General features: G+C 60.6%; 47 protein-coding genes and 3 CRISPR repeat arrays (1 of these 50 cut by a window edge). Of the genes, 18 read left to right on the plus strand and 29 right to left on the minus strand.

Annotated elements, in window-relative coordinates; translation table 11 throughout:
- Positions 1–140: 140 nt before the first annotated feature.
- A CRISPR array of direct repeats spans positions 141–1,269; the repeat unit is 29 nt; unit sequence GTGTTCCCCACGCGAGTGGGGATAAACCG.
- A gap of 338 nt (positions 1,270–1,607) precedes the next feature.
- The 8 genes from cas3 to cas2e are packed head-to-tail and all read left to right on the plus strand — an operon-like array spanning position 1,608 to position 10,180.
- Entirely contained in the window at positions 1,608–4,298 is a 2,691-nt protein-coding gene (cas3, locus tag M6G53_RS07905; protein WP_253330329.1) for a CRISPR-associated helicase Cas3', read from the plus strand.
- A 13-nt stretch (positions 4,299–4,311) separates the two neighbouring features.
- Entirely contained in the window at positions 4,312–5,892 is a 1,581-nt protein-coding gene (gene casA, locus M6G53_RS07910) for a type I-E CRISPR-associated protein Cse1/CasA (RefSeq protein WP_253330331.1), read from the plus strand.
- Positions 5,885–6,472 (plus strand): type I-E CRISPR-associated protein Cse2/CasB, encoded by a 588-nt coding sequence (casB, locus tag M6G53_RS07915; RefSeq protein ID WP_253330334.1) that lies wholly within the window; start codon positions 5,885–5,887, stop codon positions 6,470–6,472. The genes casA and casB overlap by 8 nt, the downstream gene beginning before the upstream one ends.
- A 23-nt stretch (positions 6,473–6,495) precedes the next feature.
- A complete protein-coding gene (cas7e, locus tag M6G53_RS07920) occupies positions 6,496–7,557 on the plus strand; it encodes a type I-E CRISPR-associated protein Cas7/Cse4/CasC (protein ID WP_253330336.1) in 1,062 nt (353 codons plus the stop codon).
- Between the two features lie 12 nt (positions 7,558–7,569).
- A complete protein-coding gene (gene cas5e / locus M6G53_RS07925) occupies positions 7,570–8,298 on the plus strand; it encodes a type I-E CRISPR-associated protein Cas5/CasD (protein WP_253330338.1) in 729 nt (242 codons plus the stop codon).
- On the plus strand, positions 8,298–8,963 hold the full coding sequence (gene cas6e, locus M6G53_RS07930) for a type I-E CRISPR-associated protein Cas6/Cse3/CasE (protein ID WP_253330340.1): 666 nt from the start codon (positions 8,298–8,300) through the stop codon (positions 8,961–8,963). The genes cas5e and cas6e overlap by 1 nt, the downstream gene beginning before the upstream one ends.
- 3 nt (positions 8,964–8,966) lie before the next feature.
- On the plus strand, positions 8,967–9,887 hold the full coding sequence (gene cas1e, locus M6G53_RS07935; protein ID WP_253330342.1) for a type I-E CRISPR-associated endonuclease Cas1e: 921 nt from the start codon (positions 8,967–8,969) through the stop codon (positions 9,885–9,887).
- Positions 9,887–10,180 (plus strand): type I-E CRISPR-associated endoribonuclease Cas2e, encoded by a 294-nt coding sequence (cas2e, locus tag M6G53_RS07940; protein WP_055312427.1) that lies wholly within the window; start codon positions 9,887–9,889, stop codon positions 10,178–10,180. Before cas1e ends, cas2e begins: the two co-directional genes overlap by 1 nt.
- A gap of 84 nt (positions 10,181–10,264) precedes the next feature.
- Positions 10,265–12,987: a CRISPR direct-repeat array (repeat unit 29 nt; unit sequence GTGTTCCCCGCGCCAGCGGGGATAAACCG).
- Positions 12,988–13,160: 173 nt separating this feature from the next.
- On the opposite strand, the gene M6G53_RS07945 is transcribed toward cas2e, so the two are convergent.
- The 4 genes from M6G53_RS07945 to ubiU all read right to left on the minus strand — a co-directional run bounded on the left by M6G53_RS07945 (position 13,161) and on the right by ubiU (position 17,174).
- Entirely contained in the window at positions 13,161–13,796 is a 636-nt protein-coding gene (locus tag M6G53_RS07945) for a CerR family C-terminal domain-containing protein (RefSeq protein WP_253330344.1), read from the minus strand.
- A gap of 27 nt (positions 13,797–13,823) precedes the next feature.
- Entirely contained in the window at positions 13,824–15,080 is a 1,257-nt protein-coding gene (locus M6G53_RS07950) for a M24 family metallopeptidase (protein ID WP_253330346.1), read from the minus strand.
- 208 nt (positions 15,081–15,288) lie between these two features.
- Positions 15,289–16,167 (minus strand): U32 family peptidase, encoded by an 879-nt coding sequence (locus M6G53_RS07955; RefSeq protein WP_147191507.1) that lies wholly within the window; start codon positions 16,165–16,167, stop codon positions 15,289–15,291.
- Positions 16,168–16,178: 11 nt separating this feature from the next.
- The gene (ubiU, locus tag M6G53_RS07960; protein ID WP_253330348.1) at positions 16,179–17,174 is read right to left on the minus strand and encodes a ubiquinone anaerobic biosynthesis protein UbiU; all 996 of its coding nucleotides are present in this window, start codon (positions 17,172–17,174) and stop codon (positions 16,179–16,181) included.
- Positions 17,175–17,432: 258 nt separating this feature from the next.
- Between ubiU and ubiT the strand changes: the two genes are divergently transcribed.
- Complete coding sequence (gene ubiT, locus M6G53_RS07965; RefSeq protein ID WP_039567957.1) at positions 17,433–17,954, plus strand: ubiquinone anaerobic biosynthesis accessory factor UbiT; 522 nt, start codon at positions 17,433–17,435, stop codon at positions 17,952–17,954.
- On the plus strand, positions 17,948–18,451 hold the full coding sequence (locus M6G53_RS07970; RefSeq protein WP_049201571.1) for a GNAT family N-acetyltransferase: 504 nt from the start codon (positions 17,948–17,950) through the stop codon (positions 18,449–18,451). The genes ubiT and M6G53_RS07970 overlap by 7 nt, the downstream gene beginning before the upstream one ends.
- 169 nt (positions 18,452–18,620) lie before the next feature.
- Positions 18,621–23,295: direct repeats of the CRISPR family, unit length 29 nt; unit sequence GTGTTCCCCGCGCCAGCGGGGATAAACCG.
- Between the two features lie 126 nt (positions 23,296–23,421).
- On the opposite strand, the gene M6G53_RS07975 is transcribed toward M6G53_RS07970, so the two are convergent.
- The 4 genes from M6G53_RS07975 to speFL all read right to left on the minus strand — a co-directional run bounded on the left by M6G53_RS07975 (position 23,422) and on the right by speFL (position 27,722).
- Positions 23,422–23,715 (minus strand): GIY-YIG nuclease family protein, encoded by a 294-nt coding sequence (locus M6G53_RS07975; RefSeq protein ID WP_253330350.1) that lies wholly within the window; start codon positions 23,713–23,715, stop codon positions 23,422–23,424.
- Positions 23,716–23,801: 86 nt separating this feature from the next.
- On the minus strand, positions 23,802–25,118 hold the full coding sequence (potE, locus tag M6G53_RS07980) for a putrescine-ornithine antiporter (RefSeq protein WP_253330352.1): 1,317 nt from the start codon (positions 25,116–25,118) through the stop codon (positions 23,802–23,804).
- Positions 25,119–25,180: 62 nt separating this feature from the next.
- Entirely contained in the window at positions 25,181–27,343 is a 2,163-nt protein-coding gene (gene speF / locus M6G53_RS07985; protein ID WP_253330354.1) for an ornithine decarboxylase SpeF, read from the minus strand.
- A gap of 274 nt (positions 27,344–27,617) precedes the next feature.
- Positions 27,618–27,722 (minus strand): leader peptide SpeFL, encoded by a 105-nt coding sequence (speFL, locus tag M6G53_RS07990; RefSeq protein ID WP_004933443.1) that lies wholly within the window; start codon positions 27,720–27,722, stop codon positions 27,618–27,620.
- A 433-nt stretch (positions 27,723–28,155) separates the two neighbouring features.
- Here speFL and M6G53_RS07995 point away from each other — a divergent pair, with 433 nt between their 5' ends.
- Both M6G53_RS07995 and M6G53_RS08000 read left to right on the plus strand, forming a co-directional pair.
- Positions 28,156–28,596, plus strand: coding sequence for a YhbP family protein (locus M6G53_RS07995; RefSeq protein WP_033648653.1), 441 nt, complete (start codon positions 28,156–28,158; stop codon positions 28,594–28,596).
- A gap of 30 nt (positions 28,597–28,626) precedes the next feature.
- Positions 28,627–29,259, plus strand: coding sequence for an NAD(P)H-binding protein (locus M6G53_RS08000; protein ID WP_049198715.1), 633 nt, complete (start codon positions 28,627–28,629; stop codon positions 29,257–29,259).
- On the opposite strand, the gene phnP is transcribed toward M6G53_RS08000, so the two are convergent.
- The 11 genes from phnP to phnF are packed head-to-tail and all read right to left on the minus strand — an operon-like array spanning position 29,216 to position 37,519.
- A complete protein-coding gene (gene phnP, locus M6G53_RS08005) occupies positions 29,216–29,998 on the minus strand; it encodes a phosphonate metabolism protein PhnP (RefSeq protein ID WP_253330356.1) in 783 nt (260 codons plus the stop codon). The two genes, M6G53_RS08000 and phnP, sit on opposite strands and share 44 nt — an antisense overlap.
- Positions 29,999–30,010: 12 nt before the next feature.
- Positions 30,011–30,613, minus strand: coding sequence for a DapH/DapD/GlmU-related protein (locus M6G53_RS08010; protein WP_015376431.1), 603 nt, complete (start codon positions 30,611–30,613; stop codon positions 30,011–30,013).
- Positions 30,610–31,179, minus strand: a complete 570-nt coding sequence (gene phnN / locus M6G53_RS08015) for a ribose 1,5-bisphosphokinase (protein WP_253330358.1) — start codon at positions 31,177–31,179, stop codon at positions 30,610–30,612. The genes M6G53_RS08010 and phnN overlap by 4 nt, the downstream gene beginning before the upstream one ends.
- Positions 31,179–32,315, minus strand: a complete 1,137-nt coding sequence (gene phnM, locus M6G53_RS08020; protein ID WP_253330360.1) for an alpha-D-ribose 1-methylphosphonate 5-triphosphate diphosphatase — start codon at positions 32,313–32,315, stop codon at positions 31,179–31,181. Before phnM ends, phnN begins: the two co-directional genes overlap by 1 nt.
- A complete protein-coding gene (gene phnL, locus M6G53_RS08025; protein WP_047729228.1) occupies positions 32,315–33,019 on the minus strand; it encodes a phosphonate C-P lyase system protein PhnL in 705 nt (234 codons plus the stop codon). Before phnL ends, phnM begins: the two co-directional genes overlap by 1 nt.
- A 16-nt stretch (positions 33,020–33,035) precedes the next feature.
- The gene (phnK, locus tag M6G53_RS08030; RefSeq protein ID WP_038879071.1) at positions 33,036–33,824 is read right to left on the minus strand and encodes a phosphonate C-P lyase system protein PhnK; all 789 of its coding nucleotides are present in this window, start codon (positions 33,822–33,824) and stop codon (positions 33,036–33,038) included.
- A complete protein-coding gene (locus M6G53_RS08035; protein ID WP_253330362.1) occupies positions 33,824–34,684 on the minus strand; it encodes an alpha-D-ribose 1-methylphosphonate 5-phosphate C-P-lyase PhnJ in 861 nt (286 codons plus the stop codon). The genes phnK and M6G53_RS08035 overlap by 1 nt, the downstream gene beginning before the upstream one ends.
- Complete coding sequence (locus M6G53_RS08040) at positions 34,677–35,762, minus strand: carbon-phosphorus lyase complex subunit (protein WP_253330364.1); 1,086 nt, start codon at positions 35,760–35,762, stop codon at positions 34,677–34,679. The genes M6G53_RS08035 and M6G53_RS08040 overlap by 8 nt, the downstream gene beginning before the upstream one ends.
- Positions 35,762–36,343, minus strand: a complete 582-nt coding sequence (gene phnH / locus M6G53_RS08045; protein WP_213873177.1) for a phosphonate C-P lyase system protein PhnH — start codon at positions 36,341–36,343, stop codon at positions 35,762–35,764. Before phnH ends, M6G53_RS08040 begins: the two co-directional genes overlap by 1 nt.
- 3 nt (positions 36,344–36,346) lie before the next feature.
- Positions 36,347–36,790 (minus strand): phosphonate C-P lyase system protein PhnG, encoded by a 444-nt coding sequence (gene phnG, locus M6G53_RS08050; RefSeq protein ID WP_019453314.1) that lies wholly within the window; start codon positions 36,788–36,790, stop codon positions 36,347–36,349.
- Complete coding sequence (gene phnF / locus M6G53_RS08055) at positions 36,791–37,519, minus strand: phosphonate metabolism transcriptional regulator PhnF (RefSeq protein ID WP_164049959.1); 729 nt, start codon at positions 37,517–37,519, stop codon at positions 36,791–36,793.
- 227 nt (positions 37,520–37,746) lie between these two features.
- On the opposite strand from phnF, the gene M6G53_RS08060 reads away from it, so the two are divergent.
- The 3 genes from M6G53_RS08060 (at position 37,747) to M6G53_RS08070 (ending at position 39,479) form a co-directional block, all read left to right on the plus strand.
- Positions 37,747–38,802 (plus strand): permease, encoded by a 1,056-nt coding sequence (locus tag M6G53_RS08060; protein WP_253330366.1) that lies wholly within the window; start codon positions 37,747–37,749, stop codon positions 38,800–38,802.
- Between the two features lie 105 nt (positions 38,803–38,907).
- On the plus strand, positions 38,908–39,195 hold the full coding sequence (locus M6G53_RS08065; RefSeq protein WP_013811307.1) for a type II toxin-antitoxin system RelB/DinJ family antitoxin: 288 nt from the start codon (positions 38,908–38,910) through the stop codon (positions 39,193–39,195).
- An 8-nt stretch (positions 39,196–39,203) separates the two neighbouring features.
- Positions 39,204–39,479, plus strand: a complete 276-nt coding sequence (locus tag M6G53_RS08070; protein WP_253330368.1) for a type II toxin-antitoxin system RelE/ParE family toxin — start codon at positions 39,204–39,206, stop codon at positions 39,477–39,479.
- Between the two features lie 5 nt (positions 39,480–39,484).
- Here M6G53_RS08070 and nrdG read toward each other — a convergent pair whose 3' ends face one another.
- From nrdG to M6G53_RS08085, 3 genes are all read right to left on the minus strand, one after another.
- Entirely contained in the window at positions 39,485–39,949 is a 465-nt protein-coding gene (gene nrdG / locus M6G53_RS08075; protein ID WP_015376444.1) for an anaerobic ribonucleoside-triphosphate reductase-activating protein, read from the minus strand.
- A 168-nt stretch (positions 39,950–40,117) separates the two neighbouring features.
- Positions 40,118–42,256 (minus strand): anaerobic ribonucleoside-triphosphate reductase, encoded by a 2,139-nt coding sequence (gene nrdD / locus M6G53_RS08080; protein ID WP_110157234.1) that lies wholly within the window; start codon positions 42,254–42,256, stop codon positions 40,118–40,120.
- Positions 42,257–42,500: 244 nt separating this feature from the next.
- Positions 42,501–43,415 carry a LysR family transcriptional regulator gene (locus M6G53_RS08085; RefSeq protein ID WP_253330370.1) on the minus strand — a complete coding sequence of 305 codons (915 nt, stop codon included), beginning with the start codon at positions 43,413–43,415 and terminating at the stop codon, positions 42,501–42,503.
- A gap of 106 nt (positions 43,416–43,521) precedes the next feature.
- Here M6G53_RS08085 and M6G53_RS08090 point away from each other — a divergent pair, with 106 nt between their 5' ends.
- Entirely contained in the window at positions 43,522–44,046 is a 525-nt protein-coding gene (locus M6G53_RS08090; protein WP_253330372.1) for an NAD(P)H-dependent oxidoreductase, read from the plus strand.
- A gap of 28 nt (positions 44,047–44,074) precedes the next feature.
- Here the strand turns inward: M6G53_RS08090 and treC are convergent, their stop codons facing one another.
- The 3 genes from treC to treR all read right to left on the minus strand — a co-directional run bounded on the left by treC (position 44,075) and on the right by treR (position 48,437).
- A complete protein-coding gene (gene treC / locus M6G53_RS08095) occupies positions 44,075–45,739 on the minus strand; it encodes an alpha,alpha-phosphotrehalase (protein WP_253330374.1) in 1,665 nt (554 codons plus the stop codon).
- A 197-nt stretch (positions 45,740–45,936) separates the two neighbouring features.
- On the minus strand, positions 45,937–47,352 hold the full coding sequence (gene treB / locus M6G53_RS08100) for a PTS trehalose transporter subunit IIBC (RefSeq protein ID WP_049198760.1): 1,416 nt from the start codon (positions 47,350–47,352) through the stop codon (positions 45,937–45,939).
- A gap of 137 nt (positions 47,353–47,489) precedes the next feature.
- A complete protein-coding gene (gene treR, locus M6G53_RS08105; protein ID WP_038879034.1) occupies positions 47,490–48,437 on the minus strand; it encodes a trehalose operon repressor TreR in 948 nt (315 codons plus the stop codon).
- Positions 48,438–48,859: 422 nt separating this feature from the next.
- Here treR and mgtA point away from each other — a divergent pair, with 422 nt between their 5' ends.
- Entirely contained in the window at positions 48,860–51,568 is a 2,709-nt protein-coding gene (gene mgtA, locus M6G53_RS08110) for a magnesium-translocating P-type ATPase (RefSeq protein WP_253330376.1), read from the plus strand.
- Between the two features lie 211 nt (positions 51,569–51,779).
- Complete coding sequence (locus tag M6G53_RS08115) at positions 51,780–54,170, plus strand: beta-N-acetylhexosaminidase (protein WP_253330378.1); 2,391 nt, start codon at positions 51,780–51,782, stop codon at positions 54,168–54,170.
- A gap of 54 nt (positions 54,171–54,224) precedes the next feature.
- Here the strand turns inward: M6G53_RS08115 and ridA are convergent, their stop codons facing one another.
- The 4 genes from ridA to M6G53_RS08135 all read right to left on the minus strand — a co-directional run.
- On the minus strand, positions 54,225–54,611 hold the full coding sequence (gene ridA / locus M6G53_RS08120; RefSeq protein WP_004933379.1) for a 2-iminobutanoate/2-iminopropanoate deaminase: 387 nt from the start codon (positions 54,609–54,611) through the stop codon (positions 54,225–54,227).
- A gap of 157 nt (positions 54,612–54,768) precedes the next feature.
- Positions 54,769–55,233 (minus strand): aspartate carbamoyltransferase regulatory subunit, encoded by a 465-nt coding sequence (gene pyrI / locus M6G53_RS08125; RefSeq protein ID WP_038879023.1) that lies wholly within the window; start codon positions 55,231–55,233, stop codon positions 54,769–54,771.
- A 12-nt stretch (positions 55,234–55,245) separates the two neighbouring features.
- A complete protein-coding gene (gene pyrB, locus M6G53_RS08130; RefSeq protein ID WP_048232532.1) occupies positions 55,246–56,181 on the minus strand; it encodes an aspartate carbamoyltransferase in 936 nt (311 codons plus the stop codon).
- A gap of 289 nt (positions 56,182–56,470) precedes the next feature.
- Positions 56,471–57,298, minus strand: the 3' portion of a protein-coding gene (locus M6G53_RS08135; protein ID WP_253330380.1) for an ABC transporter substrate-binding protein. Its footprint extends 741 nt past the window's final position; the window shows 828 of its 1,569 coding nt (coding positions 742–1,569); its start codon lies beyond the right edge, outside the window; the stop codon is at positions 56,471–56,473.

A 57,298-nucleotide genomic window follows, 5' to 3' on the forward strand; every position in this document is an offset into this window, starting at 1 on the left:
TGCAGGACTTTAATTTCCATACGAATCTCAAAAGTGATCATAAGCTCCCCTGTATTCAGAGGAGCAGATTAACCCCTGGATCAATTTTCAACCGCTGGGGTGGATCAGTTTTGCACCGTTGGTAACAGTTGCAGGGTAAAGTGTTCCCCACGCGAGTGGGGATAAACCGGCAACTTCTTCCCTGAAGTGCATGAGGATGCAGTGTTCCCCACGCGAGTGGGGATAAACCGGGTGGAAAGCCCTGCATCGAGACCAAGAATCGCGTGTTCCCCACGCGAGTGGGGATAAACCGAGCCGCACCCTGCTTATCCCAGACGAACGGATGTGTTCCCCACGCGAGTGGGGATAAACCGAAATCGCCGTTGCACATCAGGCCTTCCTGGATGTGTTCCCCACGCGAGTGGGGATAAACCGCCCAGCGACTACCTGACAATCCCGCTGTGTCGGTGTTCCCCACGCGAGTGGGGATAAACCGATTGGCATTGATGAATCTCGGATTAGCCACTGGTGTTCCCCACGCGAGTGGGGATAAACCGCCCCCAATGGCAGGGGGCGCGATGCTTATCTAGTGTTCCCCACGCGAGTGGGGATAAACCGGCGGTGATGGTGACATTTTTAGGCATTGCCAGCGTGTTCCCCACGCGAGTGGGGATAAACCGGATCTGGAGGGGTGCCGACAATAGCTGGAACGCGTGTTCCCCACGCGAGTGGGGATAAACCGCTATCGGCTAAGGCCATCATAATTCTCAACGCGTGTTCCCCACGCGAGTGGGGATAAACCGAGGTGCTCCGTATTCAGATTTCCACCACTGTTGTGTTCCCCACGCGAGTGGGGATAAACCGGCGATGGAGCGCTACAAGGTGCAGGATATTTTCGTGTTCCCCACGCGAGTGGGGATAAACCGTTAATGCCTTTCTGCTGCCCATCCACTAACACGTGTTCCCCACGCGAGTGGGGATAAACCGTCCCGCGCGTTTTCACTTGGCTGCCTCCTGCAGTGTTCCCCACGCGAGTGGGGATAAACCGTGAATTACATTCCCGACAGCCCAGCCATGTCCGTGTTCCCCGCGAGAGCGGGGATAAACCGCGTTCTCGGCAACCGCACCGGCGTAGCCAGCTGTGTTCCCCGCGAGAGCGGGGATAAACCGAGCTGATCGCCGAGCGCAGCCTGGTGCTGTGTGTTCCCCGCGAGAACGGGGATAAACCGGCGTCAACGGGTAAAGAGGCGCGCAAAGGACCGTGTTCCCCACGAGAGCGAAGATAAACCGGCCATCAGCTATCTCTCCGGTGAGCCGGGGATAACCCAACTGATGGATAGCTGACCGGTCAAGATGTGGAGTTCTCCATATGAGTGGAGATAAACAAAAACATCAAAAGGCATAATATCAATAATGAAATATTATCATGTTAATTATATCAGTTGGTATAAGGTGGCGTTGGTTGCATTTAATAATTTATATGAAATAAAAATTAATTTTTTTCGTTTTGGCTTTACTGTTGTGAGCTTAATGGGCTTTTTGTGTTTTTGAATCATATATAAGTACCTTTAATCTGATGGAGGTGCTAAAAATACCAAAGTGCTATTTATATCTAAACGGGATTGTTTATGGGAAGTGATATCCCTGACTATATGCGTTACTGGGGAAAAGCAAAAAAAGTCGACTCACCCGAAGAGGGCAACGATTACCACCTATTAGCTTATCACTGCCTGGATGTCGCTGCCTGTGGATACCAGATGGTGATTGATAATCGTTTCCATGCCGCTGATATTCTCGCAGAGATAGGCTTCTCTCGTGCCGACGGTGCTTACTGGTTTGCGTATTTTCTGGCGCTACACGATATCGGTAAATTTGCGCGAGGTTTCCAGCAACTTTATCCGCATAGTAATTCCGCATTGGTACCTGATGCGGGGCGGATTTATCGCCCGCGACATGACTCTCTGGGATACTGGCTTTGGCAGAACCATATCTTGTCTCGCTGGTTGGATGACAATATCGCCTTGTTGCCTGATGATGAAAATAAGGAGCGATATGAAAGCAGCCTGAACATTTGGTTACAGCTGGTGACTGGGCATCATGGCGAACCACCGGAGAACGCTAACGGTGCGCTGGCTTTTACTCGTGAAGATATGTTAGCGACAGAATCATACTTGCTGGCTATTCAGGCTGTGTTCCCCGAAACGTCTTTTCCTCCGCAATTTGCCGATAAAACGTGGCGCCGCAATTTAAAAAAACAAAGTTGGCTGCTGGCCGGGTTGGCTGTATTAGCGGATTGGTTAGGTTCAAACCAGTATTACTTCCCCTTTGTAGCAGCGCCAATGGCGTTAGCAAACTATTGGAAACAAGCTCAGCGACGGGCGCAGAATGCCATTGCTTCGTTACCTGCGGCATCGGTGGTTAACGCGGAGTATCAATACCAGCATATTTTCCCATTTATCATAAAGTTATCTCCGCTGCAGCAAGATGCCGATGAGGCCGACATTTCCTCCCAAGGTAGCCAGTTATTCATTTTGGAAGATGTTACCGGTGCGGGGAAAACGGAAGCCGCTTTGATTCTCGCCAACCGTTTGATGTCACAAGGAAAAGCAGATGGCTTGTATGTCGGTTTGCCCACGATGGCGACAGCTAATGCGATGTACCAGCGTCTCTCCAGGGCCTATCACGCTTTATTTCAGCCTGCTTCGCGCCCTTCTTTAGTGTTGGCGCACGGAGGCAGCAAAATGTCCAGAGCGTTCAGCCAATCCGTATGGCAGGGGGAGAACAACGGGCAGTCGCGTTATGGCGGTGCTGAATCCAGCGCCAGCGGTGAATGCAATAGCTGGTTTGCGGACTCACGTAAAAAGGCGCTATTGGCAGAGGTCGGCGTTGGTACATTGGATCAGCTCCTGATGGCGGCAATGCCATACCGTCATCAATCACTGCGGTTGCTGGGCATTAACCGGAAAGTGTTGATTTTGGATGAAGTGCACGCTTATGACAGCTATATGGTGCGCCTGTTAGAGGGGTTGTTGCATTTCCACGCTGCTCAAGGGGGAAGTGCCATTATCTTAAGTGCAACATTGCCTTATTCACTACGAGGTAAGCTACTTAACGCTTTTGCGCGCGGTGCGGATTGGAGCGCGCCTGAGCCAATGCAGAATGCCGGCTACCCGTGGGTATCGCAATTGAATGATCGGGGTTTGGCTGAGCGACAAGTCGCGACGCGTGCCGAGGTAAAACGCCATGTCAATGTGAGTTGGATAACCCATCTGGAAGATGCGCTTGCGATGATTGAGCGAGCGGTAGCGGACGGGCGTTGCATCTGTTGGATACGTAATACCGTTGATGACGCGATGTTGGTTTATCGCCAATTACAACAGCGCGGCAAGATCCCTGCAGAAGATCTTTTGCTGTTCCACAGTCGTTTTGCCTTTGTCGATCGTTTGCGCGTGGAGCAAACAACATTGGATTGGTTTGGTAAAAATGGCGATCCGCAACAGCGGCAGGGCAAAGTGCTCATTGCCACTCAGGTCATTGAACAGAGTCTGGATATAGATCTGGATATGATGATCAGCGATCTGGCTCCGATCGATCTGCTAATCCAACGCGCCGGGCGCTTGCAGCGCCATATCCGTGACGAAAACGGCAACAGCGGCGATGTCACGCAAGATGCTCGCCCGGCGCCGGTATTGTCCGTCTTCTCGCCTGAATGGCAGCCAAATGCTCAAGAGGATTGGCTGGGAGAGGCACTACGGGGAACGGGGTACGTTTATCCGGATCATGCTTGTTTATGGCGTACGCAGGCGATTTTGCGCGAGTTACGGGGCATCACCATGCCGGACCAAGCAAGAACGCTGGTGGAAAGCGTGTATGAAGGCAGCATTGAAGCGCCATCGGCCCTGTTGGACGTGGAGGATAGGGTTCTCGGTGCTAAGTATGGTGAACGCATGGCGGCTGGGCAAAACATCTTGTCTCGCGATCAGGGATACGATCGCCGGGCCAGTAGCACGCTGTGGAGTTCAGCAGCAGAGTTAACTACCCGCCTTGGTGACGAAACTCTGGATATTTACCTGGCGTATCGTACCCCTGAAGGCATCAAGCCTTATGCCGATGTGGATGATTTCCCGTGGGAGCAAAGCCGGGTGCAGGTACGCGAAAAATGGTGGCGTAAGCATTGCGCCAGGTTACCCCAGCTGACGGAGACGGAGTTGGAAGCATTTCGAAAACAACAGCATCGGCCCCAGGGAATCGTGTTGCTGCTGGAAACGGACTGTAATTATTACCATCAATCGCTGGGGTTGTTGGGAAATGGACCGTAATCAAGGAGATAAAATGGAACCTTTTTCACTTCTCACCGAACCCTGGCTGCCGGCGATCACTCGTTCAGGCCAGAGAAAAAAGATTTCCCCAAAGCAGTTGTCGGATGACGACATTGTCGAACTGACCTATCCCAGGGCTGACTTTCAGGGCGGCGCCTATCAGTTCCTGATTGGTCTACTCCAAACGGCGTATGCGCCGGAAGATGAGGATAGTTGGAAAGACATTTGGCGCGAAGGGCTGGATAGCGAGGCCTGGCGGCAGGCGCTGGCGAGTATCGCTGATGCGATGCAGTTTGGCCCGCAAAAACCTGCGTTTTTACAGGATTTCTCCACGCTGGAAAGCGAGAACAGTTCTATTTCCGGTTTGTTGGTCGATTCTCCCGGCGGTAACACCCTTAAACTGAATAAAGATCATTTCATTAAGCGTGACAGCTACCAGCGTTTCTGCCCGCATTGCACCGCGATGGCGTTATTTACCGTACAAACCAACTCTCCGGCGGCGGGGGCGGGATTCCGCACCAGCATGCGCGGTGGTGGGCCAATGACAACGTTGGTAATGCCGCAAAATCACAATCTGCCGCTGTGGAAAAAGCTGTGGCTGAATGTGTTGCCTCAGGAACGGCGGCCAGCACCGGCCGAATTGCCGTTGATTTTTCCCTGGTTGTCACCCACGCGCAGCAGCGAGAAGGCGGGTAATAGCGTGACACCGGAAAATGCGCATCCTTTACAAGCCTATTGGGGTATGCCACGCCGTGTTGAAATCGACTTTACTCATACAGAGGCGGGGAATTGTGACCTTTGTGGCGAACATCATTCTGCCTTGCTGACACAGATCCGCAATAAAAACTATGGCGTGCAGTATGAAGGGTGGCTGCATCCGTTATCCCCCTATCGGCAGGCGGTTAAAGCGGGTTCACCGTTGCTGTCGCTCAAAGGGCAGCCTGGAGGGTTGGCCTACAAAGACTGGTTGGGGCTGGCGCTGGGGGCAGAGGATAAGTTCAACCGCACGGTACCGGCCGAAGTGGTGCGCGAGCAAAGCTATCGTCAGCTACGTCCGGCAGAACCCCTCTACCTTTGGTGTTTTGGTTTCGATATGGACAACGCCAAGGCGCGTTGTTGGTATGAGCATCGTTTACCCAGCCTGGCTATCGATAAAGCGGTGCACTCACAATTCAGTGCGACTATTGAATTGGTCGTTGCTTTAGCCACGGGCAGCCTGTCGTTATTGAAATCGGCGCTGAAAGAGGCCTGGTTCGAGACGCCGAAGGAAGCGAAAGGCGATTTTAGCGCGTTGGATATCGCATATTGGCAGGAAACCGAGGCTGATTTTCGCACGCTGCTCTCTTGCCTGGCGCAAGAACTGCCCGATGAGTCAGCGGAGGCTCGCACTGCATTGCGCAAGTGGGAGTCTGCGCTGCATCAATATCTATTTGTGACCTTCGATCGCCTGGCGTTGAACAATCCGGATGACAACCAGGTACTGCTGCGTGTTCTTACCGCGCGGCGCCTGATGGACAAAAACTACACCAGGCAGAAGGTACTGAAAGATGTAAAAACGCTGATGGCCGAACGAAAGGAGGTTCAGGGTGCTTAACAGTAATACCAGTAGGGAGTTGGTTTTTACCCAGGTGGATGCGCAAGAGGCGTTAAAGCGCTGGTTTAATGATTTGCAGCAGCGAGATCATCGCCAGTCTTTTAACGGCCGCGTATGGCGAGCCGAGCTGCGGCGGACCAAAGGACCTTACGAGGCGCTGACCTGCGAAGGATTTCGTGCGCTGTGCCAGCGGTTGGAAAAAATCATGCCGTTTCAGCCTGGCGATATGTTGGCATTGGCGTTATTTGCCAGCGTCGCGGTACATGCCGGCCGCGCAAATGGGCAAGACAGTTTCGCCGCGCAGTTAGGTAAGGAGTTAAAAGGGCGGCCTTGCCTGTCGTCGCTGCGTTTTGAACGTTTGCAGCAGGCCAGGCAGCCTGAGGCGTTGCATAGCCAACTGATGAAAGCGGTGAAATTACGCGGTGATGAAGGGGTGAATATCGTTTCGCTGGCGGACGGGATATTTCTCTGGATGCGCGAGTGGTTGGCGCGCGAGGAACATCGCCCGGTCGAAACCAATCCATTCCGCCGCAACAGCGTGCGTTGGGCCAGTGAATACCTGATGGCATCGGGGAAATAAGTTAATTTAATAAGGACTTAATTATGACTACATTTATTCAGCTTCATTTATTAACCGCTTACGCCCCATCAAATTTGAACCGTGATGATACCGGGCGGCCGAAAACAGCCATCATGGGGGGCGTTGAACGTTTACGCGTCTCCTCACAAAGCCTGAAGCGTGCTTGGCGTACTTCAGAAACCTTCACCGCTTCACTGAACGGCCACATCGGTGCCCGCACCCGGCGTCTCGGACGAGAGATTTATCAACAATTGTTGAATGGCGGCGTGGCGGAAGAAACGGCGTTGTCGATCGCAGGAAATATCGCCGGGAAACTCGGCGCGATTAAAAAGGATAAGAATGCGACGCCGGTCCAGAATCTGGATATCGAACAACTGGTGCATATCAGCCCGGAAGAGCGGGAGAAAATCAGCCAACTGGTGAATGAGCTTATCGCAGCTCAGCGCGAGCCTAAAGAAGATGAATTGAATATCAAGCAGCTACTGGGTGAGCAGGCGCAAGGGGTGGATATCGCGCTGTTTGGCCGCATGCTGGCGTCTAACCCGGAATTTAACGTTGAGGCCGCTTGTCAGGTTGCCCATGCCTTGGGCGTTAGCGCAGTGGCGGTGGAAGAGGACTTCTTCACGGCGGTAGACGATCTTAATCGTAAAGAAGAAGATGCCGGTTCGGCGCATATGGGGGAGCAAGGCTTCGCATCCGCATTGTTGTATAGCTATATCTGCATCAGCCGCGATCTGTTGCTGCAAAACTTGAAGGGCGATGAGGCTTTGCTTGAACGCACCTTGCGAGCATTTACGGAAACGGCGATTACGGTTTCCCCAACGGGAAAACAAAACAGCTTCGCTTCACGTGCCTACGCCTCTTATGTTTTGGCGGAAAAAGGGGAATGTCAGCCGCGTTCGCTTTCCGTTGCTTTCTTCAACCCGGTGCGTGGTGAGGATCAGCTTTTGCAGGCGATTGCCGGCCTGCAACAGCAATACCAGAAGTTTGCGCGCGCATACGATATGCATTCCGAGAGCTATCAGCTGAATGTGGAAGAAGGCGAGGGCACGTTGGCGGGTTTACTGGATTTTGTCGCCAAATAAACAGGAGGCATGATGTCCCGTTATCTGTTATTCCAGCTTTATGCGCCTATGGCGTCATGGGGGGCACCAGCCGTGGGGGAAGTGCGTCATACCGATGCGGTTCCAACACGTTCCGCCCTATTGGGGTTATTGGCAGCGGCACTCGGTATTCCCCGGGATAATGAAGACGAGCTGAATCAATTTAATCAACATTACCGCTTCGCTATTCTACCGTTGTCATCTCGTGAGCAATGGTTGCGTGACTATCACACCACTCAGGTGCCGAGAGAAAATAAAAAGCGGCGTTATTTCACCCGTCGTGAAGAATTAACTTTAGCACCGCAAGAGGTGGGCACCATGCTTTCCTCGCGTGAGTATCGTTGTGATGCCTATTATCTGGTGGCCGTTAGCGCAGAATCTGATGCTCCTGTAGGTTTGGAGACTTTGGCACAGGCGCTGAAAACACCGATATTTCCTCTGTATTTGGGGCGAAAGGCATGTCCTTTGGCATTGCCTCTGGCACCCAGAATACTGACCGGACAGCTGGCGGACGTATTCCGCGCGGGGGAAAAACAACTGGAACACGATCTTGCCCTCTTGTATTCCCCTGCCAAACCGATGGCGCTTTGCTATTGGGAAGGTGAGGCGGAAGGCGTGGATCCGCTGGAGTCCCGGCAACGCAACGATCGGCCGCTCAGCAAGAAGCGTTGGCAATTTGGGACGCGCGTGCAGCATAGCGGAAAATATCGGAGGGAGGCGTAATGTTTCTTTCTCGCGTCACTTTGGATCTGGCAAGGTTGCCGCCGGCCATGTTGGATAAATGGCTCAGTACACAACAGACTTATGCCAGCCACCAATGGCTATGGCAACTCTTCCCCGATGAGCCGGAAAGGTGCTTTTTGTTCCGTCAGGAATCGTCGACCGTTCAGGGCCAGTTTTATCTGCTGTCAGAAAGGCGGCCGCAGCAGCAACATAATTTATTCCAGATCGCGACTAAACCGTATGAGCCGCAATTGGTGAAAGGCATGACATTGTTTTTCAATCTGCGGGCCAACCCGGTCATTACCCGGCAAGGTAAGCGCAGCGATGTGATGATGGATGCGAAGTTTCACGCCAGACGGCAAGGCGTTCTCCCTTGCGAGTGGAAAATGCGGCAGGAACACGCGGCGCAACATTGGTTGCAAGAGCAAGGAGAGCGGCATGGTTTTAGATTAAGCCCGTTGATGGAGGATTTTACTCACGTAGTTGCCTTCCAGTCGCAGCGATTATCGCGCCGCAATGGGGAAAAACCGATAACTTTCAGCACGGTGGATTACGCCGGTTACCTGACGGTTACTGAACCGACTCTGTTTCTGCAGGCATTGCGTTCGGGGCTGGGTAAAAGCAAAGCATTGGGATGTGGGTTATTGATGATTAAAAGGGGATAAGCGATGGGTTTTATCCCCCTTAATCCGATTCCTTTGAAAGAGCGAACTTCGCTGGTCTTCTTGCAATATGGCCAGATTGACGTGATTGATGGCGCGTTCGTGCTGGTGGATAAGACGGGAATCCGCACGCATATTCCGCTGGGATCCGTGGCTTGCATTATGTTGGAGCCGGGAACTCGGGTGTCGCATGCCGCGGTGAGGCTAGCGGCAACGGCGGGAACGCTGCTGGTGTGGGTCGGCGAAGCAGGCGTTCGATTATACGCTAGCGGTCAGCCTGGGGGAGCGCGTTCGGATCGTTTGTTGTATCAGGCTAAGCTGGCTTTAGACGATGAACTGCGTCTGAAAGTCGTTCGAAAAATGTTTGAGCTGCGTTTTGGTGAGCCGGCACCCAGCCGGCGTTCCGTTGAGCAGTTGCGTGGTATTGAAGGCGCCAGGGTAAAACAGACCTACTCTTTATTGGCCCAACGTTATGGCGTGAAATGGCATGGACGCCGTTATGACCCCAAGGACTGGGATAAGGGAGATGTCGTTAACCAATGCATCAGTGCGGCCACCTCTTGCCTGTATGGCATTACCGAGGCGGCCGTATTGGCTGCAGGTTACGCCCCGGCGATTGGTTTTGTGCATACGGGTAAGCCCTTGTCCTTTGTTTATGATATTGCTGACATCGTGAAGTTTGAAGGCGTCGTCCCAAAGGCCTTCGAAATCGCCGCGAGTTCTCCTCTGTCCCCTGATAAAGCAGTGCGTTTAGCCTGCCGAGATATTTTTCGCGCGCAAAAAACGCTGGGCCGCCTTATTCCTTTGATTGAGGAGGTTCTGGCTGCGGGGGAAATCGAACTCCCTAAACCTTTTGAAGATGCGCAGCCCCCTGCGATTCCTGAACCTGTTTCGTTAGGTGATGCGGGTCACAGGAGCCGTAACTGATGGGCATGCTGGTTGTCGTGACGGAAAACATCCCTCCCCGGCTGCGAGGTCGGTTGGCCGTGTGGCTATTGGAAGTGCGGGCGGGGGTGTATGTCGGTAATACCTCGCGTAAAGTCCGTGAAATGATCTGGCATCAGGTTACTGCCTTGGCGGGAGAGGGTAATGCCGTTATGGCTTGGGCGATGAATAACGAGTCCGGTTTTGATTTTCAAACATGGGGAGAAAATCGACGTGAGCCGGTAGATCTCGATGGGTTAAGGCTGGTCTCTTTCTTCCCTATTGAAAATCAGTAAGTTATCGATCTTTAAAAATATGGAAAAGTTGGTGGAATTTTAGAAGCCTAGAAACTCAAGTTATAACAATTAGTTAATCTTAGAGTGTTCCCCGCGCCAGCGGGGATAAACCGGTACCCCTCCCAGCTTTCACGAGATCCGTTCGCGTGTTCCCCGCGCCAGCGGGGATAAACCGTCTGCGCCCTGCGGTATGGCGGGGATGACGTGCGTGTTCCCCGCGCCAGCGGGGATAAACCGGATATTGGTGGCGCATTGAGGGCGCCGGTACGCGTGTTCCCCGCGCCAGCGGGGATAAACCGGGCACCAGCCGGATTGAAAAGGCGTATGAGGAGTGTTCCCCGCGCCAGCGGGGATAAACCGGAGCCTTCCCCATGAATTCCTTGAAACAGATGCGTGTTCCCCGCGCCAGCGGGGATAAACCGGCAGAGAAAACCGACGCTATCGGCTTTAACGCGTGTTCCCCGCGCCAGCGGGGATAAACCGCCATTACCGGGAACGACAACATTTCATTTAACCGTGTTCCCCGCGCCAGCGGGGATAAACCGAACAGCACCAGGAGCATCGCGGCGGGCACACTGTGTTCCCCGCGCCAGCGGGGATAAACCGAATTGCCGATGAGTCGCTTTTGCTGGAGCTTTCGTGTTCCCCGCGCCAGCGGGGATAAACCGTAATGTTATGACATATCTATTCACCATCGTTGCGTGTTCCCCGCGCCAGCGGGGATAAACCTAACACAGACGAACCCGTAGATGTTAGTTCACTGTGTTCCCCGCGCCAGCGGGGATAAACCGATGACCATTGGCTTTTTATCCGGCGTTACAGAGTGTTCCCCGCGCCAGCGGGGATAAACCGATAACGTCAGCAATACCCGAGAACGAATAGCTGTGTTCCCCGCGCCAGCGGGGATAAACCGCAACGCTTCGCCTTTCTCAGTCAGATGGAAGAAGTGTTCCCCGCGCCAGCGGGGATAAACCGTCGGTAACGGTGCGCGCAACGTCATCAGGGATGTGTTCCCCGCGCCAGCGGGGATAAACCGGTAATCATCATGGCTGGAAATGCTTATTTAACGTGTTCCCCGCGCCAGCGGGGATAAACCGGCCGTAGCGTATGGCATCCCAGCAGTGGTTATGTGTTCCCCGCGCCAGCGGGGATAAACCAGTGGAGACGGATGCAGAGCTGCGCCAGCGCCAGTGTTCCCCGCGCCAGCGGGGATAAACCGGCGGTATCACGATTGTTGCATGCCGAACCGGTGTGTTCCCCGCGCCAGCGGGGATAAACCGTGGTAGCGGCTGCGTGGAAAAGTGAAGGGCTGGTGTTCCCCGCGCCAGCGGGGATAAACCGGTGACCTACAAAATCGAGGTGAGCACAGACGGCGTGTTCCCCGCGCCAGCGGGGATAAACCGCAATTACAGGCCATGTTATTTCCCCTCCCGCAGTGTTCCCCGCGCCAGCGGGGATAAACCGGATGAGACGGCGCTTGAGAACAGGTTAACGTCGTGTTCCCCGCGCCAGCGGGGATAAACCGCGGCGGCACAGGCCTGCCCTTCATCAGGTGCTGTGTTCCCCGCGCCAGCGGGGATAAACCGCTTCCACCAGCGCCATAATCTGCTCATCATGCGTGTTCCCCGCGCCAGCGGGGATAAACCGTGGTCATGGCCGCGATGATGGACCGGTTCGGGGTGTTCCCCGCGCCAGCGGGGATAAACCGTGAACTCGCTGAACTTGCCACCGAGCGCTCTTGTGTTCCCCGCGCCAGCGGGGATAAACCGGAGACGTCATAACCATGCTAGTTCCCAAGTGGGTGTTCCCCGCGCCAGCGGGGATAAACCGATTGCACACGTAATCCAGATTTGGCTTACCTTGTGTTCCCCGCGCCAGCGGGGATAAACCGGCGCAGCCACACCGGCGGAGACTTCGGCCAGTGTGTTCCCCGCGCCAGCGGGGATAAACCGCATCAAAATGGCATCGTCATAGCTTGAGGGCTGTGTTCCCCGCGCCAGCGGGGATAAACCGTCGCTGCGCAGCGTGCGGATCGTGTGACGTTGCGTGTTCCCCGCGCCAGCGGGGATAAACCGCAGGAGCGGCTCAACAAACTGCAGGATGCCTCGTGTTCCCCGCGCCAGCGGGGATAAACCGCCGACGCTCGACAAAATCGAGGCATTGGCGGGGTGTTCCCCGCGCCAGCGGGGATAAACCGTTCACCGAGCTGTTCGAGGACAACATGATCGAGTGTTCCCCGCGCCAGCGGGGATAAACCGGCCGTGGCCATGACGCCGGCGCAGCGCCAGATGTGTTCCCCGCGCCAGCGGGGATAAACCGTTGGGCAGTCTGCGACCTTACAGCGGTATGACGTGTTCCCCGCGCCAGCGGGGATAAACCGGCGACATGGCGCTATGAGAATGGGCGCCTGCAGTGTTCCCCGCGCCAGCGGGGATAAACCGTATGGGCCGAACTTCAATCGTTGGTCGAACAGGTGTTCCCCGCGCCAGCGGGGATAAACCGGAGAGTATATGAGCGCAATTGTATGGGATGGGGTGTTCCCCGCGCCAGCGGGGATAAACCGCTTTAAATGCTCGGCGACGCTGTGAGCGCAATGTGTTCCCCGCGCCAGCGGGGATAAACCGATACCGGCCAGATCGCTCAGCACCGTCCAGGCGTGTTCCCCGCGTCAGCGGGGATAAACCGGAGAATCCAAACACGCGCGGAACCTTAACCGTGTGTTCCCCGCGCCAGCGGGGATAAACCGGTCAATACCGTCTGCAGTGAGCCGGGCGGCGAGTGTTCCCCGCGCTAGCGGGGATAAACCGGCCCGTAACGTTTATGCTGATCATGTGGCGTCGTGTTCCCCGCGTTAGCGGGGAAACCTGTGGTAATGCGCTTATATCTGCAGCCAGTAGTCACCATGAGAATGGAGATAAATTGACTTCAGCAATCATTCAAACCTTTTTGTATCGTTTGGATATTACCAACGCCGCCGCGTTCAGCCTTGCGCGGCGGCGACTGACATCGTGCCAACCAGAGCGGCGATCTGCGCGATCTCCTGTGGCGACAGCGCGTTTTCTCCCAGCCTTCGCAACAGCGCCTCGCGTGCGACGGCGAAGGACAACGCCTGGCCGAGAACGGCGTGCGCGCGCAGGATATTCTCTTTCAGGTCAGGTTGGTCGCTGCGGATTGCCGTGATCAGCTCGCTCACGGCATGATGCAGCGGTGAGAATAAACGGGTATGCAGAGCATCGAAATCGGCACTGGGCTGGAGCTGTTCTCGCGCCAACAACAGGCTGCTTGCCGCAGATGTTTCCGAGCCCAGCAAGGCGGTGACGAAATCTTGCATCAATGTCCGTAACGCTTCCGCCGGCGTTTGCCCGGCGAGCAGGCGGCGCGGCAAGGCCAAATGGGCGACAATGCTACCGGCGACATGTTCCAGTACCGCCAGATAGACGCCCTCCTTGCCGCCAAAATGATAGGGAATAGCGGACTGATTCACCCCCGCCGCTTCGGCCAGTTGGCGGGTGCGCACGCCTTCGAGCCCCTGTTTGCTGAACAGGCTCAAGCCTGCCCGGATAAGACGTTCCTGGGTTTCGCGGGTACGCTCATTGAGCCTGTCCTGATTCTGCATTGAAACACTGTCTCCTGATTATCGATGTTAACCGCCTGCGAACATCAGCCGGGTTGAGTTCTCATTCAGTGCCACGCCGCCTGTTTCACCGACCAGTACCGTACCGCCGAGGTTGGCCATATGCCTGCCGAAAGCACAGTTGGGTTCAAAAGCGAAGCACATGCCCGCTTGCAGCGGCAGTTCACGCCCCACGGTAGGCAAACGCCTGAGCTGCGCATAGCGGGCGGCTTCGGGGAGAGACTCGATGCCGGGCGCGGTGCCGAAACCGACCGGGCCATAGGGATTAAGGCTATGGATCAGCGGATGCACGTGCCAGCCGCCGGCGGCCAGCAACGGTTGCTCCATGGCGTCGACCACATCGCCGAAGGTGTTACCCGTTCGTAGCGCGCCCAATCCCGCCTCATAACTCGCTCTGGCGATCGCCGCAGCGCGCAGAATATCGGGGTGTACCTCGCCGATGGCGACGGCGGCCTGATGCTGGGTTTCCATCATACCGTACAGCGCGAAGATCTCCGACAGCACCAAATCGCCTTCTTGCAGAACCCTTGGCGCCTGGGCGCGGTATTGCCAGGCAGGTGGCCCCCAGCCGATGTACTCGGGGCCGGATCCCAACAACAGCTCTGCAGTATAACCGCCCATTGAGAAGCAGGTTGCCGTCACTGCTGCCACCAGATCGGCTTCGGAAACGCCGGGTCTGGCGGTGGCACGCAATGTTTCGCTCATGGCTTCGCCGATGTGTGCGGCATAGCGTACCAGCCGCAATTCCTCCTCGCTTTTTACCGAGGCGCGCCGGAAGAATTCGCGGTAGACCGGTATCCAATTGGCCGTTGGGAGCGCCTCCGTCAACCCCTGCAGCGTGCGAGCGGGCATGGCGCCGTCGAAGTAGAAGGGAGGGTAGGGTTCCAGCCCGATGATGCCGATGCGGCTTCCCGCTAAACGGCGCTCGGCCAGCCAGGCGCCGACATCGCGGCCGGTTTTACCGACGAACAGCTGTTGCGCGCCGATCCACTGCAGATCGCCGCGCAACGAGGCCTGCAGGTGGTCGGCTACCATCATCGAAGCGAAGGTGTAGATGCGCGGCGATTCATCGCCGACGAAAACGACGATCGAACCGGGACGATCGTTGGTGAAGTAGCAATCTGGTGCGAAACCGGCGGGGGCGGCGGCTTCCCGGTCGCCGTATACGATCAGCGCCGCAAGGTCTTCCGTCTGCATAATGTCCCGCGCCAGCTGCCAGCGGCGGTCGCGCTCGGCCAGAGATAACGGTTCAGGGCGTGTCAGCATGTCGTTACTCCTCATCATATTATGGAATGTCGCCTAAAAAATTAATTCATTCAAATGAATTAATCAAGGGTTCACAGTGAACAAAACAGAAAACAGTGCGTAATGCGGGGGATTGAAGGCGGCCAGGTGAGCCATGCTGCAGAGAAAACAGGAGAAACGTGCGGCGTAAACCGATACCGGCGGCAGAGCACCGCCGGCGTTTACCTCGCTAAGACACCAACTCCAACCCCGCCACGCGGCGCCAGTAGCCGTTGCAGTCGGCGTGGTCGGTCAAGGCCAGCGGCTGCTCGCCGCGTTCGTTGGCGCGGAAGGCGTCGATTTGTGCCAGCGTCTCGGCGCCCTGCGGCGACAGACGCACGATGTCCACCAGCCCCTGCATGCTTGGCAGCTCGTTGCCGAGGTTATAGCAGTAGCCGCTCATGGTCTGGATGCCGTTGAGCACGAACACCTGCTGCTGTTCCTGCGAGCGCATCATGCGGCCCTGCGGATACTTGATGCAGCAGGTTTCGCACTCGTCCTTGCCGCGGTTCTCCGAACGCGCGGTGAAGCAGCGCGCCGAATAGGCCAGCGGCAGGTGGCCGTAGCTCAGCACCTCCACCTCGAAGTCGTGGCGGAAGCCCAGCTCGTCGCACTGCGCCAGCAGGTTGGCCAGCCAGTCGCGCGAAAGCTCGACCGGCATGCACCAGCGCATCATGCCCTGGCGGCGCAGCAGGCGCAGGGTATAGGCGTTGTAGCAGTTCAGCGCATGGCCGGCGACGAACGGCAGGCCGCGCTCCGCCGCCATGTTCACCGCGCCCAGATCGTTGGCTTCAAACAGGAATTCGCCGTTCTCCACATAGCGTTTCAGCTCATTCAGCTCGGACGGCGCCTGCAGCAGCGCCAGCGTGGAGATCACCACCTGCTTGCCGCTGCGGGCGATTTCGCGCGCCAGCGCCAGCCAATCGCCGACCTTCATCTCGCGCCGCTTGGTGCAGACGCTCTCACCGAGATAAATGATGTCGGCGCTGCTCTCCGCCGCCTGCTGATAGAACGCCGCGATGTCGTTTTTCGGCCAGTAGTAGAGTACCGGCCCCAGTGCGTATTTCATCTTACCTCCGGCTACTGCCATTTGCGGTGATAGGCGCCCAGCGTGGTCTGGGTGCCCTCGGACATCGCGCCCAGCGTCTCCATCCAGGCGGCGTCGGCGCGGTAGGCGGCCGGATCGGCCTGGCAGCGGTCGATCGCCTGGCGCCAGACGCGCGCTACCTGGCTGACGTAAGCCGGGCTGCGCTGGCGGCCTTCGATCTTCACCGAGGCAATGTTGGCGGCCAGCAGCTCCGGCAGCAGCTCCAGCGTATTGAGGCTGGTGGGCTCCTCCAGCGCGTGGTAGCGCACGTCGTCCACCAGATAGCGGCCCTTGCACAGCGTCGGGTAACCGGCGTTTTCATGATCCTGGTAGCGGTCGATCAGCACGTCGTTCAGGCGCGACTCCATGCCCTGCGGGGTTTGCTGCCAGCGCACGAACCGCGCCGGCGAACAGGCACCGACGGTGTTCGGCGACTCGCCGGTCAGGTAGGAAGAGAGATAGCAGCGCCCCTCGGCCATGATGCACAGGCTGCCGAAGGCGAACACTTCCAGCGGCACCGGGCTGGTGCGCGCCAGCTGTTTCACCTGATGCATCGACAGCACGCGCGGCAGCACCACCCGGCCCACCTCGAAGTTGCGCTGGTAGAAACGGATCGCCTCTTCGTTGGTGGCGGAGGCCTGCACCGAAACGTGGCGCTCCAGCTGCGGGTAGCGCTGGGTGGCGTATTCCAGCATCGCCAGATCCGCCAGAATCAGCGCGTCGGCGCCCAGTTGGGCCGCCATATCCACCGCGCGCTGCCAGCGGACATAGCCGTCGGGATGGGCGAAGGTGTTGATGGCGATATGCAGCTTGCGGCCGTGGCGATGCACGTAATCGACCGCTTCCTGCAGCTTTTTCTCGGTGAAGTTGAGGCCGGCGAAGTGGCGCGCGTTGGTATCGTCTTTCAGACCGATGTAAACGGCGTCGGCGCCGTTATCCACCGCGGCCTTCAGGGCCGGCAGGTTGCCGGCGGGGCAAAGCAGCTCCATAGATTTATCCTGGCTTAGCCGTGCGCCCGGCCGGGCGCACGCTGTCTTTAAAGGTTGCCGGCGGCGGTGCTTCGCCGGCAAACGCGAATCGGGGAGGCCATTTTAGGCAAAGGGGCGCACACAGGTTTTGATTTGGGGCAGCTTATGGCGTATTGATAAACATGGCGGTGAAATGCACTATTTGTTGATATAGACCGCTGAAGCCGCGCGCCAGTGTGGCAAAATAGCGGTAGTCCGTATTGAAAGGAGTGGATGACCGTGTTGGAACAACTACGAGCACGCCTTGTGCGCCAGGGGCCGTCGCTGCTGCGCATCCCGCTGAAATTCACGCCGTTCGCCCTGCAGCGCCAACTGCTGCAACAGGTGCTGAGCTGGCAGTTTCGCCAGGCGTTGGCGGATGGCGATCTGGAATTTCTCGAATCGCGCTGGTTGAAGATCGAAGTTCGCGATCTGGCGCTACAATGGTTTATGACGGTAGAAAACGACAAACTGGTGGTCAGCCAGCACGCCGAAGCGGATGTCAGCTTCAGCGGCGACGCCAACGATCTGATCCTGATCGCGGCGCGCAAGCAAGATCCGGATACGCTGTTCTTTCAGCGTCGGCTGCAGATTGAAGGGGATACCGAATTGGGCCTGTATGTGAAAAATTTGATGGACGCCATCGAGCTGGAAAGCATGCCCGCGCCGCTGCGCATGGGGCTGTTGCAGTTGGCTGATTTTGTCGAAGCAGGGTTGCAGGAGGGCACGGCGTCGGCTTCCCGTGTGGCGGTATCATGCTGATCCGCGTAGAGATCCCGGTAGATGCGGCGGGCATCGATGCTTTGCTGCGCCGCGCCTTTGGCCGCGACGACGAAGCCGATCTGGTGCAGCAGCTGCGCGAAGACGGCCTGCTGACGCTGGGCGTGGTCGCCACTGACGACGAAGGCGGGGTAGTGGGTTACGCCGCGTTCAGCCCGGTGGACGTGGCCGGCGAAGACCGCCAATGGGTGGCGCTGGCGCCGCTGGCGGTAGACGAAAGCCTGCGCCGCCAGGGGCTGGCTGAAAAGCTGGTGTACGAAGGCTTGGATTCGCTGAACGAATTCAGCTACGCCGCGGTGGTGGTGCTGGGCGAGCCGGCCTACTACGGCCGCTTCGGCTTTAAACCGGCCGCCGCCTATGGCCTGCACTGCCGCTGGCCGGACACGGAAAGCGCGTTCCAGGTCTACCCGCTGGCGGAAGACGCCCTGAATGGCGTCAGCGGCGAAGTGGCTTTTTCGGCGCCGTTTAATCGGTTTTGATTGTTAATTTGTTGATAATTAATATTAATTTGGTGACCTAGGGGGCCGCCAAAGTGTCTTTTGAAATTTTGTTATAAATCAAGTTGTTGCGTTTTATCGGAACGAGAAAGTATTTGGTGAAATTTGAGGTCTTTAAAAATACATTCTAATTCAATCATATACTCTAAGAGTGTTCCCCGCGCCAGCGGGGATAAACCGCGCGTACGGCATCAATAAGGCGGATGTCACCCGTGTTCCCCGCGCCAGCGGGGATAAACCGTTTTTCTGCGATGCGCAACGCACGTTGTTCTTGTGTTCCCCGCGCCAGCGGGGATAAACCGCCAGCGCACCGGGCGAGAAACTCGTCAGTGAGGTGTTCCCCGCGCCAGCGGGGATAAACCGCCAACAGGCAACACGCCAAGGGGTGAGCGATGCGTGTTCCCCGCGCCAGCGGGGATAAACCGAAGCCGAAAAAATTCGTCGGAGCAATGCGCCGCGTGTTCCCCGCGCCAGCGGGGATAAACCGATAGCCCATCTCTTTATCTTCGAGTTTTAATGGTGTTCCCCGCGCCAGCGGGGATAAACCGCCAAATCGGCATAGGAGGTGATTGGATACGGAGTGTTCCCCGCGCCAGCGGGGATAAACCGTGCCTCGATGTCGGTGCCGTTCAGCTCGAGGAGTGTTCCCCGCGCCAGCGGGGATAAACCGGCAGCACCGGCGGCTGAGCGGGCAGGGTATAGCGTGTTCCCCGCGCCAGCGGGGATAAACCGCTCCAGCTGTGCCGCCTCCGCTTTGCCGTTCAGTGTTCCCCGCGCCAGCGGGGATAAACCGCTTTCCTGCGTCTCAATATCTGCGCCGCCGGTGTGTTCCCCGCGCCAGCGGGGATAAACCGTTCTTTTATTTTATCTGGCGTATCATCACTTAGTGTTCCCCGCGCCAGCGGGGATAAACCGTCATTCGGATCCGCGCGGGCGATAGAAGCCAGGTGTTCCCCGCGCCAGCGGGGATAAACCGAAATTCAGCACCGAGGCGATGCGGCTGCTGATGTGTTCCCCGCGCCAGCGGGGATAAACCGCTGGTCGTCAGCGACCTGTCGAACATCGAGGGGTGTTCCCCGCGCCAGCGGGGATAAACCGAGCATATGGTTGCTCTCTTTGAATCAAAAGTTGTGTTCCCCGCGCCAGCGGGGATAAACCGCCTCCTGCGGACTTTAAAATGCTCTGCTGCTTGTGTTCCCCGCGCCAGCGGGGATAAACCGCGCCCGCGCATCTTGCGCGCCAGGTCGTCGTCGTGTTCCCCGCGCCAGCGGGGATAAACCGGGTGCCTGGCAACGTTCTGCATTCCGTTGGACGTGTTCCCCGCGCCAGCGGGGATAAACCGTTCTGGTAACTGTCCCGGAACCACGCGCGCACCGTGTTCCCCGCGCCAGCGGGGATAAACCGTCGGTAACGGTGCGCGCAACGTCATCAGGGATGTGTTCCCCGCGCCAGCGGGGATAAACCGCGATGGTGTTGATCTTCACATATTCCAGCACCGTGTTCCCCGCGCCAGCGGGGATAAACCGCAGCTGCACCCTGAATTATTCAATAAACCGGAGTGTTCCCCGCGCCAGCGGGGATAAACCGCCCCTGCCAGTGATAGACGGCCAGCACCCGGAGTGTTCCCCGCGCCAGCGGGGATAAACCGGCACGCTCGACGGCAACAGCGGCAGGCAGGACGTGTTCCCCGCGCCAGCGGGGATAAACCGCAGGCGCTTGGATATGAGCCACATATCGCGATGTGTTCCCCGCGCCAGCGGGGATAAACCGGCTTTCGCGGCGCTTAAATTGCCCGATTCGAAGTGTTCCCCGCGCCAGCGGGGATAAACCGCCAACACCACATACACCGTGAACGACAACGGCGTGTTCCCCGCGCCAGCGGGGATAAACCGTTGAACAACGGGCCTTGATATGCCTCTCTGACGTGTTCCCCGCGCCAGCGGGGATAAACCGTTCCGCTGTGGAGGGTGAGTCTGTTGAATATGGTGTTCCCCGCGCCAGCGGGGATAAACCGTCAACACGGTTCATCGGCAGGGCGAGAGTCAGGTGTTCCCCGCGCCAGCGGGGATAAACCGCCCACGGTGGTGTGGTTGTAGAACAACATGACGTGTTCCCCGCGCCAGCGGGGATAAACCGCCAACACCACATACACCGTGAACGACAACGGCGTGTTCCCCGCGCCAGCGGGGATAAACCGGGGCCAGATATGCTGGCAGCAGCGCCGGAGGGGTGTTCCCCGCGCCAGCGGGGATAAACCGGTTTTGAAAATAAAGTAGCAGCGACTTTTAATGTGTTCCCCGCGCCAGCGGGGATAAACCGGTTACACAGCACCTTCTGATCCTTTGGTATTCCGTGTTCCCCGCGCCAGCGGGGATAAACCGATTGGAATGATCTCCGCGATTATCGGGCGAAGGTGTTCCCCGCGCCAGCGGGGATAAACCGGCGGTTCTCTTTGGATAGCAACCCCATAGTTAGTGTTCCCCGCGCCAGCGGGGATAAACCGAAGACCTGTCGATCCTCGCGAAGCACATCGGCGTGTTCCCCGCGCCAGCGGGGATAAACCGCCGTCGCTACGGATGCGCAGCTCGAGCCAGTAGTGTTCCCCGCGCCAGCGGGGATAAACCGTTCGAGAAAACACCTTCAGATCGCCGCGCATCCGTGTTCCCCGCGCCAGCGGGGATAAACCGAACAAATGGATCAGTTCGACACCAGCTTGGCAGTGTTCCCCGCGCCAGCGGGGATAAACCGAATCGCGCCATGTTGTCCAGCGTGCCGTTGAAGTGTTCCCCGCGCCAGCGGGGATAAACCGAACTTCAACTCGATAGATGTCTGAGTCATCCCGTGTTCCCCGCGCCAGCGGGGATAAACCGCCATCCGCCAGCGCCTCAGTAAAACAGGTTGTGTGTTCCCCGCGCCAGCGGGGATAAACCGTAACAAACTCGCCCGCTCAACGAGACCACCAGGGTGTTCCCCGCGCCAGCGGGGATAAACCGCTTTGAAATCGGTGTTGGCTGAAATGGATAGACGTGTTCCCCGCGCCAGCGGGGATAAACCGCCTATCAGGATTCGGTGGGCGTCTGGACGATTGTGTTCCCCGCGCCAGCGGGGATAAACCGGCGACTATCACCGCGTATATTTCAACGGTGAAGTGTTCCCCGCGCCAGCGGGGATAAACCGTTTATCAATAACGATAAGCCCTCTGGATTTGTGTGTTCCCCGCGCCAGCGGGGATAAACCGATTCGGTTATGATCTGCGCGTACAACAGCACAGTGTTCCCCGCGCCAGCGGGGATAAACCGGTCTTGCATTTACTTATCCTTTCGATTTGCCAGTGTTCCCCGCGCCAGCGGGGATAAACCGGAAACGGGCGAGTGCTTTGATGATGTCAATATGTGTTCCCCGCGCCAGCGGGGATAAACCGGATCCAGAGCACCGCGCTTTTTTGTGGAAGAAGTGTTCCCCGCGCCAGCGGGGATAAACCGTGTTCATCGTCAGATCCCCAGCGCATCCGCTAGTGTTCCCCGCGCCAGCGGGGATAAACCGAATATGACTCACCAGATGGTTCGGACGCGCACGTGTTCCCCGCGCCAGCGGGGATAAACCGGTCGGCGATGCCCTTGGCGAGATTGAAGAGGCGTGTTCCCCGCGCCAGCGGGGATAAACCGCACCCTTTTAGCGCGCGGGCGAGGCGGGGGAGGTGTTCCCCGCGCCAGCGGGGATAAACCGGAACTTGCATATTTGAATGCATTAAATATGTTGTGTTCCCCGCGCCAGCGGGGATAAACCGGCCTGACTCGTACAAACAAATACGGTCAATTTGTGTTCCCCGCGCCAGCGGGGATAAACCGCTCACGTTGACGCTTGCGCTCAAGCCGCATTTGTGTTCCCCGCGCCAGCGGGGATAAACCGCCTGAATGGTAAACAGATTTCATTGGGTAGTTGTGTTCCCCGCGCCAGCGGGGATAAACCGCAATTACAGGTCATGCTATTTCCCCTCCCGCAGTGTTCCCCGCGCCAGCGGGGATAAACCGCATCTGAGCGTGAGGATGTTCCCTTCGGTAACGTGTTCCCCGCGCCAGCGGGGATAAACCTCTGGCTCATCGCGGCGCCAGGGAAGAATTTTCGTGTTCCCCGCGCCAGCGGGGATAAACCGTTTTATGTAAAGAACACAAATCACCCACAACAAGTGTTCCCCGCGCCAGCGGGGATAAACCGGCTCTGGTTAACGGCGCGGTGGCGCTGGTGATGTGTTCCCCGCGCCAGCGGGGATAAACCGGGAAGAAGGATAAAAAGCGCGGTCGCCGCAATGTGTTCCCCGCGCCAGCGGGGATAAACCGGGATCGTCTTGTTGGATTTGAACAGCGCCAGCGTGTTCCCCGCGCCAGCGGGGATAAACCGAACACAAATCACCCACACAATGCAGAATGCTAGTGTTCCCCGCGCCAGCGGGGATAAACCGCCAACCTATCCAACGGTGAGTTTGTGAGTACAGTGTTCCCCGCGCCAGCGGGGATAAACCGAAACAGCACTAGGGTATATTGTAGGCATCAGTGTGTTCCCCGCGCCAGCGGGGATAAACCGGAATACCGCCAGGCGCGTGCGGGCCTTTCTGTGTGTTCCCCGCGCCAGCGGGGATAAACCGCCCGCATCGAAGTGGGGTAAACGCGGCTACCGGTGTTCCCCGCGCCAGCGGGGATAAACCGCATGGTGAGGATATGGATGGGCTTCTGACTGGCGTGTTCCCCGCGCCAGCGGGGATAAACCGATCGGCCGGCTGTCTGCCAGCGTCAGAAAAGCGTGTTCCCCGCGCCAGCGGGGATAAACCGAAATTGTACAAAATATCCTGACCTGGCTTGGCGTGTTCCCCACGCTAGTGGAGTAGGTGATAACCTATTGAATTTTAATAGCTGTGCCGGCAACCAAAAAATCTGCAGAATTTCTACCGTACAGCCTCATACAGCTAATAAATACTCCAACGACAGCGGCGGGTGGTTCACCAGCCGCTCTTTTTGTATTTTGCTCAGCTGTTTGACGCGGTATTCCAGCTTCAGCGCCGTTGAGCGATCCCCCACCTGGCAGTGAAACGCCAGCGTCAATTCCCCTTTGCCACGCAGCGCCTTGGCGCCTTTGCCGGCCTGATGCTGCGCCAGGCGGCGCGCCACGTCGGTGGTGATGCCGGTATACAGCATGCCGCTCGGTAAACGCAGCATGTAAAGGTGCCAGGGAGTGGGGGAAGTGTCGGTCATCGTACGCCGTTTCGGTGGCCAGGGTCGGCGTATGATGGCATGTTCGCCATCACAATCCCATCCCCGGCCGCCGGTGTCTTACCGCGTTACCCCTTTTTTCCCGCCAGCTCGAAGCGCGGTGAGACGATGCCGTACAGCGTCCAGCCGAGGAAGGTGGCGATGGCGCCCCACATCATCGCTTCCTCACCGGAGCTGTAGAGCGCGTAGAAGCTGTACAGCGCGCCGATGCCGGCGATGATATTGGCGATGCGCGCCTTGTTGTCCGGCACCTTCGCCACTTTCTGAATAATGACCAGCGCCGCCATCGACAGGATGTAAGGGATGATGTTGGTCACCACCGCCAGGTTCACCAGCACGTTGAACTGCTTGTTCAGCGACGGGCTGATGGTCATCAGCGACAGGCCGCTCTGGATGATGACGATGGTCAGCATGCCTTTAACCGGCGCGTCGGCCTTGCTCAGCTTGGAGAAGATTTTCGGGAAGAAGCCGCTGTCGGCGGAGGATTTGAACACCTGAGCGATGGTGAACTGCCAGCCGAGCAGCGAGCCGACGCAGGACATGACCATCAACGCCATGATGATCTTGCCGACCGTTGGGTTGAACATGTGCGAGAACGCCAGCCCGAACGGGGCGGTGGAGTTGGCCAGATCCATGTTCGGCACGATGCCGGCGATCACGTTGGTCGAAACGATATAGATCACCGCCGCGCTGAGGGTGCCGCCCAGTACGGCGATCGGCACGTTGCGCTCCGGGTTTTCCACCACGTCGGTGTTGGCGCAGGCGGATTCCAGCCCCAGGAATGCCCACAGGGTCATCGAGATCGAGGCGCCGATGGCTTCGAAGGTCGGCACCTGATGCGGGTTCCAGGCGGCGACGTAGGCGCTGCCGCTGAACCAGTACCAGCCGATGACCGAGATGCCCACCACCGGAATGATCACGCCCCAGACGGTGATGCCGCTGATTTTGCCGGTGATGCGCGCACCGCCGAAGTTGGCGACGGTCGCCAGCCACAGCACGCCGATGGTGGCGATACAGATCCCGAGCGGGCTGAGCGTAGCGCCAAACAGCTCGGTGCCGTAGCCGACGGCGGAAATGGCGATGGCGATGTTGGCGATCAGCAGCGAAACGCCGTAGGTGTAGTTCGCCATAAAGTTGCCCGATTTGCCGAAGGCGTATTCGGCGTAGCCGCCCATGCCGCCGGATTTACGGCTGAACATGCCGCATTTGGCGAAGGCGTAAGCCAGCGCCATCGAGCCGACGGCGGTCACCAGCCAGGAAACGATCGAAATCGTGCCCACTTCGGCCAGCTTGGTCGGCAGCATAATTATGCCGGAACCCATCATATTCACGGCGGTCAGGATCGTTAATTGCACGACCCCCATTTTATTATTGGACTTACTCATGATCATTTTCTCTTTTAGGATGCGATCCGGGCGGCGAGAATCATCGCCGCCCCGTAAGGTGATTAATTTTTCATGACGTAGCCGTAAGCGCGGTTCCAGCCGTCCTCATCCTGTTGGATATAAACGCCCTGCAATTCCGGCGCGAATCCCGGCAATAAGTTGATGCCTTCTTCCAATGCCAGGAAATAACGCTGCGCGGCGCCGCCCCAAATTTCACCGGGCACCACGCACAGCACGCCCGGCGGGTAAGGCAGGGCGCCTTCGGCGGCGATGCGGCCCTCGGCTTTAGCCAGCGAGACCAATTCCACATTGCCGCGCACGAACTCGGTATTGGCGTCCTGCGGATTCATCACCACGCGCGGGAAATAACTTTTGCGGAACATCTCTTTTTGCAGCTCTTTAACGTCGTAGCTGACGTAAAGGTCGTGCATTTCCTGGCACAGCTGGCGGATGGTGTAGTTTTGGTAGCGCTGCTGGTGGTTTTTATAGACCGCAGGCAGCACCTCGCTGAGCAGAGAGTTCTGCTCGATGTGCTTCTCGAAGCGGGCGATCAGGGCCACCAGATGCTGCATCTTGGCGATGTCTTCCGCCGGCGTCAGCAGGAACAGGATCGAGTTGAGATCGCATTTTTCCGGCACGATGCCGTTTTCACGCAGGTAGTTGGCCAGAATGGTCGCCGGGATGCCGAATTCGCTGTAGCTGCCGGTGGCGGTATCGATGCCCGGCGTGGTGAGCAGCAGTTTGCACGGATCGACGAAGTACTGCGATTCGGCATAGCCCTCAAAGGCGTGCCATTTCTCGCCGGGCACGAAGTTGAAGAAGCGCAGATCGTTGGCCATCGCCGTGGTGTCATAGGCCTGCCACGGTTTGCCGTCGATCTGATCCGGCACGAACGGTTTGATCATCGTACAGGTGTCCAGCAGCATTTTGCGCGCTTCGATCCCCACGCGCACGCACTCCTGCCACAGGCGCTGGCCGCTTTTGCCTTCGTGCATCTTGGCGTTGACGTCCAGCGCGGCGAACAGCGGATAGAACGGGCTGGTGGAGGCGTGCAGCATAAAGGCGTTGTTGAAGCGCTTGTGGTTGCAGTAGCGGCTCTGGCCCTTGATGTGCTTATCTTTTTTGTGGATCTGCGAGGTCTGCGAGAAACCGGCCTGCTGTTTGTGCACCGACTGGGTGACGATGATGCCGGGATCGTTTTCGTTCAGCTCCAACAGCAGCGGCGAGCAGTCTTTCATCATCGGAATGAACTGCTCATAGCCCACCCAGGCGGAGTCGAACAGGATGTAATCGCACAGGTGGCCAATCTTGTCGACCACCTGGCGGGCGTTGTAGATGGTGCCGTCGTAGGTGCCGAGCTGGATGATCGCCAGGCGGAACGGGCGGGCTTCGTTGGCGCGTTCCGGCGCCACTTCGCGGATCTGTTGGCGCAGGTAGCGTTCGTCGAAGCAGTGCGCGTCGATGCCGCCGATAAAGCCGAACGGGTTGCGGGCGGTTTCCAGGTAAACCGGCGTGGCGCCGGCCTGGATCAACGCGCCGTGGTGGTTGGATTTATGGTTGTTGCGGTCGAACAGCACCAGGTCGCCGCGCGTCAGCAGGGCGTTGGTCGCTACCTTGTTCGAGGCCGAGGTGCCGTTGAGCACGAAGTAGGTCTTGTCGGCGTTGAACACCTTGGCGGCGTGCTGCTGCGCGGCGCAAGGCGCGCCTTCGTGGATCAACAGATCGCCCAGTTTGACGTCGGCGTTGCACATGTCGGATCGGAAAAGCGTTTCGCCGTAGAAGTCGAAGAACTGGCGGCCCGCCGGGTGTTTGCGGAAGAACTCGCCGCCCTGGTGGCCGGGGCAGGCGAAGGTGGCGTTGCCCATTTCCACATACTGCGTCAGCGTGTTGAAGAACGGCGGCAGCAGCTCGCTCTCATATTTGGCGGCGGCGGCCTCCAGCTGTTTGCCGTAGAACTGGGTGTTCTTGCCGCACAGCTCAAACACGCCGTGCAGCGCCGGCAGTACGGCGTTATCCAACTCTTCTTCGCAGCAGACGGCGACGAACAGCGGAATGTTCAGGCCGTGCTCTTCGATGCGCGCCAACATACCTTGCATGACGTCGTCTACCGACAGCACGATGGCGGCGACGTCATTAAAATCGCTGTGATGCACATCGACGATGTCGCGTTCAGTTTCAAAACAGCCGAGGGTTTGGGTGTTGGCGGCAATTTTTAATTTTTTCATTTTTCTCATTCTTCAGGCAAAGGCAGTCCGCCGGCAAATAATTCCATTTGCCGTTAACGCCTTCACGAAAATAAAGGTGTGCGAGAACCCAGCGATGCCGAAAGGCATTAACTGTGTTCGCTGTTTTATTTAGCTTGGATGCGCTTGGCCGAAATTAAGAATGAATTGCGTGTCCTTCCCGGTTAGCGAGAAAGCGATATTATCACCGGCGTGCGGAGAATAAGTAAAAACGCAATGACACTCTTATCAACGGCGTAAGAGCGAGGGGAGAGGGTTATCTGTAGTTGAAGAATGCGAAGCTAAAGCAGCTGCGATGAGCCATCATCATAATATGGGTTGTGCGCCTGATGTGCGCCATTTTTCGGTTATTGTTTTCCATTTTCTAATCCACCTTGCTGAGTGAAAAGATGGCGCTATTTTAACGCAAGGTGGGCTAAAAATCGTGATAAAAGTCACATAAATGCCGGTGTTTATAAATAACTATTCACCTGTTATGCAATGAGTTGCATAAACAGCGTTCAGGTGGGCTAACGGGCATGTAAACGAATTGCTAATCGGTGCTGGGCGGGCGGGCTAAATTGATGTTCCGCCAGGATGGGAACAATAAAACCGCTCGAATAACCGGTTGCATAACGATCAAATAAATCCGTCTTGTATTTTTTATGTTATAAATCTGCTTTGGGCTTAATTTAATAAAAATGCAGTTATTGTGTTTTTATATTCAATTTGGTTTTTTGAGGATTATCGTTATTTGTGACTCGCCTCAACAACGCAGGGTAAGATGAAGTGAGTGAACAGGGAGGCGAGTAACCTTGAATACCCCAGAACAACGGCAGCAGATTGCGGATTTCATCGGCAAACAACACGTCTTGACGCTGTGCGCCGGCGACGGCCTCGACATGTGGTGCGCCAACTGTTTTTACGTGTTCGACGCCGCGGCGATGGCGCTGTGGCTGATGACCGAACCGCACACCCGCCACGGCGGGCTGATGCTGAACAACGGCCGGGTGGTTGGCACCATCGCGCCGAAGCCGAAAAGCATCGCGCTGATCCGCGGCGTGCAGTACCGCGCCGAGGCGGTGCTGCTGAGCGGCGAAGAAGCCGAGGCGGCGCGCGCGCGTTACTGCAAGCGCTTCCCGATCGCCAGGGCGATGAAGGCCTCGGTTTGGCGGCTGGATCTGCACGAGGTGAAGATGACCGACAACACCCTCGGCTTCGGCAAGAAGCTGCATTGGGCGCGGTCTATACTTTAAGTCGACGTATTGATTACAACGGGAGATTGCATGGCGCGAGCACTGTTAGTCGGCGCAACCGGGCTGGTGGGGCGCGAGTTGCTGCAGCGGTTGCAAAGCGATCCGCAGATAACGGCCATCGTGGCGCCAACGCGCACGCCGCTGCCGCCGCACGGCAAGCTGACCAACCCGGTCGGCGATGCGCTGTTCGAGCTGCTGAGTAGCCTGCAGCAACCGGTCGATCTGGTGTTCTGCTGCCTGGGCACCACCCGCCGGGCGGCGGGCAGCGCCGATGCCTTCCGCTACGTCGATTACCAGTTGGTGGTGGAGAGCGCGCTGACCGGCCGCCGCTTGGGGGCGCAGCACTGTCTGGTGGTGAGCGCGCTGGGCGCCAACGCGGATTCCACCTTCCTGTATAACCGCACCAAAGGCGAGATGGAGCAGGCGCTGCGCGAACAGCACTGGCCGCGCCTGACGCTGGTGCGGCCTTCCATGCTGGTGGGGGATCGCCCTGCGCCGCGCCTGATGGAGCGCCTCACGCTGCCGCTGTTCAGGCTGCTGCCCGGCAAATGGCGCGCCGTCTCCGCCAAAGACGTGGCGCAAACGCTGCTGCAGCAGGCGTTCACGCCGGGCGAAGGGGTCAGGGTGCTGGAGTCGGATCGGCTGCACTGTTACCGAGGCTGACGCTGAGGTGATCGAACGCCAGCTCCAGCCCGGCGGGCAGTTCGTTGTCCAGCAGCCACAGATCGAGATGATGGCTGATGTGCGTCAGCAGCGTGCGTTTGGGCTGCAGCAACCGCTGCGTCTCCTGCGCGCGGGTCAGATCGTTGTGGTTGCGCGGCGCCTGCGGCTGGGGCGGCAGGCTGCAATCGAGCACCAGCAGATCCAGCGCCACGTTTTGCAGATAGTCGGCGGTGGCCGGCGGCAGGCCGACGGTGTCGGTCAGGTAGGCCAGCGCAGCGCCCGCCGCCTGGATCAGATAGCCGTGGGTCAGTTTGGAGTGTTGCAGCGGCAGCGGGGTGATGCGCATGCCGCCCAGCTCGACGGTGGCGAAGGGCGCCAGCGGCGGCTGAAACGCCAGAATGCCGGGGTGTTTGAACAGGTCGTCGCAGCCCTGTTCATCCGGCGGGCCATACACCGGAATGGAATTTCCGCACCCCCAACGCAAAGGAAATAACCCCTGAACGTGATCCATGTGGTAATGTGTCAGTAAAAAACGTTGAATTTGCCCCGCCGAAAATCGCCGCTCCAAAGCCGGTAATCCCGCATCCAATAAGGTCGTTTCTCCCTGATAGTTAAGCATGGCGCTGCACGCTCGCCGCCGAAATGCCGGCTCGCGCCGCGCCCGTTGGCAGATAGGGCAGTCGCAGCCGAACACCGGCACCTGCTGCGCGCCGCCGGTGCCGAGAAAGGTCAGTTGCATCGCTCCCCTCCGTTAAAGGTACTTCTGCGCAAAGCGGTTGATGTCGCGAAAATCCGCCAGCCGCGCCTGCAGCGTGGCGTGATCCCAGTGCCACCACTGGCTGCGTTCGATGCGTTCTATCAGCGCGTCGTCAAAGCGCATGCCGATCTTCTTGGCCGCCACGCCGGCGACGATGCTGTAAGGCTCCACGTCCTTGGTGACCACCGCCGCGCTGCCGATCACCGCGCCGTTGCCGACGCTGACGCCCGGCATCAGGATGGCGTTATGGCCGATCCACACGTCGTGGCCGACGGTGACGTGGTGCTCGCGCCGCCAGTCGAAGAACGCCGCATCGTCTTCCCCCAGCCCGTATTCGGAAGCGCGGTAGGTGAAGTGGTGCTGCGCGATGCGCTGGTAGGTCGGGTGGTTGCCGGGATTGATGCGCGCATAGGAGGCGATGGAGACGAACTTGCCGATGGTGGCGTAAAAGATCTGGTTGTGCCCGGCGGTGTAGGAGTAGTCCCCCATCTCCACCTCTTCCAGGATCGCATCGTCGGCCAGATGCACATATTGGCCGAGCCGGGTGCGGTTAAGGGTCACGTTGTCGCCGATTTTCGGCTGGGCGAAGTCGTTCATGGCGTCGCGTCCTGAGTTTGTCGGGTAGTGGTAGGCAGCAGCGCCAGCAGCGCCGCCAGGGTGTCGTCGAGTGGGCCGTCGTTGTGCAGCACCCGGCAGCCGGCGGGCAGGCTCTGCTGATATTCCGCCGCCCGCGCCAGCCGCTGCTCGATCTGTTCGGCGCTTTCTCGCCCGCGATCCTGCAGGCGCCGGCGCAGGATCCCGGCGCTGACCTGCAGACACACCGGCAGCAGCTGCGCACCATAGCGCTGCTGCGCCTGCGGCAGGTGGGCGCGCGAACCGTTGACCGCCACGTCGATCCCCTGCAGCAGCCAAAGATCCACCTCGATCCCGAACGCGTAGCGCTGTTGGTGCGCCTGCCAGTCGAGCGCGAACAGCCCTTTAGCGCGGCGGCGCAGAAATTCCGGTTCACTCAGCGCAATATGATTCTCGCAGCCGGCGTCCGCCGGCCGGGTGATGTAACGGTGCGCTACCAGCGGCGCGCTGTCGGCGTCGGCCCGCAGCGCGGCCAGCAGGCTGTCCTTGCCTGCGCCGGAAGGCCCCATCAGGTAGATGAGCCGCGCCATCAGAATACCTGCCTGCCCTGGCGCCACACGTTCTGCACGTAAACGTGCTCGCCGTGCGGCCGCGCCAGCACCAGATCCGCCCGCAGTCCTTCGGCGAGGCTGCCGCGATCCTGCAGATTCAGCGCCCGCGCCGGGTTGCGGGTGATCATGCGCACCGCCTGGGGCAGATCGTAGGCGTTGCGCTCGTCCGCCGCGAGGCGAAACGCCGCGTCCAGCAGGCTGGCCGGGTAATAATCGGAAGAGAGAATATCCAGCACGCCCAGCGCCGCCAGCTGGTGCGCCGCCACGTTGCCGGAGTGGGAACCGCCGCGCACGATGTTCGGCGCGCCCATCAGCACCTGCAGGCCCTGCTGGTGCGAGGCGCGGGCGGCCGCTTCGGTGGTGGGGAACTCGGCAATGGCGCTGCCCAGCGCGCAGGATTCGGCCACGTGCGCGGCGGTGGCGTCGTCATGGCTGGCCAGCGAGATGCGGCGCGCGCGGCAGTGGGCGGCGATCGCCTCGCGGTTCGGCGCGGCCCAGCGGGCGGACAGGGCGACCTGCTGCTCCTCGTACTCGCTCATCTGCTGGTCGTTGAGGTGGTATTTGCCCTGATAGTATTCGCGGTATTTTTCGCGCGAGGCGAACTGGCGCTGGCCCGGCGAATGGTCCATCAGCGACACCAGCGACACGCCCGGCTTGTCCATCAGCTGTTCGAACAGCGGCAGGGTGCTCTCGTGCGGCAGCTCGCAGCGCAGGTGCAGCCGGTGCTCGGCGCGGTTCACCCCGGCGCGCTGGCTGTGGATCACCGCGTCGATCATCTTCTGCAGGTTTTCCAGCCGGTGGCCGCCGTCGCGCACGTCGCCGATCGCTACCGCGTCCAGCACCGTGGTGATGCCGTTGGCCACCATCAGCGCGTCGTGGCTGCTCATCGCCGAATGGGCCGGCCAGTCGACGTTCGGGCGCGGGGTAAAGAACTTGTCCAGGTTGTCGGTATGCAGCTCGATCAGCCCCGGCAGCAGCCAGCCGCCGTCGCCGTCCAGCGCCTGCGGCAGCCGGCTCGGGCCGTCGGCGAAGCTGCGGATCACGCCGTCCTGCATTTCCAGCGAGCCTTGCACCACCTGGTCATCCAGCACCAGCTTAACGTTATTGACGATCATCAGAGGGCCTCCAGCGCCTGCGGCGCCTGCATGTCATAAAGCCGGTCGGCGACCTGTTGGCGGACGCCTTCATCGTGGAAAATGCCGACGATCGCCGCGCCGCGCGCCTTGGCGCGTTCGATAAGCTGCACCACCGCCGCGCTGTTGCGGCTGTCGAGCGAGGCGGTCGGTTCATCCAGCAACAGAATGGGGTAATCGACGATAAAGCCGCGCGCGATGTTCACCCGCTGCTGTTCGCCGCCGGAGAAGGTGGACGGCGCCAGCGGCCACAGGCGCTGCGGCACGTTGAGCGCGGCGAGCAGCGCTTCGGCGCGTTCACGGCACTCGGCGCGCTCGACGCCCTGTTCCAGCAGCGGCTGCATCACCACCTCCAGCGCGCTGATGCGCGGGATCACCCGCAGGAACTGGCTGACCCAGCCCAGCGTATGGCGGCGCACCGCCAGAATTTGGCGTGCGTCGGCGCTGACCATGTCCAGCCAGTCGCCCTGGTGGTTGATCCAGATATGGCCGCTGTCCGGCAGGTAGTTGGCGTACAGCGAGCGCAGCAGGGTGGATTTGCCGCTGCCGGAGTGGCCGTGCAGCACCACGCATTCGCCGCCGTGGACCGTCAGGTTGGCGTCGTGCAGCACCGGCAGGCGGGTGCCGTACTGCTGGTGCAGCACAAAGGTTTTACTGAGATGTTCAACTCGGATTTGCATAGTCATCTGTTATCGCCTTGGGTTACGACAGCACCGAAGAAACCAGCAGCTGGGTGTAGGGGTGGTGCGGATCGTCCAGCACCCGGTCGGTCAGGCCGCTCTCTACCACTTCGCCCTGTTTCATCACCAGCAGGCGGTGGGCCAGCAGCCGCGCCACGCCGAGATCGTGGGTGACGATCACCGCCGCCAGCTGCATCTCCACCACCAGGTTGCGCAGCAGATCGAGCAGGCGCGCCTGCACCGATACGTCCAGCCCGCCGGTCGGCTCATCCATAAACACCAGCTTGGGGTGGGTGACCAGGTTGCGGGCGATCTGCAGCCGCTGCTGCATGCCGCCGGAGAAGGTGGTCGGCAGATCGTCGAGGCGCGACAGCGGAATTTCGACGTCCTCCAGCCACTGGCCGGCCTGGCGGCGAATGTCGCCATAGTGGCGCTGGCCGATGGCCATCAGCCGTTCGCCGATGTTGCCGCCGGCGGAGACCTGCGGCCGCAGCCCGTCGAGCGGGTGCTGGTGCACCACGCCCCAGTCGGTGCGCAGCAGGCGGCGGCGATCGCTCTCCGCCATGGCGTACAGATCCTGTTCCTGGCCCGCCTGCGGGCGGTAAAGGATCTGCCCGCGCTGCGGCGCCAACCGCGCCGAGATCGACTTCAGCAGTGTGGTTTTGCCGGAGCCGGATTCGCCGACGATGCCCAGCACTTCGCCGGGATAGATGTCGAACGACACGTCGCTGAAGCCCTTGCCGGGGGCGTACAGGTGGGTGAGCCGGTTCACCGACAGCAGCGGGGTGGTGCTCAAAGGGGTGGAAGTCATCAGTGCTGCGCCTCTTGCGAAGATTGCGCCAGCTGCTGCCGGCAGTAGTCGGTGTCCGAACAGACGAACATGCGGTTGCCCCGATCGTCGAGCACCACCTCGTCCAGGTAGCTGTGGCGCGAGCCGCACAGCGCGCAGGGTTCGTCCCACTGCTGCACGCTGAACGGATGGTCGTCGAAGTCCAGGCTCTCCACCTTGGTGAACGGCGGCAGGGCGTAGATGCGTTTCTCGCGCCCGGCGCCGAACAGTTGCAGCGCCGGCATCATGTGCATTTTCGGGTTGTCGAATTTCGGGATCGGCGACGGATCCATCACGTAGCGATCGTTGACCTTCACCGGGTAGGCGTAGGTGGTGGCGATATGGCCGTAGCGCGCGATGTCCTCATACAGCTTCACCTGCATCACGCCGTACTCCTCCAGCGCGTGCATCTTGCGGGTCTCGGTTTCGCGCGGCTCGATAAAGCGCAGCGGCTCCGGGATCGGCACCTGATAGATCAGGATCTGGTCTTCGTGCAGCGCCGTTTCCGGAATGCGGTGACGGGTTTGGATCAGCGTGGCCTCCGGCGTGCGTTCGGTGGTGGCCACCCCGGCGACGCGCTGGAAGAAGCGGCGGATCGACACCGCGTTGGTGGTGTCGTCGGCGCCCTGGTCGATCACCTTCAGCACGTCGGCGCGGCCGATGACGCTGGCGGTGAGCTGAATGCCGCCGGTGCCCCAGCCGTAGGGCATCGGCATTTCGCGGCCGCCGAACGGCACCTGATAGCCGGGGATCGCCACCGCCTTGAGGATGGCGCGGCGGATCATGCGTTTGGTCTGCTCGTCCAGATAGCCGAGGTTATAGCCGGTCAATACTTCACTCATCGCGGGCCTCCTGATGCTCGCTGTATTCCTGTCGCAGCCGCTTGAGCAGCGCCAGTTCGGCCTGGAAGTCGACGTAGTGCGGCAGCTTGAGATGGGAGACGAAGCCGGCGGCCTCGACGTTATCGGCGTGGGCCAGCACGAACTCTTCGTCCTGCGCCGGGCCGGCGACGCCTTCGCCGTAGTCGGGGCTTTGCAATGCGCGGTCCACCAGCGCCATCGCCATCGCCTTGCGTTCGGCGCGGCCGAACACCAGCCCGTAGCCGCGGGTGAAGTGCGGCGGGTGGTCCTTTGGATCGACGAAGCCGTTGACCATTTCGCACTCGGTCAGCAGGATTTCGCCGATATCGATGGCGAAACCGAGCTCTTCAGGCACGATCTCCACCGAAACGTGGCCGGTGCGGATCTCGCCGGCGAACGGGTGGTTGCGGCCGTAGCCGCGCTGGGTGGCGTAGCCGAGCGCCAGCAGAAAACCTTCGTCGCCGCGCACCAGCTGCTGCAGGCGCGCCGAGCGCGAGCAGGGGTAAACCGGCGGGTTGCGGGTGATGTCGTCCGGCGTGCTGCCGTCGTCCTGTTCCTCCCGCGCCAACTGCTGGCGGCACAGCAGATCGAACACGTGGCTGCAGTTGTCCGGCAGCGGTTCGTCGGCCTGCGGCGCACGCGGCGCCTCGCCTTCCGCCAGCAGCGCGAAGTCCAGCAGCCGGTGGGTGTAGTCGTAGGTCGGCCCCAGCACCTGCCCGCCGGGCAAGTCCTTGTAAACCGCCGAAATGCGCCGCTCCAGCCGCATGTTTTCGCTGGCCAGCGGCTCGCTGACCGCCAGGCGCGGCAGGGTGGTGCGGTAGGCGCGCAGCAGGAAGATCGCCTCCACCAGATCGCCGCTGGCCTGTTTGATGGCCAGCGCCGCCAGCTCGCGATCGTAGATGCCGCCTTCGGTCATCACCCGATCCACCGCCAGCCCCAGCTGCTGTTCGATTTGTTCCGCGCCCATCGCCGGCAGCGCGTCGTCGCCGCGCCGCAGCTGTTCCTGCAGCTGATGGGCGGCCTCAATGGCTTTTTCGCCCCCTTTTACTGCTACGTACATCAGCACACCTCCACGCGGGTGGTCCGCGGGATCGCCAGCAGGCGATCGCCGCAGGTCAGCAAAATATCCAGCCCCAGCGGGAAGCGCTGCGGGCGGTTGATCAGGTAATCCAGCAGCGCCGGCGGCAGGCGCGGCGCAATCAGGCGATGATTTTCGATGCCGGGGCCGGTCAGGCGCAGCGCGGCGCCGTTCTCCAGTTCGGCGAGCTGCACGATGACCGTGGCGCCGAACTCCGGCGAGATTTCCGTGCCGTGCGGCAACGCCTGCAGATCGGCGGCTTGCAGCTGCTCATCGAACAGGGCAAAACAGACCTCCTGCGCCGTGGCGGCCAGCGGCGCACCGCTGTGAAAACGAATGTTTGTTAGCACTTGCTCACTTTTTAGCGCAGTGCACAGCTGCAGCGGCGTTTCCTGATCGGCCAGCGTCAGCAGCGCGGCGGTGCTGGCGGCGTTCAGCGGCGCCCAGGCCGGGCCGTTCGGCAGCGTCACCCGGTGGCCCGGTTCGCTCAAGGCTTTAAGAATCAAACGGAAAGCGTGCTGCGATTGGTCTATCGGTTGTTCAAAACCGGTCAATAAACTCATGGCTTAATCCCCTCGCACCAGCGTAAAGAAGTCTACCCGGCTGGCGGCGATCGCCCGGGCGCGCAGCTGGCGCTGTTCGTGCTGCAGCGCGGCCAGCGGCGCGATCAGCTGTTGTTGCAGGCGTTCGCCGTGTTCCGGCTGTTGCAGCAGCGCATCGGCCAGCGCGCACAGCTCGGCGTGCGCCTTGTCGCGCCCGGCGATATAGCTGTAGCCGTAGCCGCCGTTGTCCAGCTGCACCACCGCGCGGGTGACCGTCATGTCCCCCAGCACGAAGCGGCGGCCGGTGGCGCCCATGCGTCCCTGCAGCTGGGCCAGGCCGATCTCCGGCGCGCGGATGCTGCGGTAACCCGGGCTGAGGTTCAGCGCCTGCCAGTGGCTGCGCAGCTGCTCGGGCCGGCTGTGCGCCAGCACCGACATCCAGCGTTGTCTCGACTCTAAGGCTTGCATTCAGTGCTCCATCGTCAGTTCAATCATGTCGGCGCGGGCCAGGCTGACGGAGTATTCCGCCACGTCTTCGCCGCCGCTGCGGACGTTAAGGGTGCGCACGCACAGCAGCGGCGCGTGGGTGGCGATCTCCAGCAGCCGGCTCTCTTTGGCCTGCGCGCGGCGCGCGCTGATGCGCGTCTGGCGGCGGGTCAGCGGCTGCTGGAGGTGCTGTTCGATAAACTGGTGCAGCGAACCGCTGTGGAACTGCTGCAGCGCCGGCCACCAGTCCAGATCGGGCAGATAGTGGTCGATCACGCTCATCGGCACGCCGTTGACTCGGCGCAGGGTGCGCAAGTGGATCACCATTTCGCCTTCTTCACGCGAGAGCGCGCTGGCGACATGCCCATTGCACGGGCGCAAGACAGCGAGTAAGCGCTCACTGGTGGGATGGCTGCCCTGCTCGAACAGGTTCTGGCTGAAGCGGGTGTTGGCGTGCAGCGGGTAGTCGTAAGGCCGCATCAGCACCAGAATGCCGACGCCGTGGCGACGCTGCAGCCAGCCGCGCTCCACCAGCTGATCCACCGCGCGGCGCAGGGTGTGGCGATTGACCTGATAACGCTCGGCCAGCTGCTGTTCCGAAGGCAGGTAGTCGCCGCAGCGGTACTGCGTGCGCAGCTCCAGTTCCAGCTGCGCGGCGATCTGCTGATAGCGGGTGGGGTAAGTGGTCGGATGTCTAGATAACTCCATCATAATAAAAACCTCGTCATACCGATGGCTGTGCGATGAAGGCGAAAGCGGTGCGTTTCATCGGGCGTCTACCCTGTGGTTTTCAAGTTGGCATCATGGTGCCGGGCGCAGATGACAATCGCGTTACGCGTCGGTGGCGAACAGATGAACTATTTAGGACAGCCCGGGCGTGCACGGGCGGCGGCGGCGCGCTATGCTGGCGCCACTGTTGACTGACTCTGGCCGCGACCATGCCGCAACCGCTGAACGCCCCTGAACCCGCTCCACGCGCCTGGCCGCTGTGGAAACCGATCCTGTTTATGCTGGTGGTGGCCGTCGGCCTCTACTTCGTCAAATGGCAGCCTTACTACGGCAAGGCCTTCGTGGCGGCGGACAGCCACTCGATCGGCAAATCGATCCTGGCCGACGGCGCCGCGAGCCCCTGGTTGGCGGCCTGGCAGTACGCGCTGGTCTACTTCACCGCGGTATGGAAGGCGGCGCTGCTCGGGGTGCTGCTAGGTTCTCTGGTGCAGGTGCTGATCCCGCGCGACTGGCTGGCGCGCACGCTCGGCCACCGGCGTTTTTCCGGCACCGTGCTGGGGGCGCTGATCGCGCTGCCGGGCATGATGTGCACCTGCTGCGCCGCACCGGTTGCCGCCGGCATGCGCCGCCAGTCGGTGTCCAGCGGCGCTGCGCTGGCCTTTTGGCTCGCCAACCCGGTATTGAACCCGGCGACGTTGGTGTTTATGGGATTTGTGCTCGGTTGGCCGTTCGCCGCCATCCGCCTGGTGGCGGGCGTGGTGATGGTGCTGGGCATCGCCTGGCTGGTGCAGCGCGTGACCGCCAACGATCCGCAGCCCGCCGCGCCGCAGCCGCCGGTGATGACGGCGCAGAGCGACGAGCGGCCGTTCCTTGCCCGCTGGGGGAAAGCGCTGTGGGCGCTGTTTTGGTCGACCATCCCGATCTACGTGCTGGCGGTGCTGGCGCTGGGCGCAGCGCGGGTCTGGCTGTTCCCGCACGCCGACGGCGCCGTCGACAATAGCCTGCTGTGGATCATCGCGCTGGCGATCGTCGGCTGCCTGTTCGTTATCCCCACCGCGGCGGAAATCCCGATCGTGCAGACCATGATGCTGGCGGGCATGGGCGCAGGCCCGGCGCTGGCACTGCTGATGACCCTGCCGGCGGTCAGCCTGCCTTCGCTGCTGATGCTCAACAAGGCCTTCTCTGCCCGCGCGCTGTGCCTGACGGCGGCGCTGGTGGCGCTGTGCGGCACACTGATCGGCGTGGTGGGGATGGGGTTGGTGTAAAATGTTCAAAAAACGACCGCTTATCTCGATGTTGTTGTCACAAATGTGCTAACGTGTCTGTTCAAGATTCAGTGTCGCCATTGTGCGATTGTAGGAGGAGCAAAGATGGAAAGTCGCATCCAGTTTCGCATCGAAGATGAGACCAAGCGTTTGGCGCAAAAGGCCGCCGAGGCTAAAGGAACGACATTAAGTGAAGCCTGTCGCCGCTTGGCGGAGCAAATGGCTGATGAGCAACGGGCTGCAGAGGAACACGAAAACTGGTTGAAAGATAAGGTAGATGCAGCTTTTTCCCGTCTGCACGAGGGTAATGCTGTCTACCTTAGCCAACAAGAAGTAGAAGAAAGCATGGATGCCTTTAAGGCAAAGATTAGAGCGAAATACGACCGAAAATAGGGATCGTTATGCGTATCGAATGGGATAATGCGGCGCTACGGGACAGGGAACGTATTTTTGAGTTTCTTTATATTTTCAATCCACAGGCGGCAGTGCAGGCTGATAACGAGATAGATAAAGCGGTTAAGCGCCTGCTGGATCATCCTGAGTTAGGTAAGCTCTGGTATGGGAAGGCGCGTAAGCTGCTAATTAACAAGGCCTCCCTGTTGTTGGTGTATATCATCGTCGATGATGTTATTAAGGTTTTCTCGATTGCCCACCAGCGCGAGAAATTTCCAAACTAGCGTTGTCATCGCAACCTATGCACCACCTGGTTGCTGCTGCCGCGCCAGATCAGCGCCGGATCTTTCAAATCCTGCACGAACTTGCCGTCGATCAGCACGTTGATCCTGTCCACCACCTGCATTTGCTGCGTGTCCAGCTCCGCCAGCCGGTAGCCGGTCCACAGCCAGATATCCTTGCCGGGGCACTCGGCGCGCACCCGTTTCACCAGCGTTAAGATGCTCGGCACGTTGGCCGGATGCAGCGGATCGCCGCCGGAGAGCGACAGCCCCTGGCGCGGCACGCGCGTATCGTTCAGATCGGCGATGATGCGGTCTTCCAGCGCCGGGGTAAACGGCTGGCCGGAGTTGAGCCGCCAGGTGCTTTTGTTGTAGCAGCCGGGGCACTGGTGCACGCAGCCGGCGACAAACAGCGTGCAGCGGGTGCCGGGGCCGTTGACCACGTCGATTGGATAATACTGGTGATAATTCATGTGAGGCCTGCCCATCAGGCTATTTTACTGGCCATTTTGCCTCCGGGCAGGGCTCCCAATCCTCACGTACTGCGTGTACGCTGCGGTTGGTGCGCGCTGGCCGAAGGCAAACTGGCTGCGACAATCACGCCTGATGAACAGGCTTCTGCCTAGGTTGCACGGCGCTTTTCAGCCGAGCTGTCCATTACCGAGGTGTTTCACCCGGCGTTTCACCTCTTCCTGCTTGCCGGCGTTGAACGGCCGGGCATCGGGGCTGCCGAGGTAGCCGCACACCCGGCGGGTGACCGAGACCTTGGCCGAGTCGTGGTTGCCGCATTTCGGGCAGGTGAAGCCTTTGCTGGTGCAGGAGAATTCCCCGGTGAAGCCGCATTCGTAGCACTCGTCGATCGGCGTGTTGGTGCCGTAGTAAGGCACTCGGCTGTAGCTGTAGTCCCACACGTCTTCCAGCGCCTTCAGGTTGTGCTGCAGGTTCGGGTACTCGCCGTAGCAGATGAAGCCGCCGCTGGCCAACGGCGGGTAGGGCGCTTCGAAGTCCAGCTTGTCGTACGGGTTAACTTTCTTCTCCACGTCAAGGTGGAAGCTGTTGGTGTAATAGCCTTTGTCGGTAACGCCCGGCACCACGCCGAAATCGGCGGTGTCCAGCCGGCAGAAGCGGTCGCACAGGTTCTCGCTCGGCGTGCTGTAGAGGCTGAAGCCGTAGCCGGTCTCGTCTTTCCAGGCGTCGACGGCGGCGCGCAGCCGCGCGACGATCGCCACCGCTTTGGCGCGCAGCGCTTCGTCGTCATACACGTGGTTTTCGCCGCCGAACAGCGCGTTGATGGTCTCATGCAGGCCGATATAGCCCAGCGAAATTGAAGCGCGGCCGTTCTTGAAGATATCGGCGATGTTGTCGTCGGCCTTGAGCCGCACGCCGCAGGCGCCTTCCATGTACAAGATTGGCGCCACCCGTGCCTTGATGCCTTCCAGCCGGGCGATGCGCGTCATCAGGGCCTTTTTCGCCAGCTGCAGGCGCTGATCCAGCAGCGCCCAGAAGCGCGATTCATCGCCCATCGCCTCCAGCGCGATGCGCGGCAGGTTGAGGCTGATGACGCCGATGTTGTTGCGGCCGTCGTGCACCAGCTCGCCGTCCTGCTCGTAGGTGCCGAGGAAGCTGCGGCAGCCCATCGGCGTTTTGAACGAGCCGGTGACCTTCACCACCTGATCGTAGTTGAGGATGTCCGGGTACATGCGCTTGCTGGCGCACTCCAGCGCCAGTTGCTTGATGTCGTAGTTCGGATCGCCGTACTGGTGGTTGAGGCCGTCGCGGATGGCGAACACCAGTTTGGGGAACACGGCGGTCTTGCGGTTTTTGCCCAGCCCGGCGATGCGGTTTTTCAGGATCGAGCGCTGGATCAGGCGCGACTCCCAGCTGGTGCCGAGGCCGAAGCCGAAGGTGACAAACGGCGTCTGGCCGTTGGCGGTGTGCAGGGTGTTGACCTCGTACTCCAGCGACTGGAAGGCGTCGTAACACTCTTTCTCGGTGCGCGCCATGGCATAGCCTTTGGCGTCCGGGATCTGCCATTCCTCCGCCACCTGCAGGTGTTTGCGGAAGCTCTCGTCGACGAACGGTGCCAGAATTTCATCGATGCGGTTGATGGTGGTGCCGCCATAGATATGGCTGGCGACCTGGGCGATGATCTGCGCGGTCACGGCGGTGGCGGTGGAGATCGACTTCGGCGGCTCGATTTCGGCGTTGCCCATCTTGAAGCCGTTGGTCAGCATGCCTTTCAGATCGATCAGCATGCAGTTGAACATCGGGAAGAACGGCGAGTAGTCGAGATCGTGATAGTGAATTTCGCCGCGTTCATGGGCCAGCACCACGTCGCGCGGCAGGATGTGCTGCTTGGCGTAGTGTTTGGCGACGATGCCCGCCAGCAGGTCGCGCTGGGTTGGGATCACCTTGCTGTCCTTGTTGGCGTTTTCGTTCAGCAGCGCGCGGTTGCTCTGCTCGACCAGGCCGCGAATTTCCTGGTTCAGGCGGCCGCGCAGCTCGCGCGCCACGTCGCGATCGTGGCGGTATTCGATATAGGCGCGCGCCAGCTGTTTGTACTCGCCGGCCATCAGCTGGTTTTCCACCGCCTGCTGGATCTCGTGGATATCGACGCGCGGCTGCTGCGCCATGCGCTGAGCGACCACGCGGGCGACGGTGGCGCAGTAGTCGGCGTCAACCACGCCCACCGCCAGCGCGGCGCGCTCGATGGCCTGCGCGATGCGCGCTTCGTCAAAAGGTACCTGGCAACCGTCCCGCTTAATCACTACTGGTTTCACGTTGTACTCCTTGTTCCCCGAGGGAGCGTTCATACCCGCCTGACGCGGCGAGCAACCGTCAAATTTCGCTTATCCACAGGGTAAAGCCGCAGCGCGCAAGGGCTGTGGCGGCGTGTGGATGATTTTGTGGATAACTACTATATATAGGTGTTCTTAATTCTTAATGCACTATATATAGATGCTGGCGAGATTCTTTTGATGTAGAACAAGGAAAACGGAAGAGCGTGCGCAAGCTGAACAGTCGTCAATCGCTCACTGGCCGATCGCGAAAATGCGCCAGCAGAAAATCGACCCAGACGCGCACCCGCGGCGGCAGATCCGCCGAGGCGTAATAGAGCCACAGCTGCACCGGGCGCGGCCAGCACTCCGCCAGCACCGGCCGCAGCGTGCCCTGCTCGAAGTGCTTTTCGAGGTACCAGCGCGCCAGGTTGACGATGCCCAGCCCGGCCAGCGCCGCATCCAGCAACATTTCCGGGCGGCTCACCACCAATCGGCCGTTCAGATCCAGCGCCAGCGTTTCGCCCTGATGGCGCAGCTGCCATTTGACGTGGCGGCCGTTGCCGGGGTTGCGGTGCAGCAGGCAGTCGTGCCGCAGCAGGTCGTGCGGCGTTTGTGGTTCACCGCGCCGCGCAAGATAGTCGGGCGACGCCGCCAGCGCCATATGCATCGGGTAGAGCGGGCGCGCCACCAGCCGGCTGTCGGGATCGACCCGGCTGCCGATGCCGACGTCGAAGCCTTCGCCCACCAGATTCACCACCCGGGCGTCCAGCGACAGATCGAGATCGATCTGCGGGTAGCGCGCCAGAAATTGCGGGATCAACGGCATCAGCATCTGGCGGCCGAAGCCGGGGATCATCGTGACGCGCACCACCCCGGCCGGCGCCTGGCGTTCGCCGCCGGCGCTTTCCAGCGTCGCCGCCAACGCCTGCCACAGCGGCGCCACCTGCGCCAGCAGCGCTTTGCCCTCGTCGGTCAGCAGCACGTTGTGGGTGTTGCGCTGAAACAGCCGCAGCGCCAGCTTCTCTTCCAGCGCGCGGATATTTTTGCTGACCGCCGCCGGCGTGACGCCCAGCTGGCGGGCGGCGGCGGAGAAATTTTGCGCCTGCGCGGCGGCGAGGAAGGCCGGCAGCAGGCGGTGCACGTCAAAGGGCAGCGACATAGTGGTTGATACTTTCGGTTGAAATTAAAGTGACCTTGAACAGCCTACACCCGAAGCGGCAGAAATGGAAAAATGCCTCATCTTCTTTACGTTCAAGGAATCATTTATGTCACGCATTTTAGTGTTAACCGCCCACCGCGCCCCCGACGAGTCGCGCATCAACCAGGCGCTGATCGAGGCCGTGCGCCCGCTGCCTAACGTGACCGTGCACGAACTGATCCGCGCTTACCCGGATTACCGCATCGACGTGGCGCGCGAACAGGCACTGCTGGAAAGCCACGATGCGGTGGTGATGATGTTCCCGTTTTTCTGGTACAGCTCGCCGGCGATCCTGCGCGAATGGCAGGACGCGGTATTAACCTATGGTTTCGCCTACGGCAGCGAGGGCACCAAACTGCATGGCAAGCCGCTGCAATTGGTGGTGAGCACCGGCGGCAACGCGCAGGCCTACACGCCGGCAGGCTACAACCGCTATCCGGTGCAGGATCTGCTGCTGCCGTTCCACGCGCTGGCTAACCTGACCGGCATGGATTATCTGCCGCCGCATCTGGTGCAGGGCGTGAGCGACATGAGCGATGAGCAGTTGGCGCAAGCGGCCGCCGGGGTGGTGGCGCTGATGGGGACATTGTAGGGCGCAGCGCTCGCCGCGCCCTGCGGGGTCAGTCTTCGAGCAGCCACCACACCGCTTCGAACGGCCGCAGCGTCAGCGCCTGCGGCTGATCCGCCGAGTCGCTGTAGTTGCTCATCAGCGGGCGCCACTGGGCGGAGGCTTCCACGCCTTGCGCCGCCCAGGCCAGCGGCTCGCGGCTCAGGTTGGCCACCACCAGCAGGCGCTGGCCGTTCCAGCTGCGCTGATAGCACCACAGCGCCGGGTGATCCGGCGCCAGATCCTGATAGTCGCCGTGGGTCAGCAGCGGATACTGCTTGCGCAGGGTGATCAGCTGGCGGTAGGCGTAAAACACCGAGTCGAGATCGGCCAGCGCCGCGTCGGCGTTGATCTGCGGGTAGTTCTCGGCGCAGCCGATCCACGGCGTGCCGGTGGTGAAACCGGCGTGCGGCGCGGCGCTCCACTGCATCGGCGTGCGGCCGTTGTCGCGCGATTTGTCCGCCAGGATCGCCAGCAGTTCGGCGTCGCTGCGGCCCTGAGCGCTCAGTTCGGCGTACATGTTCAGGCTTTCCACGTCGCGGTACTGCTCGATGGCGCGGAAGCCGGGGTTGGTCATGCCGATCTCTTCACCCTGGTAGATATAAGGCGTGCCCTGCATGCCGTGCAGCACCATCGCCAGCATTTTGGCGGCCGGCACCCGCAGTGCGCCTTCATCGCCGAAGCGCGACACGATGCGCGGCTGATCGTGGTTACACCAGAACAGCGCGTTCCAGGCGCGGTTATGCATCCCTTGCTGCCAGTGGCGGAAGATCTGCTTTAACTCCACGTAATCCGGCGCCGCCCGCGTCCATTTTTCTCCGTTGGCGTAGTCCACTTTCAGGTGGTGGAAGTTGAAGGTCATCGACAGCTCTTCGCCGCTCTGCGCCGCGTACTGCTGGCAATGCTCAAGCGTGGTGGAAGACATCTCGCCCACCGTCATCAGGCCGCGTGGCTGAAACACGTCGCGGCTCATTTCCTGCAGGAACTCGTGGATGCGCGGGCCGTCGGTGTAGAAGCGGCGACCATCGCCCTGGTTGTCGGACGGGAAATCCTGCTGCTTGGACACCAGGTTGATCACGTCGAGGCGCAGGCCGTCGACGCCTTTGTCCGCCCAGAACTGACACACTTTCTTCAGCTCTTCGCGCACCGGCGGATGTTCCCAGTTGAGATCCGCCTGCTCGACGGCGAACAGGTGCAGATAGTACTGGCCGCTGCCGGCGTGCCACTGCCAGGCATTGCCGCCGAATTTGGAGCGCCAGTTGTTCGGCGGCATCTCCCCCTCGCCGTCGCGCCAGACGTAGAACTGGCGATACGGGCTGTGGCGATCCTGCGCGGCCTTGAACCACGGGTGCTCGGTCGAGGTGTGGTTGAACACCATGTCCATCACGATGCGGATGCCGCGCCGGTGGGCGGCGGCGACCAGCTGCTCGAAGTCCGCCATCGTACCGTAAGCCGGATCGATGGCGCAGTAGTCCGCCACGTCATAGCCGTTGTCCACCTGCGGCGACACGTAGACCGGCGTCAGCCAGATGGCGTCGACGCCCAGCTCCTGCAGATAGTCCAGCCGCCGGGTCACGCCAGCCAAATCGCCGTAGCCGTTGCCGGTGCTGTCCTGAAAACTCTTCGGATAAATTTGGTAGATGACGCCGTTCTGCCACCAGGGGGTTGGGTTGCTCATAGATCAATACCTTTGAATCGTGACAACGGGCCCGTACCCTTCATCTTTCAAACTGCAGCGTTGTTGGCTGCTGGCGCTGCACCCCAGTCACTTACTTGAGTAAGCTCCTGGGGATTTGCACCCTTGCCGCCTAGCTGCAGCTCGAAAGCTATAGGGTATTTCCAGCCCCTACATTCATGTTGCGTATTTTGCGTCAATTAAACCGGCAGCTCGCCACGGGCTGCCTTGCGCTTGTAGACCATGATGGTCAGCACCAGCGGGATGACGATCGCCACCAGAATCGCCAGCGAGTAAATCAGCCAGAACTGCGGTTTGATAGACAGGATGCCCGGCAGGCCGCCGACGCCGATGCCGTTGGCCATCACGCCGTCCAGGCCGCAGATAAGGCCTGCGATCGCGGAGCCGATCATCGCGCACAGCATCGGGAAGCGGTATTTGAGGTTGATGCCGTACATCGCCGGTTCGGTCACGCCGAGGTAGGCAGAGATCGCCGCCGGCACCGAAATTTCACGCTCGTTGGCCTTGCGGCTGATGATGATGATGCCGAGCACCGCCGAGGCCTGCGCGATGTTGGACAGCGCAATCAGCGGCCATACCGGGGTGCCGCCCATGCTCTGGATCATCTGCATGTCGATGGCCAGCGTGGTCTGGTGCACGCCGGTGATCACCAGCGGCGCATACAGGAAGCCGAACAGCGCGGCGCCCACCGGGGCGAAGCTGCCGGTCATCACCGCTTTCACCGCCCAGGCGACGCCGTCGCCGATCATGCGGCCGAACGGCCCGATCAGCGCGTGCGCCAGGAACACCGCCAGCAGCAGCGAAACCACCGGCACCACCACCAGATAGAGATAGTCGGGGACGATCTTTTTCAGCCGGGTTTCGATCCAGCCCAGCGCCATGCCCGCCAGGATCGACGGGATCACCTGCGCCTGATAGCCCACTTTCTGGATCACGAACCAGCCGAAGTTCCACACTTCCGGCGTTTGCTGGCCGAGCAGGTAGGAGTTCATCAGCTGCGGCGACACCAGGGTGACGCCCAGCACGATGCCGAGCACTGGCGTGCCGCCCATCTTTTTCACCGTCGACCAGCAGATGGCCACCGGCAGGAACATGAAGATCGCTTCACCCAGCAGCCACAGGAAGTCGTAAACGGTTTTCCACGCCGGGTGCATCTGCGCCAGCGTTTGGCCGTCGGACATCGGGATGTCGCCGATCACGTTGCGGAAGCCGAGGATCAGGCCGCCGCTGATCAGCGCCGGCAGCAGCGGGAAGAAGATCTCGGCGAAGTGAGAGATGGTGCGCTCGGTCCAGGTCATGTTCTGGCGCGCGGCGACCTTGGCCTGTTCCTTGTCGGCCTCGTTGACGCCGGTGCTGGCGATCAGCGCCTGATAGTAGTCGCCGACGTCGGTGCCGATCACCACCTGGAACTGCCCGGCGTTTGTGAAGCAACCTTTGACCATCGGCAGCTCTTCGATTTCTTTGGGGCTGGCCTTGCTGGGGTCATTGAGGACGAAACGCAGCCGGGTAATGCAATGGCTGACGGTGGCGATGTTCTCGCGGCCGCCGACCAAAACAATCAGGCGATCAATATCCTGCTGTTTTACTTTGCTCATTATGGGATACCTGCAGAGGTGTTGACTGAGTAATGATCAAAGCTTAGCCACTCGGCTTTTTGAATGAAATGGGAACGTTCCCGGTTTGGGGCGAGGATCACAAAATGACAAAAAATGGTCAACTTCCAAGCAGATCGTCAGGAAAGTTTGCTGGGCACCACCAGGCGGCGGATCCCCTGTTCGCCGCTGAGCTGCGCCAGTAGCTGCTGCGCCGCCAGCAGGCCGGCGCTGCCGTAGCCGAACTCGACCGACAGGGTATCGGGGAACAGGAAGCTGAGCAGCGGGGTGTTGCCGATGGCGCACACCTGAATGGCGTGCGCCGGCTGCTGCTGCAGGTATTTTATCGCCCCCAGGGCGATGCTGTCGGAGGCGCAGATCAGCGCGCTGGTGTGCGAGTCGATCACCTCGGCGGCGTGCTGGAAACCGCTCTGATAGCTCAGCTCGCCCAGCGTGGCGCGCGGCGTGAGCTTGAGGCGTTCACAGGCGTCGAGGTAGGCCTGATAGCGGCGCTGGCCGGTGGTGGCGTCGCTGAGCTGCACCCCCAGATAGCCGATGTGCCGGTGCCCCTGCCGGTGCAGGCGATCCATCAGCAGGTTCACCGCGCCGGCGTCGTCGTAGCAGACGGACGAGAAGCCGTCGTATTCACGCACCATCACCACCATTTTTTCCTGCCACGGTTTGAGCATCGCCGCGGTCAGGCCGGTGAAGCCGAACAGGATCACCCCGTCGACGTTGCGCTGGCGCAGCACGTGCAGGTGCTCCTGCACCAGGCGGGTTTCGAACTGGCTCTCCATCACGATCGGGTCGAAGCCCTGCTGATACAGCAGCGGCAGCATGGTGCGCACCGCCTGGTTTTCCGACGGCGAATCGAGACGGGAAACGATGATGCCTACCACCTTGTCGCTCTGGCCGCGCATGGCGCGCGCCGACTTGGAGGGGGTAAACCCCTGCTGACGGATCACCGCTTCCACCCGTTCGCGGGTTTGCGGGCTCACGCTGCCTTCATTGTTCAGCACGCGTGAGACGGTGGATTTGCCTACGCCGCTCAGGCGTGCGATGTCCTTGATGGTCAGCCGGTTTTGCATGGTTTACTTGTCGTTTAGGTTGTAAGGCGTAAATTGACGGCCAATAATGAATGCCCGTCAGCATAGCTCATTTTCCGACGCGGATCTTGATGCAAAACGGGATTGTGACATTGCGATGAACGGCCGCTCCTGCCGCTCTGTTTTTCCCTTTACCGGAGGTTATACCCCATATGGACCCCGACCCGACTGCTTTAGACACTCACTCGGTTCTCCGGTAAAACCTCTCCGCCTGGCGCTGCTGTTTTACCGGTGAAGTACATCACGGTAACCGGTGGCGCGCGCTTCGTCGTTCGCTCCTGCTGCTGAAAAAAAGAATAAGGATCTGCATTGGCAGAGGCTTTTTGGCGTGCCCGCCATCTGCCCGGCCGATGACGATCCCCGTTTACCCGCTGCCGTGAGGCACCGGGCGACGAGGTGCGACCATGAAACTGAAAAAACTCCCCCGTCAGCTGCTGGGCCTGTTCGCCCGCAGCCTTCCGCGCCGTTTGGTGCACCGCGACAGCCTGCTGGACAGCGTCGGCGGCGCTGCGCGCGATATGCCGGCCGGCCTGGCGCAGCAGCGGCTGGAATGCGCCGCCGCAGAGACGATGCAACTCTTTGAGCGTTTTCACAGCCACCCGGAAGGCATCACCGCCCATGAGGCGGAACAGGTGCGCCGGCGGTGCGGCGAGAACGTTATCGACGATCAGCAGAAAGAGGCCTGGTGGCAGCACCTCTGGCACTGCTACCGCAACCCGTTCAACCTGCTGCTGACCGCGCTCGGCATGATCTCTTATGCCACCGAGGATCTGACCGGCGCCTTGGTGATCGCGCTGATGGTGCTGATCTCCACGCTGCTGAACTTCATCCAGGAGGCGCGCTCCAACCGGGCGGCCGACGCGCTGAAAGCCATGGTGAGCAACACTGCCACGGTGATCCGCAGCGATGCGCTCACCGGCAAGAGCGAGCACGTGGAACTGCCGATCGCGCAGCTGGTGCCGGGCGATATCATCAAGCTGGCGGCCGGCGACATGATCCCGGCGGATCTGCGCGTGCTGTCGGCCAAGGATCTGTTCATCAGCCAGGCGGCGCTGACCGGCGAATCGCTGCCGGTGGAAAAATCCGCGGCGCCGCAGGCGTCGGCGGCCGATCCGCTCGACTGTCAGAACCTGTGCTTCATGGGCACCAACGTGGTCAGCGGCACCGCGCTGGCGATGGTGATCGGCACCGGCGGCAACACCTACTTCGGCCAGCTGGCGCAGCGCGTCACCAGCCAGGATGATCAGCCGAACGCCTTCCAGAGCGGCATCAGCAAGGTCAGCTGGCTGCTGATCCGCTTTATGCTGGTGATGACGCCGATCGTGCTGCTGATCAACGGCTACACCAAGGGCGACTGGTGGGAAGCGGCGCTGTTCGCGCTGTCGGTGGCGGTCGGGCTGACCCCGGAAATGCTGCCGATGATCGTCACCTCGACGCTGGCCAAAGGGGCGGTGAAGCTGTCGCGCCAGAAGGTGATCGTCAAACGCCTGGACGCCATCCAGAACTTCGGCGCCATGGATATTCTGTGCACCGACAAGACCGGCACCCTGACTCAGGACAAGATCGTGCTGGAGCGCCACACCGACGTGTTCGGCGCCAGCAGCGAGCGGGTGCTGCGCTACGCCTGGCTGAACAGCTTCTACCAGACCGGGCTGAAAAACCTGCTCGACGTGGCGGTGCTGAGCTGCGCGGAGCAAAATCAGCAGCCGGAAGCGCTGCAGCACTACCGCAAGGTGGATGAGATCCCGTTCGATTTCGTGCGCCGCCGCATGTCGGTGGTGGTGGCCAAGGACAACGAGTATCACGAGCTGGTGTGCAAGGGCGCGCTGGAAGAGATGCTGGCGATTTGCAGCCACGTGCGCCACGAAGACGAGGTGATCCCGCTCAGCGAGGCGCTGCTGGCGCGCATTCGCCGCATCACCGACGATCTCAACCAGCAGGGGCTGCGGGTGGTGGCGGTGGCCAACAAGATCCTGCCAGCGCAAACCCACGAATACGGCGTGGCGGACGAGTCGGATCTGATCCTCGAAGGCTACGTCGCCTTCCTCGATCCGCCGAAGGAGAGCACCGCGCCGGCGCTGGCGGCGCTGAAACAGAACGGCGTCACGGTGAAGATCCTTACCGGCGACAACGAGCTGGTGGCCGCCAAAGTATGCCGGGACGTCGGGCTGGCGGCCGAGCACCTGCTGCGCGGCAGCGAGATCGAGCAGATGGACGACGAGCAGCTGGCGCAGGCGGCGGCGCGCACCACGGTGTTCGCCAAGCTGACGCCGCTGCACAAGGAGCGCATCGTCAAACTGCTGCGCCGCCAGGGGCACGTGGTGGGCTTTATGGGCGACGGCATCAATGACGCGCCGGCGCTGCGCGCGGCCGATATCGGCATCTCCGTCGATTCGGCGGTGGACATCGCCAAGGAAGCGGCGGACATCATCCTGCTGGAAAAAAGCCTGATGGTGCTGGAGCAAGGGGTGATCGAAGGGCGCCGTACCTTCGCCAACATGCTGAAATACATCAAGATGACTGCCAGCTCCAACTTCGGTAACGTGTTCAGCGTGCTGATCGCCAGCGCCTTCCTGCCGTTCCTGCCGATGTTGCCGCTGCACCTGTTGATTCAGAACCTGATGTACGATATCTCGCAGATCGCCATCCCGTTCGATAACGTCGACGACGATCAAATTACCCAGCCGCAGCGCTGGAACTCCGCCGATTTGGGGCGGTTTATGGTGTTCTTTGGGCCGATCAGCTCGATCTTCGACGTGCTGACCTTCAGCCTGATGTGGTGGGTGTTCAAGGCCAATACGCCGGAAATGCAGACGCTGTTCCAGTCCGGCTGGTTCGTGGAAGGGTTGCTGTCGCAAACGCTGATCGTGCACATGATCCGCACGCGCAAAATTCCGTTTATCCAGAGCCGCCCGTCCTGGCCGCTGTGCATCATGACGCTGGCGGTGATCGCCACCGGCATCGGCCTGGTGTTCTCGCCGCTGGCCGGCTTCCTGCAGCTGCAGGCGCTGCCGCTCGGCTACTTCCCGTGGCTGGTGCTGATCCTCGCCGGTTACATGGTGCTGACCCAGTGCGTGAAAGGCTGGTTCGTGCGCCGCTACGGCTGGCAATAACCCGCTCGCCCCCTCCGGCCGGGAGGGGGCAACTGTGATCCCGTCCGCTTTTTCACCGCAACGGTTGGACATCTGTTCTGTGCTGCGTCTTTATCTACAGCGTTGGCTGTTTTCCCCTGCGCCTTTCAAACCAACGCGTTGTTGTTTATCGCCTAGCGGTGGTTTGAAATTCATTGGGGATATTTTGTTTTTTTCCTCTGAGGAATTTCCGATGCACAGACCTTTCCGTTATACGCTACTGGCTTCATCGTTATGGTTTTCTTGCGGCGCGCTGGCGCAGCCGGCCGGCGATCTGCCGCTGATGCCCTGGCCGCAGCAGGTGGAAGTGACGCAACCGGCGGGCAAGCTGGTGCTGGATCATCGCTTGTCTCTGACGCTGCAGGGTGACGACCTGGGCGACGCGCTGCCGCGCTGGCGCCAGCGCATCGAACTGCAGACCGGCTGGACGCTGGCGCCGATGGAAGAAGCAAACGGCGCGGCGATCAAGGTGGTGATCAAGGACCGGGTGGCGGCGCAGCCGCTGCCGGGCAGCGACGAGAGCTACCGGCTGGCGGTCACGCCGCAGGGCGCCACGCTGACCGCCAACACCCGCTTCGGCGCGCTGCGCGGCATGGAGACCCTGCTGCAGCTGCTGCAGACCGACGGGCAAAACACCTTCCTGCCGCTGGTGGATATCCGCGACGTGCCGCGCTTCCCGTGGCGCGGCGTCTTGTTGGATTCGGCACGCCATTTCCTGCCGCTGCCGGACATTCTGCGCCAGCTCGACGGCATGGCGGCGGCCAAGCTTAACGTGTTCCACTGGCACCTGACCGACGATCAGGGCTGGCGCTTTGCCTCCGAGCACTACCCCAAACTGCAACAGCAGGCCAGCGACGGCCAGTTCTACACCCGCGAGCAGATGCGGCAGGTGGTGGCTTACGCCACGGCGCGCGGCATTCGCGTGGTGCCGGAGATTGACATGCCGGGGCACGCCTCCAGCATCGCGGTGGCCTATCCCGACCTGATGAGCGCGCCGGGGCCGTATCGCATGGAGCGCGAGTGGGGCGTGCATAAGCCGACGCTCGATCCGACCCGCGACGAGGTGTATCGGTTTGTCGACACGATCGTCGGCGAGCTGGCGGCGATCTTCCCCGATCCTTATCTGCACATCGGCGGCGACGAAGTTGATGCCAGTCAGTGGCGGGCATCGCCGTCGATTCAGGCGTTTATGCAGAAGAACGGGCTGGCGGATACCCATGCGCTGCAGGCCTACTTCAACCAGAAGCTGGAAAAGATCCTCGAGAAGCACCAGCGGCAGATGGTCGGCTGGGACGAGATCTATCATCCGTCGCTGCCGCGTTCGATCGTCATTCAGTCCTGGCAGGGGCAAGACTCGCTGGGTGCCAGCGCCCAGGACGGCTATCAGGGCATTCTCTCCACCGGTTTCTATCTCGATCAGCCGCAAAGCACCGCCTATCACTACCGCAATGAAATTCTGCCGCAGCCGCTGGGGGTCGAGACGGCGGTGCAGCCCGGCGAGCAGGCGCAAAGCTGGCGCTTCAGCATGCCGCGCCTGAAGGGCAGCGCGGTGGAAGGCAGCTTCACGCTGATCGAGGGCAAGCAGGGCTGGCGCGGCTTCATCGATTTCAACGGCAAGTCGCGCCGCGCGGTGCACGACATCGTCTGGCGCACGCCGCAGCAGGTGACGTTCCGCGTCGATACCTGGATGGGCGACACGCGGCCGGTGTTCACGCTGCAGCAGGACAAGCTCAGCGGCTATACGTTGGTCGGCAACGTGCGTTACCCCACCCGCGGCGACAAACTGGCGGCGGTGCCGGCGGGCAAGATGCCGGTGGTGCCGGACGAGAAAGGGCAGGCCAACATTCTCGGCGGCGAAGCGGCGCTGTGGGCGGAAAACGTGCGTGCGCCGCTTCTCGATCTCAAGCTGTGGCCGCGCGCCTTCGCGGTGGCGGAGCGGCTGTGGTCGGCGCAGGACGTTACCGACGAAAGCAACATGTACCGGCGGCTGGCGGCGATCGACGCCTGGTCGGTGGTGTCGGTCGGCCTGCAGCAGCATGCGGAAACGGCGCGCGAATTCACCCGGCTGAGCAACAGCGTGCAGATCCTGCCGCTGCAGATCCTGGCCGAGGCGGTGGAGCCGGCGCAGTATTACACCCGCCAGCACCTGAAGTTCCAGGCCGGCAACTATCACCAGTTCGAACCGCTGAACCGCTTTGCCGATGCGCTGCCGCCGGAGAGCAGCGCGGTGCGCGACATGCATGCCCAGGTCGCGGCCTTGCTGAAGGATAAGCGCGATAAGGCGGCGGCGCAGGCGCTGCGCGAACGGCTGCAGCGCTGGCAGGCGAACGGCGCGGCACTGCAGACGGCGATCGCGGGCAACCGCACGCTGCGGGATCTGGCGCCGGTGGCGCAGGACGTTGGCGCCTTGGCCACGCTGGGCTTAACGCTGCTGGAATGCCATCAGCAGGGCAAACCGCTGAGCCGGGCCGAGGCCGAGCAAGCGCAGCGCCAGCTGGATGCGGCGGCGCAGACGCGCGACGAAGTGGTGATTGCGGCGGTGTACCCGCTGGAGGCGCTGCTGCGGGGGCTTAAAACGGAGTGAGGGGACAAATAAAAACGGCCAGTCTGCACTGGCCGTGATTCGCATGCGTGTCGATTAACGACGCACGGCGATGGCTTCGATTTCGATCTTCACGTCTTTTGGCAGACGCGCCACTTCCACGCAGGAGCGGGCCGGGAACGGCGCGCTGTGCTCGGTGAAGAAGGCTTCGTACGCGGCGTTGACGGTGGCGAAGTCGTTCAGGTCTTTCACGAACACGGTGGTTTTCACGATGTCGGCAACGATCAGGCCGGCGGCTTCGACGATCGCCTTGACGTTTTCCAGCGACTGGCGCGCCTGAGCGGCCACGTCGTCGGCAACGGCGCCGGTTTTCGGATCGACCGGGATCTGGCCGGAAGTGATGATCATGCTGCCCAGATCAACGCCCTGCACGTAAGGACCAATGGCTGCCGGGGCGAGTTCAGTGCTGATATTACGTGACATGTTTTCTCCTGATAGACCCGTTGTCTTTCACGCTGCCGCGCGGTCGGCCGCAGCGTAAAATTCGGTGGGTAGCAACGTGGGTAGAGTTATTTTCAGGCATCCATTATAGGGAGTGACGCGCAGATTAACAGCGCCGCTCCCGCTAAAAGGGCAGAATTCAGTCGGCCTGCAACACCACCTGATGCTCGAACTCTTTTTCGCAGTAGCGGCACTTCAGGTGCACTTCGCCGTCGCGCGGCTTCACGCTGAAGCTCGACGCCACCGGCTCGCTGCGGCTGATGCAGTTGCTGTTCGGGCAGGTCAGCACGCCGTCGATGTGATCCGGCAGGCTGAGGGTCAGCTTGCGCACCACTTCATAGTTGTCGATGCGGTTTACCGTGGCCTTTGGCGCGTACATCGCCAGCTGGTTGGCCTGCTGCTCGGTCAGGAAGGTGTTCTCGATCTTGATCAGATCCTTGCGGCCCAGCTCGTTGGAGGGCAGGTTCAGGCCGATGGTGATGCGCTGGTCGGTGGCGGTCAGCTTGAACAGCGTCAGCAGTTTAAAACCGATCTGCGCCGGAATGTGGTCGATCACCGTGCCGCATTTGATCGCTTCGACCTGCAGTTTGTTGTCGTGAGTCATGGCGGTTCCCCCTTAAAGAGCCAAATCTGCGTTGAGCACCAGCGCCAGCAGCGCCTGGCGGGCGAAGATGCCGTTGCCCGCCTGCTGGAAGTAGTAAGCGTACGGCGTTTTATCCACGTCGGTGGCGATCTCGTCGATGCGCGGCAGCGGGTGCAGCACCTTGAGGTTGGCGCGCGCGCCGGCCAGATCCGCAGCGCGCAGCACGAACTGCGCCTTCACGTTGGCGTACTCGGAAGGATCGAGACGCTCTTTCTGTACCCGGGTCATGTAGAGAATATCCAGTTCCGGCACCACTTCTTCAATGCTGCCGTGCAGGCTGTACTCGATGCCTTTCTCTTCCAGCATTTTCAGGATGTAGGCCGGCATCGCCAGCGCGTCCGGGGCGATGAAGTAGAAGCGGTTGCCTTCGAACTTGGCCAGCGCCTGGGTGAGCGAGTGCACGGTGCGGCCGTACTTCAGGTCGCCGACCATGGCGATGCTGAGGTTGCTCAGGCGGCCCTGAGTTTCCTGGATGGTGAACAGATCCAGCAGGGTCTGGGTCGGGTGCTGGTTGGCACCGTCGCCGGCGTTGAGCACCGGCACGTTGCCGGAGAATTCAGCGGCCATGCGCGCCGCGCCTTCCTGCGGATGACGCATCACGATAGCGTCCACGTAGGTGCTGATCACCGAGATGGTGTCGGCCAGGGTTTCGCCTTTCTTGCCGAGCGAGGTGTTGCTGCCGTCGGCGAAGCCCACCACCGAGGCGCCGAGGCGGTGCATCGAGGTTTCGAACGACAGGCGGGTACGGGTCGAGGCTTCGAAGAAGCAGCTGGCGATCACCTTGTGTTTCAACAGTTCCGGCTGCGGGTTGGCTTTCAGACCGGCGGCGGTGCGCAGCACCAGCTCCAGATCCTCGCGGCTGAGATCGTTAATAGAGATGATGTGTTTGTGATACAGCGGGTTGGCCATTTTTCACTCCTCCTCGACGCGTGCCCGTGGCGCGGGACTTTTTAAGGCAAAAAAAAGCCCCTCAATGAGGGGCTTGAAACGATCGGTTCAGCAACAGGAGAAACAACGGCAGCTGGCCGCCGATAGGCAGTCGGTTTTGTCGATTGCGGCTAACAAAACAAACGTCGTTTTTCATGCTTTCTCCTGGCAAATTGTGGCGCATTATACTCGCGCTTTTCGCCACTGCAAGCGTTAAAACGCCGTTTTTTGCCGCTCCGCAATCGATTGGCCGGCGATGGCCGCCCGCCGGCTATTTGCTGACGCGATCGTAATAGACCATGTCGGCGTTCAGCCCCTGCTGGTAGCCTTTGACGTTGTCGCGCAGCACCACTTCGGTTTTGGCCTGATCGATAAACACGTACGGCGAACTGCGCTGCAGTTCCTGCTGCATGGCGGTGTACAGCGCGCGGCGCTTGGCCGGATCGGCTTCTGCCAGCGCCGCCAGCGTCTGCTGGTTCAACTGCGGGATCTGCCAGCCGTTCAGCCCGGCCACCGTGCTGCTCTTGCCGTCGTTGTAGGCGAAGGCGCTGGCGTTGGAGTGGGCGTCGAAGTAATCCGGGATCCACAGGCGGATCGCCGCCTGATGCTGCCTGGCGCGCACGCGGGAGTAAACCTGGCTGCCCGCCGCCGGCAGCAGTTCTACCTTCACGCCGGCGGCGGCGAAGCTGCCCTGCAGCGCCTGCGCGATGGTGATGAACGGTGGTTTGTTCTCTACGTCGAGCGTAAAGGCGGCGTGGGTGATGCCCGCCTTGGCCAGGATGGCTTTCGCCCTGGCCGGATCGTAGCTGAACGGATTGGTCTCCAGCGCGCCCGGCAGCCCGACCGGCAGGAAGCTCTGGTGCACGAAGTATTGGCCCTTCAGCAGATCCTTCGTGATGCCCTGATAATCCACCAGGTAGCGCGCCGCTTCCCAGAAGGCCGGGTTGTTCAGCAGCGGATTGGCGCCGTTACCGGTGTTGAACACCAGGTAGTTTTGTTCGGCGGACGGGATCTCCAGCACCTTGACGCCCGGCTGGTTTTTCAGCGTGTCGGTCTGATCGGCGCCCAGTTCGCGGGCGATATCGGCGTCGCCCTGCTG

Origin of the sequence: Serratia nevei (genome assembly GCF_024160145.1) — a bacterium.
Taxonomy (GTDB): Bacteria; Pseudomonadota; Gammaproteobacteria; order Enterobacterales; family Enterobacteriaceae; genus Serratia; species Serratia nevei_A.

What these genes read in the sequence shown, in the direction of transcription:
- cas3 (WP_253330329.1), top strand. Translation starts at nt 1,608, where the DNA reads ATGGGAAGTGATATCCCTGACTATATGCGTTACTGGGGAAAAGCAAAA.
- casA (WP_253330331.1), top strand. Translation starts at nt 4,312, where the DNA reads ATGGAACCTTTTTCACTTCTCACCGAACCCTGGCTGCCGGCGATCACT.
- cas7e (WP_253330336.1), top strand. Translation starts at nt 6,496, where the DNA reads ATGACTACATTTATTCAGCTTCATTTATTAACCGCTTACGCCCCATCA.
- cas5e (WP_253330338.1), top strand. Translation starts at nt 7,570, where the DNA reads ATGTCCCGTTATCTGTTATTCCAGCTTTATGCGCCTATGGCGTCATGG.
- cas6e (WP_253330340.1), top strand. Translation starts at nt 8,298, where the DNA reads ATGTTTCTTTCTCGCGTCACTTTGGATCTGGCAAGGTTGCCGCCGGCC.
- cas1e (WP_253330342.1), top strand. Translation starts at nt 8,967, where the DNA reads ATGGGTTTTATCCCCCTTAATCCGATTCCTTTGAAAGAGCGAACTTCG.
- cas2e (WP_055312427.1), top strand. Translation starts at nt 9,887, where the DNA reads ATGGGCATGCTGGTTGTCGTGACGGAAAACATCCCTCCCCGGCTGCGA.
- M6G53_RS07945 (WP_253330344.1), bottom strand. Translation starts at nt 13,796, where the DNA reads ATGCAGAATCAGGACAGGCTCAATGAGCGTACCCGCGAAACCCAGGAA.
- M6G53_RS07950 (WP_253330346.1), bottom strand. Translation starts at nt 15,080, where the DNA reads ATGCTGACACGCCCTGAACCGTTATCTCTGGCCGAGCGCGACCGCCGC.
- M6G53_RS07955 (WP_147191507.1), bottom strand. Translation starts at nt 16,167, where the DNA reads ATGAAATACGCACTGGGGCCGGTACTCTACTACTGGCCGAAAAACGAC.
- ubiU (WP_253330348.1), bottom strand. Translation starts at nt 17,174, where the DNA reads ATGGAGCTGCTTTGCCCCGCCGGCAACCTGCCGGCCCTGAAGGCCGCG.
- M6G53_RS07970 (WP_049201571.1), top strand. Translation starts at nt 17,948, where the DNA reads ATGCTGATCCGCGTAGAGATCCCGGTAGATGCGGCGGGCATCGATGCT.
- M6G53_RS07975 (WP_253330350.1), bottom strand. Translation starts at nt 23,715, where the DNA reads ATGACCGACACTTCCCCCACTCCCTGGCACCTTTACATGCTGCGTTTA.
- potE (WP_253330352.1), bottom strand. Translation starts at nt 25,118, where the DNA reads ATGAGTAAGTCCAATAATAAAATGGGGGTCGTGCAATTAACGATCCTG.
- speF (WP_253330354.1), bottom strand. Translation starts at nt 27,343, where the DNA reads ATGAAAAAATTAAAAATTGCCGCCAACACCCAAACCCTCGGCTGTTTT.
- speFL (WP_004933443.1), bottom strand. Translation starts at nt 27,722, where the DNA reads ATGGAAAACAATAACCGAAAAATGGCGCACATCAGGCGCACAACCCAT.
- M6G53_RS08000 (WP_049198715.1), top strand. Translation starts at nt 28,627, where the DNA reads ATGGCGCGAGCACTGTTAGTCGGCGCAACCGGGCTGGTGGGGCGCGAG.
- phnP (WP_253330356.1), bottom strand. Translation starts at nt 29,998, where the DNA reads ATGCAACTGACCTTTCTCGGCACCGGCGGCGCGCAGCAGGTGCCGGTG.
- M6G53_RS08010 (WP_015376431.1), bottom strand. Translation starts at nt 30,613, where the DNA reads ATGAACGACTTCGCCCAGCCGAAAATCGGCGACAACGTGACCCTTAAC.
- phnN (WP_253330358.1), bottom strand. Translation starts at nt 31,179, where the DNA reads ATGGCGCGGCTCATCTACCTGATGGGGCCTTCCGGCGCAGGCAAGGAC.
- phnM (WP_253330360.1), bottom strand. Translation starts at nt 32,315, where the DNA reads ATGATCGTCAATAACGTTAAGCTGGTGCTGGATGACCAGGTGGTGCAA.
- phnL (WP_047729228.1), bottom strand. Translation starts at nt 33,019, where the DNA reads ATGACTATGCAAATCCGAGTTGAACATCTCAGTAAAACCTTTGTGCTG.
- phnK (WP_038879071.1), bottom strand. Translation starts at nt 33,824, where the DNA reads ATGACTTCCACCCCTTTGAGCACCACCCCGCTGCTGTCGGTGAACCGG.
- M6G53_RS08035 (WP_253330362.1), bottom strand. Translation starts at nt 34,684, where the DNA reads ATGAGTGAAGTATTGACCGGCTATAACCTCGGCTATCTGGACGAGCAG.
- M6G53_RS08040 (WP_253330364.1), bottom strand. Translation starts at nt 35,762, where the DNA reads ATGTACGTAGCAGTAAAAGGGGGCGAAAAAGCCATTGAGGCCGCCCAT.
- phnH (WP_213873177.1), bottom strand. Translation starts at nt 36,343, where the DNA reads ATGAGTTTATTGACCGGTTTTGAACAACCGATAGACCAATCGCAGCAC.
- phnG (WP_019453314.1), bottom strand. Translation starts at nt 36,790, where the DNA reads ATGCAAGCCTTAGAGTCGAGACAACGCTGGATGTCGGTGCTGGCGCAC.
- phnF (WP_164049959.1), bottom strand. Translation starts at nt 37,519, where the DNA reads ATGATGGAGTTATCTAGACATCCGACCACTTACCCCACCCGCTATCAG.
- M6G53_RS08060 (WP_253330366.1), top strand. Translation starts at nt 37,747, where the DNA reads ATGCCGCAACCGCTGAACGCCCCTGAACCCGCTCCACGCGCCTGGCCG.
- M6G53_RS08065 (WP_013811307.1), top strand. Translation starts at nt 38,908, where the DNA reads ATGGAAAGTCGCATCCAGTTTCGCATCGAAGATGAGACCAAGCGTTTG.
- M6G53_RS08070 (WP_253330368.1), top strand. Translation starts at nt 39,204, where the DNA reads ATGCGTATCGAATGGGATAATGCGGCGCTACGGGACAGGGAACGTATT.
- nrdG (WP_015376444.1), bottom strand. Translation starts at nt 39,949, where the DNA reads ATGAATTATCACCAGTATTATCCAATCGACGTGGTCAACGGCCCCGGC.
- M6G53_RS08085 (WP_253330370.1), bottom strand. Translation starts at nt 43,415, where the DNA reads ATGTCGCTGCCCTTTGACGTGCACCGCCTGCTGCCGGCCTTCCTCGCC.
- M6G53_RS08090 (WP_253330372.1), top strand. Translation starts at nt 43,522, where the DNA reads ATGTCACGCATTTTAGTGTTAACCGCCCACCGCGCCCCCGACGAGTCG.
- treC (WP_253330374.1), bottom strand. Translation starts at nt 45,739, where the DNA reads ATGAGCAACCCAACCCCCTGGTGGCAGAACGGCGTCATCTACCAAATT.
- treB (WP_049198760.1), bottom strand. Translation starts at nt 47,352, where the DNA reads ATGAGCAAAGTAAAACAGCAGGATATTGATCGCCTGATTGTTTTGGTC.
- treR (WP_038879034.1), bottom strand. Translation starts at nt 48,437, where the DNA reads ATGCAAAACCGGCTGACCATCAAGGACATCGCACGCCTGAGCGGCGTA.
- mgtA (WP_253330376.1), top strand. Translation starts at nt 48,860, where the DNA reads ATGAAACTGAAAAAACTCCCCCGTCAGCTGCTGGGCCTGTTCGCCCGC.
- M6G53_RS08115 (WP_253330378.1), top strand. Translation starts at nt 51,780, where the DNA reads ATGCACAGACCTTTCCGTTATACGCTACTGGCTTCATCGTTATGGTTT.
- ridA (WP_004933379.1), bottom strand. Translation starts at nt 54,611, where the DNA reads ATGTCACGTAATATCAGCACTGAACTCGCCCCGGCAGCCATTGGTCCT.
- pyrI (WP_038879023.1), bottom strand. Translation starts at nt 55,233, where the DNA reads ATGACTCACGACAACAAACTGCAGGTCGAAGCGATCAAATGCGGCACG.
- pyrB (WP_048232532.1), bottom strand. Translation starts at nt 56,181, where the DNA reads ATGGCCAACCCGCTGTATCACAAACACATCATCTCTATTAACGATCTC.